Annotated in this window: 36 protein-coding genes, 4 tRNA genes and 1 rRNA gene; 4 read left to right on the plus strand and 37 right to left on the minus strand. The window is 66.4% G+C overall.

The window, feature by feature from the left end:
* The 5 genes from NFR41_RS09760 to rpsB form a co-directional block, all read right to left on the minus strand.
* Positions 1-529 (minus strand): 16S ribosomal RNA (locus NFR41_RS09760); the annotation flags it as partial.
* Between the two features lie 491 nt (positions 530-1,020).
* Positions 1,021-2,637, minus strand: coding sequence for an LCP family protein (locus NFR41_RS09765; RefSeq protein ID WP_251231704.1), 1,617 nt, complete (start codon positions 2,635-2,637; stop codon positions 1,021-1,023).
* Between the two features lie 14 nt (positions 2,638-2,651).
* Entirely contained in the window at positions 2,652-3,935 is a 1,284-nt protein-coding gene (gene murA, locus NFR41_RS09770; protein ID WP_251231705.1) for a UDP-N-acetylglucosamine 1-carboxyvinyltransferase, read from the minus strand.
* Between the two features lie 164 nt (positions 3,936-4,099).
* Positions 4,100-4,960, minus strand: coding sequence for a translation elongation factor Ts (tsf, locus tag NFR41_RS09775; RefSeq protein WP_160213804.1), 861 nt, complete (start codon positions 4,958-4,960; stop codon positions 4,100-4,102).
* A 30-nt stretch (positions 4,961-4,990) separates the two neighbouring features.
* Positions 4,991-5,821, minus strand: a complete 831-nt coding sequence (rpsB, locus tag NFR41_RS09780) for a 30S ribosomal protein S2 (RefSeq protein WP_160213806.1) — start codon at positions 5,819-5,821, stop codon at positions 4,991-4,993.
* A 232-nt stretch (positions 5,822-6,053) separates the two neighbouring features.
* On the opposite strand from rpsB, the gene yihA reads away from it, so the two are divergent.
* Complete coding sequence (gene yihA / locus NFR41_RS09785; RefSeq protein ID WP_251231706.1) at positions 6,054-6,650, plus strand: ribosome biogenesis GTP-binding protein YihA/YsxC; 597 nt, start codon at positions 6,054-6,056, stop codon at positions 6,648-6,650.
* A 21-nt stretch (positions 6,651-6,671) separates the two neighbouring features.
* Here the strand turns inward: yihA and NFR41_RS09790 are convergent, their stop codons facing one another.
* From NFR41_RS09790 to NFR41_RS09865, 16 genes are all read right to left on the minus strand, one after another.
* Positions 6,672-7,829 (minus strand): coiled-coil domain-containing protein, encoded by a 1,158-nt coding sequence (locus NFR41_RS09790; protein ID WP_160213810.1) that lies wholly within the window; start codon positions 7,827-7,829, stop codon positions 6,672-6,674.
* A gap of 175 nt (positions 7,830-8,004) precedes the next feature.
* On the minus strand, positions 8,005-8,490 hold the full coding sequence (rnhA, locus tag NFR41_RS09795; RefSeq protein WP_160213812.1) for a ribonuclease HI: 486 nt from the start codon (positions 8,488-8,490) through the stop codon (positions 8,005-8,007).
* On the minus strand, positions 8,477-10,492 hold the full coding sequence (locus NFR41_RS09800; protein WP_251231707.1) for a class I tRNA ligase family protein: 2,016 nt from the start codon (positions 10,490-10,492) through the stop codon (positions 8,477-8,479). Before NFR41_RS09800 ends, rnhA begins: the two co-directional genes overlap by 14 nt.
* Positions 10,479-11,582, minus strand: a complete 1,104-nt coding sequence (sppA, locus tag NFR41_RS09805; RefSeq protein ID WP_251231708.1) for a signal peptide peptidase SppA — start codon at positions 11,580-11,582, stop codon at positions 10,479-10,481. The genes NFR41_RS09800 and sppA overlap by 14 nt, the downstream gene beginning before the upstream one ends.
* A gap of 18 nt (positions 11,583-11,600) precedes the next feature.
* The gene (rho, locus tag NFR41_RS09810; RefSeq protein WP_160213818.1) at positions 11,601-13,463 is read right to left on the minus strand and encodes a transcription termination factor Rho; all 1,863 of its coding nucleotides are present in this window, start codon (positions 13,461-13,463) and stop codon (positions 11,601-11,603) included.
* Positions 13,460-14,140: a transaldolase family protein gene (locus NFR41_RS09815; protein WP_251231709.1), complete on the minus strand. Its 681-nt coding sequence runs from the start codon at positions 14,138-14,140 to the stop codon at positions 13,460-13,462. Before NFR41_RS09815 ends, rho begins: the two co-directional genes overlap by 4 nt.
* A 214-nt stretch (positions 14,141-14,354) precedes the next feature.
* Positions 14,355-15,119, minus strand: coding sequence for an imidazole glycerol phosphate synthase subunit HisF (hisF, locus tag NFR41_RS09820; RefSeq protein ID WP_251231710.1), 765 nt, complete (start codon positions 15,117-15,119; stop codon positions 14,355-14,357).
* Positions 15,113-15,859: a 1-(5-phosphoribosyl)-5-[(5-phosphoribosylamino)methylideneamino]imidazole-4-carboxamide isomerase gene (gene hisA, locus NFR41_RS09825; protein WP_251231711.1), complete on the minus strand. Its 747-nt coding sequence runs from the start codon at positions 15,857-15,859 to the stop codon at positions 15,113-15,115. The genes hisF and hisA overlap by 7 nt, the downstream gene beginning before the upstream one ends.
* A gap of 6 nt (positions 15,860-15,865) precedes the next feature.
* Positions 15,866-16,546 (minus strand): imidazole glycerol phosphate synthase subunit HisH, encoded by a 681-nt coding sequence (gene hisH, locus NFR41_RS09830; protein WP_251231723.1) that lies wholly within the window; start codon positions 16,544-16,546, stop codon positions 15,866-15,868.
* Positions 16,546-17,136, minus strand: a complete 591-nt coding sequence (gene hisB, locus NFR41_RS09835; RefSeq protein WP_285833873.1) for an imidazoleglycerol-phosphate dehydratase HisB — start codon at positions 17,134-17,136, stop codon at positions 16,546-16,548. Before hisB ends, hisH begins: the two co-directional genes overlap by 1 nt.
* Positions 17,133-18,218: a histidinol-phosphate transaminase gene (gene hisC, locus NFR41_RS09840; RefSeq protein ID WP_251231712.1), complete on the minus strand. Its 1,086-nt coding sequence runs from the start codon at positions 18,216-18,218 to the stop codon at positions 17,133-17,135. The genes hisB and hisC overlap by 4 nt, the downstream gene beginning before the upstream one ends.
* Complete coding sequence (gene hisD, locus NFR41_RS09845) at positions 18,211-19,551, minus strand: histidinol dehydrogenase (RefSeq protein ID WP_251231713.1); 1,341 nt, start codon at positions 19,549-19,551, stop codon at positions 18,211-18,213. Before hisD ends, hisC begins: the two co-directional genes overlap by 8 nt.
* 15 nt (positions 19,552-19,566) lie before the next feature.
* The gene (gene hisG, locus NFR41_RS09850) at positions 19,567-21,231 is read right to left on the minus strand and encodes an ATP phosphoribosyltransferase (RefSeq protein ID WP_251231714.1); all 1,665 of its coding nucleotides are present in this window, start codon (positions 21,229-21,231) and stop codon (positions 19,567-19,569) included.
* Positions 21,232-21,379: 148 nt separating this feature from the next.
* Positions 21,380-21,661: a holotricin-3 gene (locus NFR41_RS09855; protein WP_251231715.1), complete on the minus strand. Its 282-nt coding sequence runs from the start codon at positions 21,659-21,661 to the stop codon at positions 21,380-21,382.
* An 85-nt stretch (positions 21,662-21,746) separates the two neighbouring features.
* A complete protein-coding gene (locus NFR41_RS09860) occupies positions 21,747-23,261 on the minus strand; it encodes an alanine/glycine:cation symporter family protein (RefSeq protein ID WP_251231716.1) in 1,515 nt (504 codons plus the stop codon).
* A 144-nt stretch (positions 23,262-23,405) separates the two neighbouring features.
* Entirely contained in the window at positions 23,406-24,317 is a 912-nt protein-coding gene (locus tag NFR41_RS09865; protein ID WP_251231717.1) for an NAD(+)/NADH kinase, read from the minus strand.
* 78 nt (positions 24,318-24,395) lie between these two features.
* On the opposite strand from NFR41_RS09865, the gene NFR41_RS09870 reads away from it, so the two are divergent.
* A complete protein-coding gene (locus NFR41_RS09870) occupies positions 24,396-26,513 on the plus strand; it encodes a lipid II flippase MurJ (RefSeq protein WP_251231718.1) in 2,118 nt (705 codons plus the stop codon).
* 126 nt (positions 26,514-26,639) lie between these two features.
* Here NFR41_RS09870 and NFR41_RS09875 read toward each other — a convergent pair whose 3' ends face one another.
* The 15 genes from NFR41_RS09875 to NFR41_RS09945 form a co-directional block, all read right to left on the minus strand.
* Positions 26,640-27,878: a C40 family peptidase gene (locus tag NFR41_RS09875; RefSeq protein ID WP_251231719.1), complete on the minus strand. Its 1,239-nt coding sequence runs from the start codon at positions 27,876-27,878 to the stop codon at positions 26,640-26,642.
* Positions 27,879-28,221: 343 nt separating this feature from the next.
* On the minus strand, positions 28,222-28,932 hold the full coding sequence (gene rplA, locus NFR41_RS09880) for a 50S ribosomal protein L1 (RefSeq protein WP_160213837.1): 711 nt from the start codon (positions 28,930-28,932) through the stop codon (positions 28,222-28,224).
* 204 nt (positions 28,933-29,136) lie between these two features.
* Entirely contained in the window at positions 29,137-29,634 is a 498-nt protein-coding gene (gene rplK, locus NFR41_RS09885; RefSeq protein ID WP_160213839.1) for a 50S ribosomal protein L11, read from the minus strand.
* Positions 29,635-29,754: 120 nt separating this feature from the next.
* The gene (gene nusG, locus NFR41_RS09890) at positions 29,755-30,285 is read right to left on the minus strand and encodes a transcription termination/antitermination protein NusG (RefSeq protein ID WP_160213841.1); all 531 of its coding nucleotides are present in this window, start codon (positions 30,283-30,285) and stop codon (positions 29,755-29,757) included.
* Positions 30,286-30,288: 3 nt separating this feature from the next.
* A complete protein-coding gene (gene secE / locus NFR41_RS09895; protein ID WP_251231720.1) occupies positions 30,289-30,726 on the minus strand; it encodes a preprotein translocase subunit SecE in 438 nt (145 codons plus the stop codon).
* 104 nt (positions 30,727-30,830) lie between these two features.
* A tRNA-Trp gene (locus tag NFR41_RS09900) sits at positions 30,831-30,906 on the minus strand.
* A 26-nt stretch (positions 30,907-30,932) separates the two neighbouring features.
* Positions 30,933-31,082, minus strand: a complete 150-nt coding sequence (rpmG, locus tag NFR41_RS09905) for a 50S ribosomal protein L33 (RefSeq protein ID WP_160213845.1) — start codon at positions 31,080-31,082, stop codon at positions 30,933-30,935.
* Positions 31,083-31,204: 122 nt separating this feature from the next.
* On the minus strand, positions 31,205-32,407 hold the full coding sequence (gene tuf, locus NFR41_RS09910; RefSeq protein ID WP_160213847.1) for an elongation factor Tu: 1,203 nt from the start codon (positions 32,405-32,407) through the stop codon (positions 31,205-31,207).
* Between the two features lie 86 nt (positions 32,408-32,493).
* Positions 32,494-32,570, minus strand: a tRNA-Met gene (locus tag NFR41_RS09915).
* Between the two features lie 4 nt (positions 32,571-32,574).
* A tRNA-Thr gene (locus NFR41_RS09920) sits at positions 32,575-32,650 on the minus strand.
* Positions 32,651-32,655: 5 nt separating this feature from the next.
* Positions 32,656-32,740, minus strand: a tRNA-Tyr gene (locus NFR41_RS09925).
* 154 nt (positions 32,741-32,894) lie between these two features.
* Entirely contained in the window at positions 32,895-34,505 is a 1,611-nt protein-coding gene (locus tag NFR41_RS09930) for a sodium/proline symporter (RefSeq protein ID WP_251231721.1), read from the minus strand.
* A gap of 60 nt (positions 34,506-34,565) precedes the next feature.
* The gene (locus tag NFR41_RS09935; protein WP_160213849.1) at positions 34,566-35,456 is read right to left on the minus strand and encodes a hypothetical protein; all 891 of its coding nucleotides are present in this window, start codon (positions 35,454-35,456) and stop codon (positions 34,566-34,568) included.
* A 22-nt stretch (positions 35,457-35,478) separates the two neighbouring features.
* A complete protein-coding gene (locus tag NFR41_RS09940) occupies positions 35,479-36,768 on the minus strand; it encodes an aspartate aminotransferase type Ic (RefSeq protein ID WP_160213851.1) in 1,290 nt (429 codons plus the stop codon).
* 121 nt (positions 36,769-36,889) lie between these two features.
* On the minus strand, positions 36,890-38,185 hold the full coding sequence (locus NFR41_RS09945) for an amidohydrolase family protein (RefSeq protein WP_160213853.1): 1,296 nt from the start codon (positions 38,183-38,185) through the stop codon (positions 36,890-36,892).
* Positions 38,186-38,370: 185 nt separating this feature from the next.
* On the opposite strand from NFR41_RS09945, the gene NFR41_RS09950 reads away from it, so the two are divergent.
* Positions 38,371-39,225 carry an Mrp/NBP35 family ATP-binding protein gene (locus tag NFR41_RS09950; RefSeq protein ID WP_160213855.1) on the plus strand — a complete coding sequence of 285 codons (855 nt, stop codon included), beginning with the start codon at positions 38,371-38,373 and terminating at the stop codon, positions 39,223-39,225.
* Between the two features lie 82 nt (positions 39,226-39,307).
* Here the strand turns inward: NFR41_RS09950 and NFR41_RS09955 are convergent, their stop codons facing one another.
* Positions 39,308-39,463, minus strand: a complete 156-nt coding sequence (locus NFR41_RS09955; protein ID WP_285833874.1) for a winged helix-turn-helix domain-containing protein — start codon at positions 39,461-39,463, stop codon at positions 39,308-39,310.
* Positions 39,464-39,561: 98 nt separating this feature from the next.
* Between NFR41_RS09955 and NFR41_RS09960 the strand changes: the two genes are divergently transcribed.
* Complete coding sequence (locus NFR41_RS09960; protein ID WP_251231722.1) at positions 39,562-40,803, plus strand: peptidase U32 family protein; 1,242 nt, start codon at positions 39,562-39,564, stop codon at positions 40,801-40,803.
* The last annotated feature ends 195 nt before the right edge of the window (positions 40,804-40,998 follow it).

Raw genomic sequence — 40,998 nt, forward strand, 5'->3', positions numbered from 1 at the left:
GGATAACGCTCGCCCCCTACGTATTACCGCGGCTGCTGGCACGTAGTTAGCCGGGGCTTCTTCTGCAGGTACCGTCGGAATTCGTCCCTGCTGAAAGCGGTTTACAACCCGAAGGCCTTCGTCCCGCACGCGGCGTTGCTGCGTCAGGGTTTCCCCCATTGCGCAAAATTCCCCACTGCTGCCTCCCGTAGGAGTCTGGGCCGTATCTCAGTCCCAATGTGGCCGGTCGGCCTCTCAGCCCGGCTACCCGTCGAAAGCTAGGTGGGCCGTCACCCCGCCTACTACCTGATGGGCCGCGACCCCATCCCCCGCCGCCGGAGCTTTCCCGGCGGGGCCATGCGGCCTCGCCGGAGTACCCGGTATTAGCGCGGCTTTCGCCGCGTTATCCCGGAGCGGGGGGCAGGTTGGTCACGTGTTACTCACCCGTTCGCCACTCTATGTCCGCCCGAGGGCGGTTTAGTCGTTCGACTTGCATGTGTTAAGCACGCCGCCAGCGTTCATCCTGAGCCAGGATCAAACTCTCCGTTGAAGGAAGGGGGACGCCCGCGAGGGCCTCCCCCGATCGTTCGATTTGAAGCTCTTTGAAAGAAATTGTCTCTGCGCCGGGCCCCTCTGGGCCGCGGCGCCGGATCGTTGCTCGGCTTATGTCTTCCTGTCCACAGTATCCGGTTGTCAAGGTTCCCGCCGCGCCCCGCCTCGCGAGACGCGCAAGAAGATACTTTACCCTGCCGCCGCCTCCCCGTCAAGGGGTTATTTTCGGATTCTCGGAAATTTCTTTCCGGCCCTCCGGGGCGGCTGGTGCCAGTCGCCCGGCTCCAGGGGCTGCTCATCTCTCCTTGGAAAAAAGCAGCTTGTATATAATACGCATCGGCCATAGCTTGCGCAAGAAAAAAGTTTGCCGATTGGCCTAATCTAAGAGAAAATACCTGCGTTAATTGTTTCCTGGTCGTTAGAAGGCCAGTTCAACCAGTATTTGACAACGCTGCAGCACTTGTGGACGATTTGTGTTCCTGCTGCGTTCTATTCGGCGGGCTTCCAATCGCGCCCCACGATAACGAGCACGTCGGTCTCCAGATGATAGAAGTCGGCGTAGTCCGAAATTACCCGACCGACACCGAGCTGCTGCGCCACGCTCTGCGCAGCCGTCTGGAACTCGTCGGCGGCGTACACGACCAGGGTCTCGTCGTAGGCCTCGATATCGGTGTTGCCGATACCCTCGACGTTGAACCCGCGGTCCTCGAGGGAGTCGGAGATGCTTGCCGCCGCCCCGGAAACACCCGATCCGTTCTTCACGAACACCGTGAACGAAGAGGGATCGACCCGGGGAGCGGATTCCTGCGAGACCACGGGAGCCTGGCCCTGGCTCATGCTTGCCAGGTAATCGCCCCACGCGCCCTCGTCCACCCGGTAGATGACGATGCCGTCCCGCGAGATGTCGTCGCCGGGGAGCATGGCGCCGGAAATCGCTCCGACCCCCACGGAGGCCATAGACGTTATCAGATGGTTCACCTCGCCGGTGCTCTCGTCGGTGCGCAGGCATCCGGGCAACCGGTCGATGAGGGCATAGAATCCCAAGGAGTCCAGGGAGAGCAGCTTGGCAGACAACGAGCGAAGCACCTCTATGCGGTTGGCCGCCATTTGCCGAGCGCCTCCGCTGAGGTTGGTGGCGCGGACCATCGTGAGGGCTCCGGCGCCGTCGACCTGCTGCTGCCCAGCCGGCACGTACACGCTGCCGGCCCGGGGATCGTCAATCTCCTCGCCTACCTCGACCGAAATGCCGTCGAGGGCGTCCACCAAGGACCTCAAACCATCAGAGTCGATCTTCAGAACGTGAGTGATCGGCACCTCCGCTAAGGAGGAGACCGCCTCCACGACCCCGGCATCGCCCAAGTGGTCCCACAGATCGCTCAGCGTATAGAGCAGCCCGTCGTCGCCGGTGGAAACCACGTTCGAGGGGATGGCAATCACCTGGGCGGTCCTGTTCTCGGTGTCTACGTGCACGAGGGCGAAGGCGTCGTTGCTCTGGGCCTGGTCCGCCGACCCCACCGTGACCGGCGCCGAGGAGGCCGAACCGCTAGCGGCCAGGCCGTCTACGGCGGTGTCGGACACGTCGAGGGAATGCAGATCATCGGCGGAGGACGAGCGAACCCTTTCAGGAGCGACGTCCCCTTCCACGGAGAAATCGGCAAGCACCAGACTGTAGAAGGAGCCTTCCTTCGAGGCGGGCTGCAGCGCCGAGGCTGCATTGGAGTCGCCCAGGGCCAGGCGGGAGTCGATGGACCCCAGGAGCACGGCCACCCCCACCGCGACCGCGACCACGATGGCGACGGCAAGGGCTGCAACGATCGCGACCGCGGTCTTGACCCTGCGCTTGCGGTGCACCTCTCTGTCGAACCTGCGGGCGCCGACGCGGCCGCCCTTCCGAGGCGCCGCCGCATCGTCGACCTTCAGCACGCTGCTCACGTAGCCGCGCGATGCGCGACGCTGCTTGCGGGGATTGGAAAAGCCGACGGCGCTCGCGTTCGTTGGCCGCTCCGACAGCCGGCCCACCCCGGCGTGGGTACCTACGACGTTCGAGCGGATGTCCCGAGACGTGCGACGGGAGCGCCTGGGCTTGAAGCTGTCGGACCGCGCCACCGGACAGGCCAGCCTTACCGACCCGAGGCGTCGGCGGCGGGGCGGGACACGCGGGCGCCAAGACTGCGCAGCTTGCCGACGTAGTCCTCGTAGCCGCGGTCGATATGCTGCACCTTATGCACGCGCGTCTGGCCCTCGGCAGCAAGGCCCGCCAGAACGAGGGCCGCTCCGGCACGCAGGTCGGTGGACGAGACGTCGGCCCCCTGCAGCGCGCACGAGCCGCGGACGATGGCATGATGGTCCTCTATGGCGATGTCGGCCCCCATGCGCGCGAGCTCGCTTGCGAACATGAACCGGTTCTCGAACACGTTCTCCGTTATGACGGACATGCCCTCGGCACAGCTGGCCAGCAGCATGAACTGGGCTTGCAGATCGGTGGGAAACCCTGGATGAGGAAGCGTCTGGATGTCGGTGGGAACCAGCGCGCGGCTGCGCGAGACGGTCACGTAGTCGTCGCCCACCTCCACCGAACAGCCCATGGAGTCGAGCTTCATGAGGGCCATCCGCAGGAAGGCGGGGTCGACGCCGCGCACGGTGACCGGACCGCCCGTAAGCGCGCCGCCCACCAGGAACGTACCGGCCTCGATACGGTCGCCCACCGTCGTATGGGTGCAGGGATGCATGGACTGAAGCGGCACGCCCTCGACCTCGATCAGCGCCGAGCCGGCTCCGCTGATGCACGCCCCCATGGCGTTGAGCATGTTCGCCAAATCGACGATTTCGGGCTCTCGCGCCGCATTGCCCAACACAGTGCGCCCTTCGGCGACCACGGCCGCCATGAGCAGGTTCTCCGTTGCGCCCACGCTGGGAAAGTCCAGGACGACCTCGGCGCCGTGCAGTCCGCGGGGCGTCGAGGCATGGAGATTACCGTGCTCCATGTTGAATTCGACGCCAAGCGCCTGCAGGCCCACCAAATGCATGTCTATCTTGCGAGCGCCGATCTGGCAGCCGCCTGGCATGGCGACGCACGCCTTGCCGAAACGGCCGATGAGGGCGCCGAGCACCGAGATGCTTGCACGCATCTTCGAGACGAGCTCGTAGGGGGTCTGGTAAGAGTCGACCGGCGCCGTGTCTATGAGCAGGCTGTGCCCTTCGCGCTCCACCGTAGCGCCTAGGCGCCGGAGCACTTCGGCCATGATGTCGATATCCGAAATGAGCGGAACGTTGTCTATGCGAGAGGTGCCGCGCCCCAGAAGCGAGGCGGCCATGAGCTTCAGGGCGGAGTTCTTCGCACCGGAAACCGATACGGTGCCTTGGAGGGGAGAGCCCCCCTCGATAACGATGATCTCTTCGGCCATGGAGCCCCTCTATCCTCATGCCCGCCGAATCCGGAGCAGAGACGGCGAGGCGGTGTCGTTGCACGTGCCATTATAGAAAGCGGAGACCCCCGCTCGGAGGCCTCCGCAATGAAAACAGATGGTCGAAGGGGGCTTCGCGCCCCTTGCCCGCCCTGCCGGGACGACTAAGCGCCCAGCACGAAGCGCTGGAAGTCCAGGATGGAGATCTGGCCGCCCAGGGCCTTGGCCGTCTCGGCGGTGTAGTCGGCCACGGTCTGGTCGGGGTTCTTCACGAACTGCTGCTCGGTCAGCACGTTCTCCTTGTAGAACTTCTCCAGGCGGCCGGTGGCCATCTTTTCCTGGATAGCCTCGGGCTTGCCGGACTCGGCGGCCTGGGCCATGTAGATGGCCTTCTCGTGCTCGATGGTCTCGGCGGGAACGGCATCGCGGTTGGCGGCCACCGGGGAGGCGGCGGCAACCTGCATGGCGATATCGCGCCCGTAGGCCTTGAACTGGTCGGAGGCCGGGTCGATGCCCTCGAGGCCGAAGGCCACGAGCACACCGATCTTGCCGCCGCCGTGGATGTAGGAGGCCACGCCGTCGGCGGCCACGGTGGCGACGCGGGCGATCTGGGTGTTCTCGCCCATCACGTGGATGGCGTCAGTCACGACGGCCTCCACGGTCTCGCCCTCGCAGTCGGCGGCCTTCAGGGCCTCGACGTCCTGGGCGTCGGCGGCGAGGGCCGCCTTGGCGATGCGCTCGGCATAGGCCTTGAACTTGTCGTTCATGGCCACGAAGTCGGTCTCGCAGTTCAGCTCGACCATGGCACCCTTCGTGCAAGCGTCGTTGAGCACGCACATGACGGTGCCCTCGTTGGTGGCACGGCCGGCCTTCTTGGCCACGGCAGCCAAGCCGCGGGTGCGCAGCACGTCTACGGCCTTCTCCATGTCGCCCTCGGCCTCGACGAGCGCCTTCTTGCACTCCATCATGCCGGCGTCGGTCATCTCGCGCAGTTCCTTGACCATGGCAGCGGTGATGTTCGCCATTGATTCCTCCTTGACGGTGAAAGGGTTGGTTTACTCGGCAGCCTGCTCGGCGACCACGGCCGCGGCATCGGCGGCAGCTTCGACGGCGGCCTCGGCGGGGGTGGTGGTCTCGGCCACGGCAGCCGCGGCGACGTCGCCCTGGGCATCGGCGGCGCCGGCCATCTCGACGGCGGTCACCGGCACGCCCACGCCCGCAACCACGGCGTCGGCAATGAAGTCGGTGAGCAGACGCACCGAGCGGATGGCATCGTCGTTGGCGGGAATGCCGTAATCCACGTCGTCGGGATCGCAGTTGGTGTCCAGCGTGCCCACCACGGGGATGTTCAGGCGATGGGCTTCCTTGATGGCGATGGCCTCGCGGTTGGTGTCCACCACGAAGATGGCGTCGGGAACGCGCTTCATGTTGCGGATGCCGTTGAGGTTGGCCTGCAGCTTGGAGAGCTCCTTGAGCTTGAGGATCTGCTCCTTCTTGGGCAGCAGCGCCATGCGGCCGTCGGCCTCCATGGCCTCGAGCTCCTCCATATAGGAGACGCGCTGGCGGATGGTGACGAAGTTGGTGAGCATGCCGCCCAGCCAACGAGAGTTCACGTAGGGCATGCCACACTTGATGGCGGCGTCGGCCACGGCCTCCTGGGCCTGCTTCTTCGTGCCCACGAACAGCACGGTGCCGCCCTTGCGGGCAACGTCGGCGCAGAAGGTGTAGGCCTGGTCGAGGCCCACGAGCGTCTGCTTGAGGTCGAGGATGTAGATATCGCCGCGGCTGCCGAAGATGTAGGGCTTCATCTTGGGGTTCCAGCGACGGGTCTGGTGACCGAAGTGGCTGCCCGCATCGAGCAGCGTCTGAATGCTGACTTTCGCCATTGCTTTCTCCATTCGTTAGTCCTCTGCCCGCGGTCTTCCCCGGCCCCGCAGCCTTTTCCGGTGGCCACTAGCGGAGCCAAGTCACGCGAGCATGCGTGATTAGAAACCTGGCTATCCTACCACAGCCCCTCGCCTGTTTGCGCTTTTTCCCTTCCCGCAAACCCAACATCACGCTTCCTCCACAGCCTATTGGGTATACTCGGCCCCTGCACGCAATCGGTCAGGAGGGTAGATGGACTTCAACAAGGTAACCTTCGAGCGCTCTTTCGGCATTTCATCGCAGCTGCCCCCCTCCACCGTGGCGGAGGTGTCGTTCGCCGGGCGGTCGAACGTGGGCAAATCGTCGCTTCTGAACAAGCTGTTCAACCGCAAGAGCCTGGCGAAGGTGTCGTCCACCCCGGGCAAGACCTCCACCATCAACTTCTTCGAGAGCCCGGGGATGCGCTTCGTCGACCTTCCCGGCTACGGCTACGCGAAGGTGTCCAAGTCCGAGAAGGGGCGCTGGTCGGAGCTCATCGAGGGCTACTTCAACCAGGAGCGCAACTTCGCGCTGGTGGTGAGCCTGGTGGACATCCGCCACGAGCCGAGCGCCCTGGACCGCAACATGATCGCCTTCCTGCAGGAGGCGCAGCTGCCCTTCGCCGTGGTGCTGACCAAGGCGGACAAGCTCTCCCGCCAAGCCCAGATGAAGCAGCGGGCCGCCATCCGCAAGGCGCTGAAGCTGGGTTCCGACGTGCCCATGGCCGTGTGCTCGTCGGCCAACGGAGCCGGGATAGACGAAGTGCGCTCGATCATCGCCCGGGCCGTGGCAGACGGCGCGCCGGAGTAGGGACGCTTCGGGCGAAGGGCCTTAGGGCCGCACGAAGATCATGCCGGCCTGGACGCCGCCGATGATGACGCCCACGCCCTCCGTGGCCGCATGAATCATCTGGCCATTGCCGATGTAGACGCCGCAGTGCTGGGCGTTCACGGCGATGTCGCCGGGCTGCGGATCGCTTACCTGGGGCCAGCCGAGGAACGTATAGGTCGTGCCCAAGCGGGTATAGCTTCCGGAAACCGCGTAGCTCACCAGCCCCGAGCAGTCGAAGGCCCCGGGGCTGCAGGCCCCCCATACGTAGTCGGCGCCAAGGCAGCTGTAGGCACGGTCGACGATGGCGTTTCCGGTGGAGGGGTTGTACTCGACAGAAGGCGTAGTCGCGGAAGGCGCGGAGGCCGAGGGACCCGAGGCGTCGGAGGACTCCGAACCGCCCGAAACCCCCTGGGAGGCAGCGGCCTGCTGCTCGGCAGCCTGGCGGGCGGCCTCCTCCGCAGCGGCCTGGCGGGCGGCCTCCTCGGCTGCCGCACGCGCAGCGGCCTCCTCGGCCAAGCGCTGCGCCTCGCGCTCCTGCTCGAGCAGCTCGGCGGCTTCGGCGGAGAGGCTGTCGTAGGTAGCGCGCATGGCCTCGGTGGTCTCCTGGGCCTGCTGTTGGATGCGCTCGGCCTCGGCCGCCTTGTCGCGCGCCGTCTGCGTGCGCTCGTCCAAAATCACCTTCTGGTCGCGTATCTGCGAGCGGAGCTCCTTGGTCTGCTCGATCATCTCGGTGTCGCCGCGGTTGATGTCGACGAGCACCGACCAGCGCGTAGTGAAGTCCTCCCAGCTGGTAGCGCCCAGCAGCAGGTCGAGAAAACCGGTCTCGCCCTGGATGTACATGCTGCGCGCCCGCGACCCCAGACGATCCTGCATGGAGAGGATCTGCTCGGTGGCCTCGTCGATGGAGGCCTGGGCGGCAGCGGCCTCCTCTTCGGCGGCCTGCTGCTCGTCAAGGGCAGTGAAGTAGTCGTTGGAGGCTTTGTCGAGCACCTCCTGCATGGCGTCCAGCGACGCGAGCACCTCTTGGGCCTCGGCCTGCTTCTCCGCGGCCGTAGGCGTTGCGGATGCAGGGGATACGCAGGTCAGAGCAATGATGCAGGCAGAGACAAAGCACGTGAGCGCCGTGACGAGCGCGGTGCGAAAGGCGTGCGTATGCATGAATAGAAACCTCCGGTCGGTACCGTTTCGCGGGTATCTTTTCGACCAGAGTACCAAACAAGGCGGCAAACGGCAGGGGCTTTCGGCCCAATACGACAAGGGGCACAGAACGCGAACACACCGCCTCCATTCATCAGGGAACGGCTCAGCTTTCGCCGGGCGGCTCGCCGGCGGCCTACAGCCCGCGCTCGAACCCCTCGTCGCGCTGCAGCCCGCTCCCGTCGGCGGCGGCGGTGGCCAGCTGGTCGCAGCGCTCGTTCTCCGGATGGCCCGCATGGCCCTTCACCCACACAAAGCTCACCTCGTGGGGCTTTATCGCCTCCAGCAAGCGCTTCCACAAGTCGACGTTTTTCACCGGCTGCTTCGAGGCCGTCTTCCAGCCTCGGCGCACCCATCCCTCGACCCAGTGCTGCGCAAAGGCGTTGACCAGGTACTGGGAGTCGGAGTAGACGGTCACCTTGCAGGGGCGGCGCAGCGCCTCCAAGCCCACGATGGCGCCCAGAAGCTCCATGCGGTTGTTCGTCGTCTGCAGGAAACCGCAGGACAGCTCCTTCTCGTGCAGCTGCCCGGCGGAATCCGTGAAGCGCAGCACGGTGCCGTAGCCGCCCGGCCCAGGGTTGCCCCGAGACGAGCCGTCGGAGAACAGATCAACGACCTGCATAGCGCTTCTTGAAGAAGTCGAAACGGGGAGGCAGCTCGCAGACGCGGTGCGCCCCCTCCACGATCTCGCCGGCGCTGCACAGCTCCGCCATGCCGTCGAAGTCGTAGTTCCAGCTGAAGAACTCGTCGAAGGAGAAGTTCAGGTAGTCGCAGATGGTCTCGGTGCCGCCGGGGACTACCGGGTGCATGAGCAGCGTGCACACGCGCAGCAGGTAGAAGCTGTCCAGCAGCACCTGGCGGCGGGCCGCATCGTCGCCTGCGAGCTCGGCGTTCTTGATGCCGTCGGCCCAGTACTTGTTCGACCAGCGGATGAACTCGTCCATGAGGGCCATGATGCTGTGCAGCTCCACCTTGTGCATGATCGCATCGTAGGAGGCCATGGCGTCGTGGGCCCGCTGCAGGACCGCAGGCGTGACCTCCCCCACGGGCATGTTGCACCCGAAGGATTTCTGAGCCTCGTAGAAGCAGCTGCGCGCCAGACGGTTGAACACGTTCGTGAGCAGCGCAGACTCCTTGAGCACCGGGTCGGCCACCCGCGGGTCGCTGCGCTTGTCCGCATCCGGGTCGAAGGCCTTCGGCTTGAAGCCGACGGACTTCTGGTCAAGGCCCAGGGCCAGGAAGTGGGCCCGCAGCTCCTCGGCGGAGTAGTGCTCCAGGAGCTCGTCGGCCGTGGGCGGCTTCACCGCCCCCGAAGAGGACGCCTTCTTGTTGCCCAGCAGGATGTGGTAGTTGGCCACCAGGCGCGTCTGGCGCACGGGATGCTCGGTCGGCTCGCCCGTGACGATATCGGTGCCCGAGAGCGCCTCGAACATGGCCGTCTGGGCCACGCCGTAGAAGTAGAGGTTGTCCTGGCCGATGAACTGGTAGACCTGGGCGTCGGGGCTGCACCAGAAGTCCTTCCAGCTGTCCCGGGGAAGCCCCAGCTCGTCGTTGGCGGCGATGGTGAAGGAGATGGGCGCCCACAAGCTCTCCGGCCAGCACCACACCGTAAGGCCGCCAAGCCCCTCGATGTCCGGCGCCGCCACGCCCCACTCGATGTTGCCCGTGATGCGGAAGGGCACGAGGGTCTTGCCCGACCGGAAGCGGATGCCCGCCTTCTCCAGGACCGCACGGGCCACGTCGCGGTCCTCGATGTTGGCGAAGCCCACCTCGAAGCTCTGCTTGCCGTCGGCGGCCGGCACCACCTCGCAGGCGGGCAGTTCGTCCCGCACCTGGTTGAATGCCTCTTCCATATCGTTCTTCACGTACAGCACCGGCGGCAGCAAAAACTCCGCTATGGTCTGGGGCACGATCGCGCGCACGTCGGCATCGGCTCCGAGCTCGGCTGCGTAGGCGCGCAGGTAGTCGCCGAAGGCGGGCAGGTCGAAGTACCAGTTCTCCACCGGGCGCATCTCGGGCACGCATCCGGTAAGCGACGACTTCGGCGCGATAAGGTCCTCGGGCGCGTAGCTGTGGCCCAGGTCGCACTCGTCGGCGTAGGCCTTCTCGGACTTGCAGCCCTGCACAGGGCAGCGGCCGGTCACCTGGCGGCCGTTGAGGAAGGTCTGAGCCTGCGGGTCGAAGAACTGCAGGGTGGAGCGGCGGCGCAGATGCCCTGCTTCGTAGAGGGAACGGATGAAGCGGTCGGTGAAGGCCTGATGGACCTCCCCCGCATGGCCGATGCCCGACCCCTGGTAGATGCTCAGGCTGATGTCGTAAGCCGCAAGGGTGCGCTTCTGGGCCTCGTGGTTGCGCTCGACGTAGTCGGCGATGGTGCCGTCGAAGCCCGCTTCCTCCCTGAGCTTTCGGTACCCCTCGTTAATGGGGGAACCGAAGCAGTCCGTGCCGCTGATGAAGCGGACGTTGTCGGCTCCGATGCGGTCCCGCAGGAAACGGGCGAACGCGTCGGCGGGCACGAACACGCCGGCGATATGGCCGAAGTGCAGGGGCTTGTTGCCGTAGGGCATGCCCGCGGTCACTACGGCGCGGGCCGGCCACGCAGCCTGGAGGTTATCGGTCGCCATTCAATGCTCCTTCCGAAGACGAACCGAGCAATCCGAGTAGTGTCTCGCCGTCAAGGGAGGGTTTGCCCTCGGAGAGAAGGTCGAGCAGCTGCGAGAGATCGGACGAGTATCCGCCCAGGTGGTAGACATCGTAGCCGGAAAGACCGGCGAGCTGGGCCGCGTAAGCCACGGCGTCGTCCTCGTAGCCTATCCGGTCGGCCAGCCCGTTGTCCACCGCCTCGGTCCCCAGAAACGTCATGCCCGTCGCCAGCTCGCGCACCTCTTCGGCGCTCATGCCGCGCCCTTCGGCAACGGTTTCGATGAACTGGTCGTTCACCGCGTTAACCTGGTCCTGGTAGTACTGGCGCTCCTCCTCGGTGAGCGGGCGGTAGCCGTAGCTGGAATCCTTGCTGTCGGCCGACGCGATGGTGTCGATGGATATGCCCAGCTTCTCCATGAGCTCGGACAGGTCGGTCACCTGCATCAGCGTGCCGATGGCCCCCACGAAGGAGGACTTGGCCACGAAGATGCAGTCGGCCTGGCTGGATATCTCGTAGGCGGCGCTGGCGTTGAGCGATGCCGTGGAGACCACGATGGGCTTGTCGAAGTCGCGCACGAGCGCCGACATCTCCTCCCCCGCCGTGGACACGCCGCCGCCCGAATCGACCCGAAGCACCACGGCTTTGATATGGGGGTTCTCGCTGGCGATATCGAGCTGGGCCTTCAGCCCCTCCGGGCTGCAGGTGGTTCCGTCGTACTGGATGGTGCCGCTCATGTCGATGACCGCAACGGTGTCGCGCTCGAGGAACTCGGCCCCGTCGTAGAGCGACGAGGACCCCAGCGCTCCGAACGACGATGCGAAGAGGGCCGTGCACGAGCCCATGCCCACCACGAGCACAAGGCATACGCACAACGCCACCACGATGCCGACCACCCAGCCCCGGGACTGCCGCGGCTGGGCGGGAACCGCGTAGACCGGCTGCCCGCAAGCTCCGTACGGACCCCACTGCGGTGCGCCCGGCGCTGCGGACGGAGGCACGAAGGAGGCCGGCTGCGGCGGCGGGACGGCGGCCTGGCCCGGGTACTGCCCGCGATTCACGTTGTCGTCCATGCGCTCTCCCCTTCAGGCCTACAGCTCCGCCACGCCCTCGCCCTTGGCGCTACGGTTGGCCTTGCGGGCGGTGCGGATGAGGAACTCCTCATTGGTCTCGGTCTGCTTGAGCGATTTGATCAGCATGTCCATGGAGCGCTCCGTGGAGTTCATGTTCGAGAGGATGCGGCGCACGCCCCACACCAGGGTGGCCATCTGCGGGTCCATGAGCAGCTCCTCCTTGCGGGTGCCGGAAGCCACCGGGTCGATGGCCGGGAAGATGCGGCGGTCGGCCAAGTTGCGGTCGAGCTTGAGCTCCATGTTGCCGGTACCCTTGAACTCCTCGAAGATGACCTCGTCCATCTTCGAGCCCGTATCCACCAGCGCGGACGCCAGGATGGTGAGGCTGCCGCCGTTCTCGATGTTGCGGGCGGCGCCCAGGAAGCGCTTCGGCGGATAGAGGGCCGTGGAGTCCACGCCGCCGGACAGGATGCGCCCGCTGGCAGGCTGGGCCAGGTTGTAGGCGCGGGCGAGGCGCGTGATGGAGTCGAGCAGGATGACCACGTCGCGGCCCTCCTCAACCAAGCGCTTCGCGCGCTCGATGACCAGCTCGGCCACGGCGATATGGTTCTCCGTGGGCATGTCGAAGGTGGAGGAGATGACCTCGCCCTTGATGCTGCGCTGCATGTCGGTAACTTCCTCGGGACGCTCGTCCACCAGAAGGCACATGAGGTGCACCTCGGGATTGTTGGCCGTGATGGAGGCCGCGATGTCCTTCAGGATGGTGGTCTTGCCGGCCTTGGGGGGCGACACGATCAAGCCGCGCTGGCCCTTGCCGATGGGAGACACCAAGTCGATGACGCGGGCGGTGACGGCGCTCTTGCCGTGCTCCATGACCAGGCACTCGTCGGGATAAACCGGCGTAAGGTCGCCGAAGCGCACGCGATGGGCGGCCTCTTCGGGGTCGCGGCCGTTGACCGCGGTGATCTTCTGCAGGGCGCCGTACTTGTCGTTGGGGCGCGCCGGGCGCGTCTGGCCGGAGACCATATCGCCCTTGCGCAGGCCGAAGCGACGGATGAACTGCGTGCTGATGAAACAGTCGTCCTCGCCGGGCAAATAGCCGCTCGTGCGCAGGAAGCCGTAGCCGTCGGGCATGATGTCCAAGACGCCCGTGGCGTCCTTGAAGCCCTCGGCGCGCACCGCCGCCTGGAACACGGCTTCCACGAGCTCGGCCTTCTTCATGCCGGCGCCGTCGAGGCCCAGCGCCGTCGCCTTCTCGCGCAGCTCGGCAACCTTGAGCTTGGCCAGCTCGTCCTTGTTCACGCTGGGAACCATCTCGCGCTGCTGGTTGTTGTGGCGGCCGTGCTGCTTGCGGTTGCCGCCCTGGTTTCCCTGGTTGCCGTAGGGCTGCTGGCCGCGGTTGCCCTTGCCCTGCTGCTTCTGGCGACCTTGCTGTTTCTGGCTTTGGGTGCCCGAGGCCGGTCGGGGCTGGGGGCGGTCGGCGCTGCGCGCGGCGTCCTGGTGCTGCACCTTCACGCTCTTGCGGCGCACGCGGCCCTGGGGGCGCTGCGACTCGCCTTCGGAGCGGGGGGCCGCATCGTCCGCAGGCGCGCGGTTCTCGGTGCTCGCCTGCTCCGCCGCGTCCTGCTTGACCTTGGGCGGGCGGCCGCGACGGGGCTTGGGGGCCTCGTCAGCCGAAGCGGCGCTCTCGGCGTTCTCGGCGGCCTTCGCCTGCTCCGCGTCGGCCTTGCGCGGACGGCCGCGCTTGCGCTTGGGGGCCTCGGCGGGCGCACTCTCCGATGAGCCGGAGGCGTCGGAGGCGGAGGAGGCGCGGGTGCGCGTCTTACGGGCCGGGGCATCGGCGGCGGGGCGCCCCTCCGCGGTTACTGCTTCTTCGCTCATGCGTTCTTAACTTTCTCCCAATCCTTCATGAAAGCATCCAGGCCGCGGTCGGTCAGGGGATGCTGCACGCACTTCTTCAGGGCAGCGAAGGGCACCGTGGCGATATCGGCCCCCATGAGCGCCGCCTGGGCCACATGGTGGGGGCTGCGCACGGAGGCGGCAATGATCTCAATCTGCTGTCCGCCCACGGTGCTGTCGGTGAAGTCGTAGTTGCCGATGGCGGTCACCACGTCGGCCAGCTGGGCCAGGCCGTCCTCGGAGATGTCGTCGAAACGGCCTACGAAGGGGCTGATGTAGCGGGCGCCGGCCCGGGCGGCCATGATGGCCTGGGGCACCGTGAAGCACAGCGTCATGTTCACGGGGATGCCCTCCTGCGCCAGCTGGCGCGTGGCGGCCAGGCCCTCGATGGTGGTGGGGACCTTGACCACCACGTTGGGGGCCAAGGCGGCCAGAACCCGTCCGTCGGCGACGATGTCGTCGCGGGTCATGGCGACGCTCTCGGCGGAGACGGGGCCGTCCACCACGTCGCAGATGCGCTTGATATGGCTGTGGAAGTCATCCACCGAGCCGCCGGTGCGGGCGTAGAGCGTCGGGTTCGTGGTCACCCCCGCGAGCACGCCCCAGCTCGCCGCCTCCTCGATTTCCGCCAAATCGGCCGTATCCAGGAAAAACTTCACGCGTTCCCCTTCCCTTGCAAGGCTTACCGTTTCCCATGCGCCAACGACGCGCAGCAAGACACCTGTTCTCTTGGACTGATGTGAAAGACAGACGTACGCTCCCGATGGGCGCCGGCATGGCGACGGCGCAAAGGGAGCCTTGAAGAATCCACCTGCCCATAGTAGCGCAAGCCCGCAGGCGCTGCAAGAAAAACACAGCAGCAGCCGAGGCGCGCTACAGCCGCACGGGGATTCCGAAGGAGCGCATGGACTCCTTGACCTGGGAGATGGTGAACTCGCCGAAGTGGAAGACGCTCGCAGCCAGCACCGCGTCGGCCTCCCCCTCCAAGATCCCCTGGGCGAAATGCTCCAGGCACCCCACGCCGCCGCTGGCGATGACCGGGATGTCCACGGCGCGGGCCACGGCGCGGGTGAGCGCGCAGTCGAACCCCTCGCGGCTGCCGTCGCGGTCCATGGAGGTGAGCAGGATCTCGCCGGCACCAGCGCGGGCCGCCTGAGCAGCCCAGGCCACGGCGTCGATTCCCGTGGCCTTGCGCCCACCTGCCACGTAGACCTCCCAGCGGTTGGGCCTGCCCGCCTCCGCCTTGGCGTCCACGGCCACCACCACCGCCTGGCTGCCGAACGCCGCGGCGGCCCGGGATATGAGGGAGGGGTCGGCTACGGCGGCGCTGTTCACCGACACCTTGTCGGCGCCGGCAGCGATCATGGAGCGCATGTCTTCGACGCTTCGGAAGCCGCCCCCTACGCAATAGGGCAGATGCAGCGACGCAGAAGCGCGGCTGGCCAGCTCCTGGGCGGTCGCGCGCTTGTCGGAGGTGGCGGTGATGTCCAGGAACACCACCTCGTCGGCCTTCTGGGCGTCGTAGAGCTCGGCCAGCTCGATAGGGTCTCCCGCATCGCGCAGGCCCACGAAGTTCACGCCCTTCACCACCCGGCCGCCGGCCACGTCCAGGCAGGGGATCACGCGCTTCGCTAGCATGGACACCCCGCTTCCGTGGCCGCTGCGCACGCCCGCACGCCCTCTTCGACGGACAGGGAGCCCTCGTAGATAGCGCGGCCCGCGATCACGCCCTCGATATGCCGCGCAATGGGGGCGAGCGCCTCGATGTCGGATACGCCGGCCACGCCCCCGCTGGCGATGACCGGATGCCCGAACGCCTCGGCCATGGCCTTGTAGGCGGCCGGATCGATGCCGGTCTGCATACCGTCGCGGGCGATGTCGGTGTAGACCAGATGGCGGTAGCCCAGCTCCGCCATGGCCCGCGCCAGCTCGCAGGCGTCGCGGCCCGTTCCCTGCCGCCAGCCGGCCACGGCCACCTCTCCCCCTCGGGCGTCGATGCCTGCGGCCAGCAGATCGCCGAACTCGAAGGCTGCGTCGCGGGCGAAGGCCTCGTCGGCCACGAGCGCCGTTCCCAGCACGATGCGGGATACCCCGGCGTCGACCAGGCGGCGCACGGTGGCCAGGGAGCGGACGCCGCCGCCCACCTCCACCGAAAGCCCCGTGGCCGACACGATGGCCTCGATGGCGGCGATGTTCTCGGGCAGCCCCGAACGGGCGCCGTCCAAATCGACCACGTGCAGCCACGACGCGCCCTGCTCCGCGAAGACGCGGGCCTGGGCCACGGGGTCGTCGTTGTAGACGGTCACCCGGTCGTAGTCGCCCTTCATCAGTCGCACGGCCTTCCCGCCGAGGATGTCGATCGCCGGTAGCAGATACATGGGCACCTAGCCTTCCTGGGCAAGCGAGACGAAGTTCCGAAGCAGCCGATGACCCGCTTCAGAGCTCTTCTCCGGATGGAACTGCACGCCGAAGGCGCGATCGCCGTAGCGCACCGCGCTGGGGAAGCGCACGCTGTGGCGCGTGCGCCCGATGACGAAGGGGCCGTCGGGCACCGCGTAGCTGTGGGTGAAGTAGAAGTACTCGCCGTCGGGGATGCCGTCGAAGAGCGCAGAGGCGGCCGACGGATCGGCGCCCTCCCCCGCAAGCGACACGGTGTTCCACCCCACATGGGGAATCTTGTAGGGGTTGCCCGCCTCGTCGGTTCTGGGAAGGCGGCCGACCACCCCGGGCAGGATGCCCAGGCCGACGGCGTTATGGGAAGACTCCTCGTCGTCGGGCTCGGGAGCGCCTTCCACCCCCTCTTCGAACATGAGGTGCATGCCCAGGCAGATGCCCAGAAAAGGCGCGCCCTCGGCCACCCGGCGGCGCAGAAGCCCGTCCAGCCCCAGCCTGCGCAGCGCGTCGGCGGCGTCGGCGAAGGCGCCCACGCCCGGCAGCACGATGGCGCCGGCGGTGGCGATGTCGCTTGCGCGGTCGGTCACCGCCACCTGGGCACCGGCAGCCTGAAGCCCCCGCTGCACCGACAGCAGGTTTCCCTTGTGGTAGTCGACGACGGCGATAGTCATCACAGCACGCCCTTCGTGCTGGGAAGCTCCTCGGGGTGCCGCGCATCCACGGCTACCGCCTGGCGAAGCGCGCGCGCCACGGCCTTGAAGGCGGCCTCCACGATATGGTGGGCGTTCTCGCCGGCCAGCTGGCGCACGTGCAGCGTCACCCCGGCGTTGGAGGCGAAGGCGATGAAGAACTCCTTGGCCAGCGACGAGTCGAAGTCCCCGATCATGCCCCAGGGCACGTCGACGGCCCAATGGAGCTGCCCGCGCCCGGAGATGTCGCAGGCGGCCAGCACCAGCGCCTCGTCCATGGGCAGAGCAACGGACCCGAAGCGAACGATGCCGCGCTTGTCGCCCAGCGCCCGGGCGAAGGCCTGCCCCAGCACGATGCCCGTGTCCTCCACGCTGTGGTGCCCGTCCACCTCAAGGTCGCCCTCGCAAACGGCGTCCAGATCAAACGATCCGTGGCGGGCGAAGGCCTCGAGCATGTGGTCGAAGAATCCGATGCCCGTGCGCACCTGCGACCGACCCGTCCCGTCGATGCCCAGCCGCACCGATACGGAGGTCTCCTTGGTGGTTCGCTCGACAGCAGCTTCCCGCATCATCGATCCGCCTTCCGCTCACTTGGCCCCAGCGCCTCGGCCAGGGCCCCCAGAAACAGGTTGTTCTCCTGACGGGTGCCGATGCTCACCCGTAGGCAGTCGCTTGTCAGCGGGTTGCCCGAGAGGTCGCGCACCAGCACGCCTTGGTCGTAGAGCCGCTCCCATACCCGGTGGGCGTCGGGCACTCGCACAAGGATGAAGTTCGCGTCGCTTCGGTAGGGGCTCGCCTGGGGCATGGCCGCAAGCTCACCGAACACGCGCTCGCGCTCGGCCACGATACCCCTGATAGCGGGGGCGAACCGCTCCCGATTGCGAAACACCGCGCAAGCCGCCGTCTGGGAGAGCGCGTTGACCGAGTAGGGCTGGCGCACCTTGCAGAGCTGCTCGATCACCGTCGGCGCCCCCAAGACGTAACCCATGCGCACGCCGGCCAGGGCGTATGCCTTCGAGAACGTGCGCAGAACGAGCAGGTTCTCGTAGTCGCCCAGCAAGGGCATCACCGATTCGTCGCAGAACTCGCCGTAAGCCTCGTCCACCAGCACGAGCGCGTCGGTGGTATCCAGCAGGCGCCGGACGAAGCCTGCGGGCGCGGCGTTGCCGGTGGGGTTGTTCGGGCTCGTCACCACCACGTAGTCGACATCCCCGCGCGCCACCCGGGCAAGGACCGCCTCCTCGTCGATGGAGAAGTCCGCGCGCCGGGGCACGTTCTCCGTCTTCGTGTGGGTCAGGCGCGCGTTGGCTTCGTAGACCGAAAACGTCGGCGGCAGGTTCAGGAACGTCCGCCCCGGGCCTCCCCAGCACAGCGCCACGTCGAACAGCAGCTCGTCGCCGCCGTTGCCCACCAGCACCTGCTCGCGCCGCAAGCCGTAGGCCCGGGCTATCTGGTCGCGCAGCTCGTTGGCCAGAGGGTCAGGATAGCGGTTGAGCGGTACCCGCTTCAGCTCGCGGGCAATCTCCTGGCGCAGCTTGTCCTCCACGTCGAGCGGGTTCTCGTTGGCCGAGAGGAACGCCCGCGCAGGCAGGTACTTCGGGTCGTAGGGCTGCATCCGGGCCAGATGGGCGGCAGGGGGGCGCACGCTACGCATGGAGCGCTCCGCCCGCATCCTGCGAACCGCCCCCGAAGAGCGCGCCCGTCTCGAGCAGGTTCCTGCGCAGGGCCACGCTTTCGCGATGGGCCCACAGCCCCTCGTGGTCGGCGATGGCCATGACCGTGGCCGCATCGCGGGCCAAGGCCTGCGGCGAGTACTGGATGACGCTGGACTTCTTCACGAACTCATCCACCGAAAGCGGCGAGGCGAAGCGCGCCGTGCCCCCTGTGGGCAGCGTGTGGTTGGGGCCGGCCGCGTAGTCGCCCACGGCCTCGGGAGTCCACTCGCCCAGAAAGATAGCGCCGGCGTTGCGGACCTCGCCCAGGTAGTCGAGCGCATGGGCCACGTGCAGCTCCAGATGCTCCGGGGCGATGACGTTGACCGCCTGCAGCGCCTGGCCCATGGTCCGGCACACCACGACGAGCCCCTGTTCGTCCAGGGAGGCGCGGGTGATCTGGGCGCGGGTGGAGCGGGCCATGTGCGCTTCCACCGCCTGGAGCACCGCGTCGGCGTAGCCCTCGCTCAGGCATACCAGATAGCAGCTGGCCAGCGGGTCGTGCTCGGCCTGGGCCATGAGATCTATGGCCACGAGCGCAGGGTCGGCGGTCTCGTCGGCCACCACGCACACCTCGGAAGGGCCCGCGATCATGTCGATGCCCACGTCGCCCGACACGACCTTCTTGGCGGCGGCCACGTAGGCGTTGCCAGGGCCGGTTATCTTGTCCACCGGCGCGATGGAGGCGGTGCCGTAGGCCAGGGCGGCCACGGCCTGGGCGCCGCCCACGGTGTAGATCTCGGTCACGCCCGCGATGCGACAGGCCTCCAGGATGGCGGCGTCCACGGTGCCGTCGGCGGTAGGCGGGGTCGTCACCACGATGCGCCCCACCCCGGCCACCGATGCCGGGATGGCATTCATGAGCACCGTGGAGGGGTACAAGGCCCGGCCTCCCGGCACGTAGATGCCCACGGAGTCGAGCGGGGTCACCTTCGCTCCGGTGAGGGCGCCGTCCTGGCGCACCGTGAACCAGCTCTGCTGGCGCTGACGCTCGTGGAAGTCGCGGATCTGCGCGGCAGCCTGGCGAAGCGCGTCGGAGAGCTCGTCGCTGATCTGGCTGGCGGCCTCGGCTATGCGGCTGGGGGGAACGCGAAACGCCTCCGGAGACACGCCGTCGAAGCGCAGGGTGTACTCGTGCAGGGCTTCGTCCCCGCGCTCGCGCACGTCCTCGACGATGGCCGTGGCAGCCGTGAGCGCCTGGGCGTTGAACGCCCCCGTGCGCCTCAGATGCCCGTTTCCGAAAACCTCGCCGGGACCTAGGATGACACGACGCATGGCAAGTTCCTTCCTCTAGTTCGTCGAACCGGCAATGGGCTCGAAGGGTTGCGTTGCTGCGAAATCCGACAGACGCGCTGCCAGCTCGCCTATGCGCTCGTCGGTGCGCAAGGCCGAGCCGTTGGCGAAGAAGCGGGCCGTGGACGAGAGCACGTCGTCGACGATGACCAGGTTGTTCTCCCGAAGCGTAGCGCCTGTGGCAGTGATGTCGACGATCTGCTCGGCCAAGCCGGTGAGCGGCGCCAGCTCGATGTTGCCGTGCAGGGCTACGATGTCGCACTTCATGCAGCGTCCCTCGTAGTAGCGCTGCGCGATGCGCGGGTACTTCGTAGCCACCCTCACCGAGCCGTGGCGCTCGTAGCGCTCACGCACCTCGTCGGAGGTGCCAGCGGGCTCGGCCACGATGAAGCGGCAGGCGCCGAAGCGCAGGTCGGCAAGCTGAACCACGCTCGCATCGGTTTCCAGGAGCGAGTCGAGCCCGCAGATGCCGCAGTCGGCAGCGCCCAGGGCCACCAAGGCCGGCGCATCCGAGGGGCGCACGATAAGGTACTCGACGCCGCGGTTTCTGATGATGAGCGAACGCCCGGGATGCGCAAGCCCCGAAACGTCCAAGCCTGCGCCGGCAAGCACGGCGATGGCGTCGGCGTTGAGCGAGCCTTTCGGCACGGCCACGCGCAGCGGACGAGCCTCGCCCGACGTTGGAGCGCCTTGCTGCTCGGCAGCCTCCATACAGGCCTCCAGCCCCAGGGCGAACCCGGCCGCCGGGCGGCTTGCCCCGTAGGAGCCGAGCATGTTGTCGTAGCGCCCGCCCCGGGCCAAGGCGTCGGCGCGAGCGGGGGCGAACACCTCGAACACGAACCCGGTGTAGTAGTCGAACGAGCTCATGATGGAGAAGTCGACAAGCAGCCGCTCGCCCAGGCCCCGCCGGTCGAGCTCGTCGACAAGGCTCTTAAGCTCGGCCAGGCAGCCGGCGCAACCCAGGGGACCCGCAAGGGCCTCCGCCTCCGCAACGGCGCCGCGCCCGCCGCGAATGCGGGCAAGCGAGGCGATGGCCGAGCCGTACACCGGAGCCACGCATGCCGCATCCGAGCAGAGCCGGTCGACCTCCACGAGGTCGGAGGCATGGTAGGCCTCCAGGACCGCGCGCCTCCACGGCTCGGGCGCCCCGCAGGACTCCAGCAGCCGCCGCAGCACCCCCACCGAGGCCACGGCGATGGTGAACTCCCCCACGCCACAAAGCTCCAAGGCGCGGGCAGCCAGAACGACCACCTCGGCATCGACGGCCGCACCGCTTGGGCCGACGCATTCGATGCCGATCTGGGTCTCCTCGCGCGGGTCGGCCCGAAAGGGGTTCTTCGCCTCGCGAAAGACGCGCTGGGTGTAGCGCAGGCGAACGGGGCCGTCCTGCGCGGCCAGCCTGGTGGCGCATACCCGCGCGATCTGGGACGTGACGTCAGGGCGCATGGCGAGAAGCGTGCCGCTGGCGTCGAACAGCCGAAAGGGCGACGCGGGCATGCGGCCGCCCGCGTCGGCCACGGCCATGACCTCGAGCGTGGGCGTCTCGATGGGCGCATAGCCCGCCTCGGCGAACAGGTCCTGCAGACGGCGCACGAGCACTTCGCGGCGCAGGGCCTCGTCGGGGAGAATATCGCGGAACCCCTGGGGGGTGCTGTAGATCATGCCCTTCGATCCTTCTTCTGCGGGAGCTTCCACATCGCGCTCCCTCCAGACGCCTGAGTCCGGTGGGAACCCTATCGAGCCGTCACTTTACCACAGTAGAGTACTAAAGTGACGGCATCGGCGAGACCACAACAAACCGCCATAGGGGCTAGCTAAGCCCCCGCACGTAGGCCTGCATGGAAAGCGCCAGGTAGATACAGGCGACCACGAACAACGTGGCCAGCAGCTTGCCGGCCAGCGGCCAGCGGCTCCTCCATGCAAGCACGATGCCCGCCGGCCAGAACACCACCAGGAACACCACGATCCAGAAGGTCTGGTCGTACCACTTCGCCGGCGCGGAGCCCGGCTGCTGCAGCGGCCCCTCCTCGCGGGCGCGACGGCGCTGGTCGCGATGGAGCCAATCCCCCGCTCGACGATCGTCCTCAGCCACGGCTACCACCTTTCCGAAAGAAGCCCGCAGGCCCCGTACGGGCGCCTGCGGGCTCCATTATAGCGAAGCGGTGCGGTCAGCGAACCTACTTCAGGGTAACGAAGTCGGTGTCGATGGCCTCCTCCAGGTACTCCTTCATGGGACTGGGGCCGTACTCCTCCAGCTGATCCACGTGCCAGCACTCGGTGGCAGGCAGGCCCTGAATGTGCTCGGCCACGAACACCGGGTCCTTGCCGGCCTTGCGCTGGGCGGTGTAGTCATCCAGGGCCCGCAGCGCCCACTTGCCCAGAAGCAGGATGGCGATCAGGTTCACGATAGCCATGAAGCCCATGAAGATGTCGGCCAGGTTCCAGGCCAAATCGAAGCTGTTCACCGCGCCATAGTAGATGAAGGCCAGGCACAGCACGCGGAACACGAGCAGAGCCCAGCGGTTCTTCGTGATGAAGCGGAAGTTGCTCTCGGCGTAGAAGTAGTTGCCGATGAGGCTGGAGAACGCGAAGGCGAAGATGGCGAAGGTCATGAAATGGATACCCATCTCGCCTACGGAGTTGTTCACAGCCATCTGCACGAGCGGCATGCCGTTGAGCGCTTCGGCCGCGGCGGGGTTCTGCACGTAGAACACCATGACCATCATGGCGGAGCAGGTGCAGATGACCAGCGTGTCGATGTAGACGGACAGGCTCTGCACCAGGCCCTGCTTGCAGGGATGCGAGACGCTGGCGGTTGCGGCGGCGTTGGGGGCCGAGCCCATGCCGGCCTCGTTGGAGAACAGGCCGCGCTTGATGCCCAGCATGACCACCGAGCCCGCGAAGCCGCCCGCGATGGACTGGAAGTTGAAGGCGGAGGCGAACATGGTGGAGAACACCGCGGGGATCTCGCCGAGGTTGGTCACCGTGGTCCATACGGCCAGCGCGATGTAGGCGATGGCCATGACGGGCACGATGATGGAGGTGATGATGGAGATGCGGGACGCGCCGCCGAAGATGACGAAGGCGGTGAACACGGCCAGCACGATGCCCACGGCGATGGCGGCGCCGTTGGTGGCGTAGTCGGGGATGTAGTACTCCAGCGCGCTCGCGGCGTTGTATGCCTGCAGGCCGTTGAAGCCGAAGGCGAAGCAGAGGATGAGCAGCACCGCGAACAGGATGGCCAGCCAGCGCTTGCCCAAGGCCTGGTCGATGTAGTAGGCCGGGCCGCCCCGGTACTCCCCTTCCTTGCCGCGCACCTTCCAGATCTGGGCCAAGGTGCTCTCGATGAACGCCGAGGCGGCGCCCACGATGCACATGATCCACATCCACACCACGGCACCCGGGCCGCCCGTGGCAATAGCCGTGGCCACACCGGCGATGTTGCCGGTGCCGACACGACTAGCCGTGGACACCATGAGCGCCTGGAACGACGAAATGGACTTCTGGCCGGGAACGTGCTTCTTCTCCGTCAGCTGCGTGAACATGTCCTTGATGTAGCGCACCTGCACGAACTTCGTCCGCACGGAGAAGTAGATACCCACGAAGACGAGCAGTATCACCAGGATGTAGGTGTACATGAACCCGTCGATTTCGCCCGTTACGGCGACGAGCATGTCGTTGAGACCTTCCATGGCTCTCCTTTCTGTGTTTGCCGAGATTCCCCGAAACTCCTCTGGTGCCGGATTTTACACGATAGGAGGCCGCATCCCCGCCACAATGTCCGCTTCCCGGGCCAAGCGGGCTTCACGGAGCCCGGCAAGGTCGCAACGCAGGGTCTAGAAGAACACCTCCGAGACGTGGCGGTAGAAGCGCTGGCTGCCGCTTCGCAGCAGCACCGTGGGCGCGTCGCCGCGCTGCACGTAGATGCGCCGGGGCGCCGACGGCAGGTCCAGCAGGTCCCCGTCGATGAACACCGTGGCGTCGCGCCCCTCGCCGTTGCGCGACAGGTCAAGCTCCACCACGTCGGAGGGGTCCGTCACGATGGCGCGGCTGCGCAGCGAGTGGGGGGAGATGGGCACGGCCACCAGGTTCTTCGAGAGCGGAGCGAGCACGGGTCCGCCGGCGGAGAGGGCGTAGGCGGTCGAGCCCGTGGCAGAGGCCACCACGAATCCGTCGCCGCGCACGTCGTCGATGGGCTGGCCGGCGATGGTGAGCCCCACCTCGATCACGCGCCCGTTCGCGCCGCGGGTCACCGCCAGCTCGTTGAGGGCGAAAAACGATGCCGGGGCGCATCGGCCCTGTGCCGATGCGAACGCTTCGGGCGCACCGTCCCCCCACCCGTCCTCGAAGGGGTCGCGCTGCCCTTCGCAGACCACCGTCACCGCAAGGTTCGTCCGGCGCTCTTCGGCAAGCTCGCCGGCAAGAGCCTGGCCTACCAACGCGACGACCCCCTCGTCGTTGGGGTTGGCCAGAAAGCCTAGATGCCCGAAGTTGACCCCCAGGATGGGCACGGCGGCAGATCCCACTAGATGCGAGGTCTTGAGCATGGTGCCATCGCCGCCCAGAACCACGGCAAGGGCGCTTTGACGCGCGACGGCGCACAGCCGCTCGTCGCGGTCGCTGCAGTCGGGGCCGCCAAGGTCGCATACGGTGTGGTCGATGCCCTGATTGTCCAGATAAAGCCCCAGAAGAAGCGACGCCTCCATGGCCTGTCTGTTGGAGTTATTGCGTACGATGAGGATATGCATGAGCTCGTTCCTTCGCAGAGGGATATGATGGAGCCATTATAGTCGCTGTCTACTCTAAGGGGTGCGCCTTTACGCGCTATGGCTCAGAATAGCTCCTATGCCCGCCACGCCCGTCCGGTCAACCCCGGCCGCACGTCCGAGCTGTTCGTGGGCGGCCGCCACGCCGGCGTCGACCGTACCGTCGTTGTCGCAGCCGTAGCCGAATCCGTCGTTTCCGACCGTTCGCGCCGTCCCGCCAGGACCGTCGTCGCAGGCGACCCGTCCAGGACCGAGCCTTTGGCCTCCCCGGGTGAAACCGCACGCATCTACGTGGGCGGCTCCCATGCCGGCACCGACCGCACCCGCGCATCCGACCCGCTCGCCCCCCAAACGTCGCCTTCCGACTTCTCCGGCGCCCCCGCGCAAAGCCCGCGCGGCCGCTACCGGCAGCGGCCCGCCTCGCAAGCCGTCGCCTTCGAGCGCCCGGACAGCCCTTGCCCCGAAGCCGAATCGAGCGCGACCACGGCCGCCCTGCGGCTTCGGGCCCGACACGGCGCCCCTGCGCCCGCCAAGACGACGCAGCGCGTCCGGGAAGCCGGCGATGGCGCCCTGGCGGCGCGCGGCGAGGGAAAGGACGTGGGCTCCTCGGCGGCGCTCATGAGCCTCTGCGTGATCGTCTCCCGCATCACCGGCTTCGGGCGCACCTGGGCCATGGCCTTCGCCCTCGGCTCGACCATGCTCTCGAGCGCCTACGCGGTGGCTAACAACCTGCCCAACATGCTCTACGAGCTGGTGGCGGGCGGCATGATCGTCACCGCGTTTCTGCCCGTGTACCTGTCCACGAAGAAGCGCCTGGGGGACAAGGCGGGCAACGAGTATGCCTCGAACCTGCTCACGCTCGTTTTTCTGCTCTGCGTCGTGCTGGCAGCCGTCTGCATGGCCTTCCCGTCGGCCATCATCTACACACAGAGCTTCTATTCCGACCAGAGCACCATGGCAAGCGCCGTGTTCCTGTTCCAGTTCTTCGCCATCCAGGTGGTCTTCTACGGGGCGAGCACTATTCTGGGAGGGCTGCTCAACGCGAACCGCGACTACCTGTGGCCCGCCATCGCGCCGGTGGCCAACAACGTGGTGGTCATCGCCACCTTCGTCGTCTACGCTTACCTGGCGCCCCATGACCCGCAGGCGGCGCTCTACGTCATCGCCGTGGGCAACCCCCTGGGCGTGTTCATGCAGATGGCCTTGCAGCTGCCGGCCCTGCGCCGCAACGGCATCCGGCTGCGGCCCCGCATCAACCTGCGCGACCCGGCCCTTGCCGAGACACTGCGGCTGGGGGTCCCCATCCTGCTAGTCACCGTGTGCACGTTCGCGGTGGTGTCGGTGCAGAACGCTGCCAGCTACGTGTTCGTCGACTACGGCCCGTCGGTGATCGCCTACTCGCGCCTGTGGTTCACGCTGCCCTACTCGTTTCTGGCCGTCCCCATCACCACGGCCATGTTCACCGAGCTGGCCGATATGCACGCCGAGGGAAACATGGCCGGCGTCAAGCGGGGCATCGTCTCCGGCTCCGCCCAGATACTCTTCCTCATGATCCCCTTCGCGCTGTACCTGGTCGTGTTCTCGCTGCCGCTCATCACGCTTTACCATGCGGGGGCCTTCACCATGGACGCCGCCGCGGTAATCGCCTCCTACCTTGCCACGTTCGCGCTGGCCCTTCCCGTCTACGCCTTGAGCGCCTACTATCAGAAGGTGTTCAGCAGCCTGCGCCGGACCGGGGTGTTCGCCCTTTTCAGCCTGGTCGCGTCTTTGGCTCAGGTGGCGCTTACGGCCTGGGGCGCGGCCAACCCCCATCTGGTCTCCATCAACGTCATCGCATGGGGCGACGTGCTGTTCGGCGTGGTTCTTGATGCGTGCCTGTGGATGTACCTGAGGCTGCGCCTGGGATCTTTCGGCCTGCGGCGCCTTGTGAGGCCCACAGTGCTGGGCCTTGCCTTCGGCGGCCTGGGCGCCGCGGCCGGCTGGGGGGCGCTTCGGGCCTTGGAGCACTTCGTCGCGCCGTTGTCCGGCTCCATCCTGCAGGCTTTGGGCTACACCGCGGCAGGCGGGCTGCTCTCGCTGGCGGTGACCTTCGGATTGGCCCTGGCCTTCAAGGTGCCCGAAGCTGCCTTCGTGTCGAACGCCCTGGGCAAGCTTGCGCGACGCATCCGGCGCCGATAACCGCCTCCTCTCCTCCCTCGAACGCGTGCGCACTTCGGCCCGGGGCCCCAAAACGAGCGGCCCGAACGCAGCGCATGAAAAAGGCGCGCCCTTGAGAGCGCGCCTGCCAATGGTTTCCCGTGCCGCCTAGAACCGCAGCGCGTAGGAGAACTGCGGCCAGCTGGAATAGCTCACCACCTGCCCGAAGGTTGGGGCATGGATGTAGGTCCCCCCTCCCGCTTCGGTGCAGATGCCCACATGGCCGTAGCTCCACAGGATGTCTCCGGGCTGTGCTTCGGAGACGGCCCCCACCCACGAGGCGGCATCCTTCATGCCGTACGTGGTACGCGGGATGGTGATGCCCACCTGCTGGTAGCACCAGTAGGTAAGGCCGGAGCAGTCAAGGCCCACTCCCGGCGTGTTGCCGCCCCACACGTAAGGCGTACCCAGGCAGTACTCGGCATAGGCCACCACCGACCCGTTGGCCGGCGGCGCGGGCATGCTGGGGGTCGGGTCGGGCTCGGGCTCAGGGTCGGGCTCGGTCCAGCTGCTGCCGGGGTCGCTGGGGGTTTCCGGCTCTTCAGGCGTGCTGGGGTTCGGCTCCGGGTCGTTGTTCCCGGTGCTGGGCTCGGGGTCGGACACGGTCTGCTGCGGCTGGTTCTGAGCCGCCTGCTCGCGGGCCTGGCGCTCCGCCTCCTCCTGCTCGCGGGCCAGCCGCTCGGCCTCGGCGGCGCGCAGGGCGGCAGCGGCCTCCTCTTCCTCCTTCAGCAGCAGCTGCCGCGCCTCCTCGTCGAGGGAGTCGAGCTCAGCCTGCAGGGCGGAAACGGTCACCTCCGCCTGCTCCTTGGTGGTGCGGGCCTGCTCGGCCTTCTCGGATGCGATGCGCTCCTGGTTGGCGAACTCCTGCTCCTCGACCTCTATCTGCTGGCGAAGCTCCTTGGTCTGGTTGATGAGCAGCGCGTCCTGCTTGTTCATCTTCGTGAGCAGGCTCCAGTTGGTGACGAACTGCTCGAACGTGGTAGCGCCCAGCAGCATGTCGAGCATGCTGGAATTGCCGGTGCGGTACATGCTGGTGGCGCGGGTCCCCAGCTTCTCCTGAAGCTGGCGGATATGGGAGGACGCCTCGTCGATGCGGCCTTGGGCCTCGTCCCGGGCAATGACGGCAGCGTCGTGCTCGTCAAGGGCCGCATAGTACTCTTCGGCAAGACGTTCCAAATCGGAATTCATGGCAGACACCCGAGAGCGCACCTCGTCGGCCTCCGCCATCTTCTCCGCCGACGTCGGGTCGGCGTAGGCGATGGAAGGGACGCAGGCAGCAGCTGCCGCGAGAACCGCAGACGCCGCGATGAACGAGCGCCGGCTCAGGGGGAGGTTGGTCTGCATCATAGCTTCGCCTTTCTTGGCGCGCACAACCGCCTCGAAGCAGCTTCGGCGGACCGAAGAACGCCCGGGCGTGGCACTGGCAACGGATGGTGCATGGTGTGTTTGCCTGCTGCGTGCGCACTCCGTGGAATCAGTCATATTCAGTGCACTATACTAGCAAAATCGGAAAGCCTCAACCTGACCTATCAAAAAAGCCCCATAGTGCGGGAGCAGGCAGTGCGAAACGGAGGACGAACCGAAACCCCGCAGTCCCCTCCGGTCACCCGTTCGCCTCAGCCGGTCTTCGTGCCGACAAAGAAGAAAGGCCGCCCGAAGGCGGCCTTTCCGACAGACAGCTTCCGAAAGCCTACTCGGCGTCGCCGGCGTAGTTGCGCGTGACGGAGGAGTCGACCATGATGCCCGGGGTCATGGTGCCGGACACGGTGATGGACTTCACGTACTTGCCCTTGGCTGCGGAGGGCTTCATGCGCAGAATCTCGTCGTAGACGGTGCCGTAGTTGGTCGCCAGCTGCTCGGCGGTGAAGCTGGCCTTGCCGATGATCACATGGGCGATGCCGTAGCGGTCGGCGCGGTACTCCACGCGGCCGCCCTTCAGCTCGGTGATGGCCTTCGCCACGTCGGTGGTGACGGTGCCCAGCTTCGGGTTCGGCATAAGGCCGCGGGGGCCGAGCACCTTGCCCAGACGACCCACCTTGCCCATCTGGTCGGGGGTGGCCACGGCGGCATCGAAGTTGAACTCGCCGGCCTGGATCTGGGCCATGAGCTCGTCGGTGCCCACGATGTCGGCGCCGGCCTCCTCGGCGGCGCGGGCAGCCTCGCCCTCGGCGAACACGGCCACGCGCACGGTCTTGCCCGAGCCGAAGGGCAGGCTCACGGTGCCGCGGAGCTGCTGATCGGCCTTACGGGTGTCGATGCCCAGACGGAAGTCGACGGTCACGGTCTCGTCGAAGTTAGCCGTAGAGACCTCCTTCACCTTAGCCATAGCCGCCAGCGGTGCGTAGACGGCGTCCCCGATGGCCTCTTCGGCGGCACGGTACTTCTTAGCAAGCTTCTTCATTGTTTTTCCTTTCGTGGTAATGGCGGACCTATCGTCCTCCCACATTGCTGCTTCGTCTCATCCAGAACCCTCGGTTATTCGGACCGAATAGGATTCTGGGTTTTCCTGGTGCGTGTCCTGGGCGCGAAAAGGGCTTGGCATTGGCCTTCGCGCCATGCCAAGTCCTTTGAGGGCTCAGGGCGCGTGCCAGGGAAGGCCAGAATCCTATTCGGATTTGCCTTGGAGCATTGCCGCCAGCTTCTTGGACGGCACGTACTTCTTCTTCATCTCGCGGCCCTCGATGAGCACGCCCATGGAGCGGGCGGTGCCGGCGACGATGTTCATGGCGGCGTCGATGTCGTTGGCGTTCAGGTCGGGCATCTTGATCTCGGCGATCTCGCGCAGCTGATCCTGGGTCAGGGTGCCCACGAAACGCAGCTGGGGAATGCCCGAACCGCTCTGGATGCCCAGCTTCTCCTTGATGAGCACGGCCGCCGGAGGCGTCTTGCAGATGAAGGTGAAGGACTTGTCCTCGTAGATGGTGATCTCGACGGGGATGATGGTGCCCGCCTGGTCCTGCGTCTGGGCGTTGAACGCCTGGCAGAACTGCATGATGTTGACGCCCTGGGCGCCGAGGGCGGGACCGACCGGAGGAGCCGGGTTGGCGGCACCCGCGGGAATCTGGAGCTTTACAAAGCCCGTTTGCTTCTTTGCTGCAGCCATTGAAACGTTTCCTTTCAGCGGATCTTCTGATCTGGTTTGGCGCCGAGGCGCCTATGAATAAGCGTTCCGCCGTGAGAAGCCCCGGTCCACTCGGGCACGGTCGGTCCGCCTGTTCGCGGTTTAGATCTTGGCCACCTGGTCGAAGGAGAGCTCGACCGGGGTTTCGCGCCCGAAGATGGAGACCATGACCTTCACCTTGCCGGCGTCGGGCATGACCTCGGCCACCACGCCGTCGAACTCGGCCAGGGGCCCGGAGACCACCTTGACCGATTGGCCGACCTCGAGCGAGGTGGAGGTCTTCTTGGGGGCCTCGTGGCTCGTGCGCTTCATAATCTTGTTGTACTCCTCGCGCGTGAGCGGGGCCGGGGTGCCGTCGGCGCCCACGAAGCCGGTCACGCCGGGGGTGTTGCGCACGGCCGACCAGGTGCGGTCGTCAAGCTCCATGCGCACCAGCACGTAACCGGGAAGCACCTTGCGCTCGACGTCGGCGCGGCGCCCCCCTTCGCGAATCTCGGTCACCATCTCGGTGGGAATCTCGATGGCGAACAGGTTGTTCTCCAGGCCCAGGGCCTCCTTGCGAGCCTCCAGGTTTGACTTCACCTTGTTCTCGTAGCCGGAATAGGTGTGCAGAACGTACCACTTCTTCGCCATGGCTTAAGCCCCCAATCCCGCCAGGCTCGAGATGCCCACCAGGATGGGCGTCACGATGGCGTTGTCGAGGATGGCGACGTAGATGCCGAAGAACAGCAGGGCGCAGACCACGACCACGCTCCAGCGAACCACGTCCTGGCGGGTGGGCCAGGTGACTCGCTTCATCTCGCCCTTGACGTCCTTCAGGAACTGGAAGCGCTTCTTCTTGGGCTTCGCAGGCTTCTTCTCGGCCTTGGATTCGGCCTTGGCCGGAGCTTCGGCTTTGGCCTCCTCCTTCTTCAGGAAGGAACCGATGCGCTTCTTCTCGCGCTCGGCCGCGTCGACCTCGGTGGCCTCGATCTGGTTCGACTCTGCCTCGACCTCGGACGCAACCCGGGCTTCCTTGCGGGCAGCGCGGGCGGCCGATGCCTTGGCCTTCTGAGTTTTCGATTTCTTCGCCATCTGGTTCCTCACCGATAGGTATCAATGCTAAACGCCAAACAAGCAGCCTGTCTTCAAGTTGCTCCTCTTCGGCAACCTGAAAGCAAGCTGCTCAACAATCGAGCTGGCACGCCAGGAAGGACTCGAACCCTCAACTTGCGGTTTTGGAGACCGCTGCTCTACCAATTGAACTACTGGCGTATGCCCGTACAAACAACTCCGATGTGCTAGCGAGTTTCCTTGTGCAGCGTGTGGCACCGGCACCACTTGCAGTATTTCTTCAGCTCCATACGATCAGGATGAGTCTGCTTGTTCTTCGTGGTCGTATAGTTGCGGCGCTTGCAATCCGTGCATGCCAAGGTGACCAACGTACGCATATGAATTACTCCTTCAAAACCCAGTACCGTAAAGGTGCTTGAGTCGGTTGCACATGAGAGCTTGATAAGGGGCGGAACGTTGCGAGAACGTCCCGCCCCGCTATCAACGACTGCTTACCGAGTTACTTGAAGATCTTCGTAACGCGGCCCGAGCCAACGGTGCGGCCGCCCTCGCGGATAGCGAAGCGCAGGCCCTCCTCCATGGCGATCGGGTGGATGAGCTCGCCCTTGATGGTGATGTTGTCGCCAGGCATGACCATCTCGGTGCCCTCGGGCAGGTGGGCGACACCGGTGATGTCGGTGGTGCGGAAGTAGAACTGCGGACGGTAACCGTCGAAGAACGGGGTGTGGCGGCCGCCCTCTTCCTTGGTCAGGATGTAGACCTGGCCCTCGAACTCAGTGTGCGGGGTCACGCTACCGGGCTTGCAGAGAACCTGGCCGCGCTCGATGTCCTCGCGCTTGATGCCGCGGAGCAGGCAGCCGATGTTGTCGCCGGCCTGAGCCTCGTCGAGCAGCTTGCGGAACATCTCGATGCCGGTGCAGGTGGTCTTCTGGGTCTCCTTGATGCCGACGATCTCCAGCGGGTCGTTCAGGTGAAGCACACCGCGCTCCACACGGCCGGTGGCAACGGTGCCGCGGCCGGTGATGGTCATGGTGTCCTCGACGGCCATCAGGAACGGCTTGTCGACGTCGCGCTCGGGGGTGGGGATGTAGGAGTCCACAGCCTCCATGAGCTCCCAGATCTTCTCCTGCCACGCCTTGTCGCCCTCCAGGGCCTTCAGGGCGGAACCGCGGATGATCGGGGTGTCGTCGCCGGGGAACTCGTAGCTGTCGAGCAGCTCGCGAACTTCCATCTCGACGAGCTCGATGAGCTCCTCGTCGTCGACCATGTCGCACTTGTTCAGGAACACCACGATGTAGGGCACGCCTACCTGACGGGCGAGCAGGATGTGCTCGCGGGTCTGGGCCATGGGGCCGTCGGTGGCGGCGATAACCAGGATGGCGCCGTCCATCTGAGCAGCACCGGTGATCATGTTCTTGACGTAGTCGGCGTGGCCGGGGCAGTCAACATGAGCGTAGTGGCGGGTGTCGGTCTCGTACTCGATGTGAGCGATGGAGATCGTGATGCCGCGCTCGCGCTCCTCAGGAGCCTTGTCGATCTGGTCGAACGCGGTGAAGTCGGCATGAGCGGTGCCATGGGAACCGTCGTTCTCGGACAGCGTCTTCGAGATAGCGGCGGTCAGCGTGGTCTTGCCGTGGTCAACGTGGCCGATGGTGCCGATGTTAACATGGGGCTTCGAACGCTCGAACTTCTCCTTAGCCATGTAATCCTCCTTAAGGATAATCGCTTGCGCGAATTGAAACCTTATACAAAAAGACGCGTCCGAAGACGGACGCGGTGAAGTGCAAATGGTAGCGGTGACTGGATTCGAACCAGTGACGCCACGGGTATGAACCGTGTGCTCTAACCAACTGAGCTACACCGCCGGAATGGAGCCTGCGATCGGACTTGAACCGACGACCTCTTCCTTACCAAGGAAGTGCTCTACCGACTGAGCTACACAGGCGAAAATGGTGGGCGCGCTAGGATTCGAACCTAGGTAGGCATAGCCAACGGGTTTACAGCCCGTCCCCTTTAGCCACTCGGGCACACGCCCATTGTTCGCTGCTCAATTCATGTGCATTTATCAAGCTGCCTGCCCGCAGAACCGCCGGGGCGGTTTGTGAGCAGTGGAATAATACGCTACCCTCCAAGGGCTGTCAAACAGATTACACGCCCCCGGGTGTGTCTCCACGAAACCTACGCGCCGCCTAGGCGAGCGCGGACGCTTCGGGCTCCTGCGCCGGATCCTCCCCTTCCAGGGCGTCGCCGCGCTCCAGGTAGTGATCGAACTCGTCGAGCACGGCCGCCGAGGGGGGAGCCGTGAGCAGCGACACCACCACGAGGGCAACGCCGGCCAGGATGAACGCGGGCAGAAGCTCGTAGATGCCGAACACGCCGCCCAAGGGCTTGATCAGGTTGTGCCAGACAAGCACCGAGGCCGTGCCCGTCACCATGCAGGCGATGGCGCCCTGCATGGTGGTGCGCCGCCAGTACAGGCATGCCAGGGTCAGAGGGCCGAAGGATGCGCCCAGGCCCGCCCAGGCGTAGCTGACCACCGTGAAGATGGACGAGCTCTCGTCGTAGGCCACCAGGATCCCGAACAGAAACACCACGACCAGCGTGATACGGGCGACGATCATGACCTGGCGGTCGGTGGCGTTTTTCTTGATCACGCCGCGGAAGATGTTCTCGGCCACCGAAGAGCCGGCGATGAGCAGGTAGGAGGACGACGAGGACATGGAGGCGGCCAGGATGCCGGACACCACCACGCCGCACATGAACGAGGGCAGCAGCTGGCGCGAGAGCACGATGAAGATGTTCTCGGCGGCGGACTGGGTGGCGAACTCCACCGGCAGCAGGGCGCGGCCCACAAGGCCTATGCAGATGGCGCAGAACAGCGACACCGCGCACCAGGTGACGGCGATGACGCGGCTGCGCTTGACCTCGGAGGCGCTGCGGATGCCCATGAAGCGCACGAGCACCTGGGGCATGCCGAAGTAGCCCAGGCCCCAGGCCATCATGGACACGATGGACAGGACGCCGTACTCGGCGGCGTCACCGAACAGCGGCATGGCGTTCTCGGTCATCTGGGCGCCGGCGTCGGTGAGCACCGGCACAGCGATCTGGGTGCCCGAGAGGAACCCGGGGATGGACTGCAGGTAGGCCACCATGTTCTCCACGCCGCTAGCCGAGGCGATGGAGCCGATCAGCACCACGGCCAGGGCGAAGAACATCAGCACGCCCTGGACGAAGTCGGTGGCCACCACGGACAGGTAGCCGCCCACGAGGGTGTAGAGGAACACGATGATGGCGCCGAGCACCATCATGGAGGCGTAGTCGAGCCCGAACAGCGTGTTGAAGAGCTTGCCGCAGGTGACGAAGCAGCTGCCCACGTACACGCAGAAGAACACCAGGATGATGAGGGCAGCCACCGTGGCCACGATGTTGCGCTCGTCGTGGAAGCGCTTCGAGTAGAAGCCAGGAAGCGTTATGGAATCCCCCGCCACCACCGAGTACAAGCGAAGGCGCTTGGCAACGAACTTCCAGTTCAGGTACGTGCCGATGGCAAGGCCCACCGCCGTCCAGCCCGCGTCGGAGGCGCCGGTGAAGTAGGCGACGCCGGGAAGGCCCATGAGCAGGTAGCCGGACATGTCGGAGGCCTCGGCGGAAAGCGCTGTGAGCCACGGCCCCACCTTGCGCCCGCCCAGGAAGTACTCCGAGGTGGAGGAATTCGAGCGCTTCGCGTAGAGGAAGCCGATGGTAAGCACCACGACGAAGTACAGAAGCATCGCGAACATTACCCAGAAATCACCAGACATAATGCATTCCCTTTCGAAAAATTCCAATGGGGCCGCATTATAGGCGAAAGGATATGCAATCTAGTCGGGATTCTCCGTTTCGCAGCGAAGCGCCCTCAGACGGCGCTGGTCGGCGTTGCGCAGCACCCGGGGATGCCCGCTGCGCGGGAAGGCGTGATGTCCGGCCATCTCGGGAGAGGACGCATGCACCGCCACCCCCTCGAGACGCAGTCCCGCATCGAGGCAGCGGGCTCGCAGCGCCTGATGGTAGCGCGAGAACAGATGCGCCACGGTGACGCGGCTGCCCTCGGCGACGAACAGGTGCACCCAGTAGCCCACGGCCGGCTGCTTCTTGCGCGATTCCTTCAGCTGCTCGTAGTCGCTGGCCCAGCGCTCCTCGAGGGCGGCGGCCTGCACCTCGTCGAGCACGGTTGCCGCCATCTCCGCCGAGCCGAAGGCCATGATGGCCGCCCGCTTGAAGTCCTGCAGCACCGCGGAGGCGTCGCGGCTGGTGCGCCGGGGCGCCTGGGAGGGGCCGGCGGCCCGTCCGGGGGCGCCCGCAGGGGGCATGCCGGCGCGGGAGGGGTCCTCGAAGGCGCGGCGGTCGCGCATGCTGCGTACCGAGGCGTGGATGCGCAGCTCGTCGAAGTCGAGCCCCTCCGAGCGGCAGGCGGTGGAGAGGATCTCGCGGCGGGCGTTGAGCTCGGCCCGGGCCATGGGGTCGTCCAGGTACACGCCCAGGCAGCCGTAGCTGCCCGCACCGCGCACCGCCGCCGCCTCGGGACTCTCGCGCTTGAAGTAAAGCGAGTTCACATGGGCCAGGATGAACGTCGCCGCGGCGGGGTTGTCGGCCCAGGTTCGCCGCACCGAGCGGGCGAAGGCGGCGTTGTTGCGGGCGACGCGCAGGGCCAAGCCGCCGCTTACGCGGGACTTGGCCAGTATGGTGGCGATGTCCGACCCGATGCTGCGCACAGCTCGCCCGCGTTCCGGCCCGCTAGGCTCGCTGTGCCAGAAGCGACTCGACGTAGGCAAGCTTCACGCAGGTCACGAACACGTCCATGGCCTCCTTCAGCTCCTCGAGCGGCGGCAGCGTAGGGGCGATGCGGATGTTGGAGTCGTTGGGGTCCTGCTTGTAGGGGTAGGTGGCCCCGGCGCCGGTCATGGTGACGCCAGCCTCCTTGGCAAGGGCGACGATGCGCTTGGCGGTGCCCGCCGGAGCGTCGAAGGACACGAAGTAGCCGCCGCGCGGGTTCGACCACGAGCACTCCCCCACCTCCGACAGGCCCTCGCCCAGGCATTCGACGACGCAGTCGAACTTCGGGCGGAGGATCTGAGCGTGCTTGGCCATGTGCTCGGCGATGCCCTGCCCGTCGCGCAGGAACTTCACGTGCCGCAGCTGGTTGAGCTTGTCATGGCCGATGGTCTGGGCGTTCATACGGGCCTTGGCGTCGGCCACGTTGGCCGGGCTGGCCGCGAAACCAGAGATGCCCGCCCCGGGGAAGGTCACCTTCGACGTGGAGGCGAACTTGAAGGGACGGTCGGGGTTGCCCGCTTCGGCGCAGGCGACGGAGATGTCGAGCAGCTGGTCCTGGTTGGCCGCATCATCGCTCAGGTGATGGACGCAGTAAGCGTTGTCCCAGAAGATGCGGAAGTCGTCCGCGGCGCATTCCATGGAGGCCAAACGGCGCACCACCTCGTCGGAATAGGTGACGCCGCCGGGGTTGGAGTACTTGGGGACGCACCAGATGCCCTTCACGGAGGGGTCGGAGGCGGCGATGCGCTCCACCTCGTCCATGTCGGGGCCCTCGTCGGTCATGGCCACGGGAATCATGGTGATGCCGAAGGCCTCGGTCACCCCGAAGTGGCGGTCGTAGCCGGGGGCGGGGCAGATCCACTTCACCTCGCCCAGCCGGCCCCAGGGGGTGCTCCCCAGCGTGCCGAACATCCAGCAGCGGGCCAGGGTGTCGTACATGATGTTCAAGGACGAGTTGCCGAATACGATGACGTTGTCGGGGCTGTCGTCGAGCATGGAGGCCATGAGCTCCTTCGCCTCGGGGATGCCGTCGATGATGCCGTAGTTGCGGCAGTCGGTGCCCGCCGCGTCCCGGCAGTCCTCCTGCTCCGTCACGCAGGAGAGCATGGGCATGCTCAGGTCCAGCTGGGCGGACGCCGGCTTTCCGCGCGCCATGTTCAGCGAAAGCCCCTTGGCCTTGATCTGCGCGTACTCGTTCTCCAGCTGGTCTTTCAGCGCGTTGAGCTGATCGGTGTCCATCGAGGCGTACATACGGTCGTCCTTTCCTCTGCTTTCGCGAAACCCTTCGGGGCCGCCGCCGAGGCAGCCCGCAAAACCCTTCAAGTATAGCGCCGGTGCGGCCCGCGGTGGAGCCGAAGCGCGCGAAACGGCCCTACAGCTCGGCGACGATGCGGGCCGTGCGAGACGCAACCTCCTCCTTGGCCCGCTCCACATCGATGGTGGGCCACTCACCGTCGCGGTAGACCACGCGCCCGTCGCACAGGGTCAGGCACACGTCGCTGCCGTGGCCGGAGTACACCAGGTTGACGAGCGGGTCGGTGAAGGGGGCCCAGGACGGGCCGGTCACATCGAGCACGGCCAGGTCGGCCTTCGCCCCCGGAGCCAGGCACCCGCAGTCGTCGCGCCCCTGGGACAGCGCGCCGGTACGCGTGGCGGCTCGCAGCGCCTCGGCAGGAGTGATTACGGCCGGGTTATGGGTTGCGCCCTTCGGCAGCAGGGCCAGCAGGTACATGTCCTGCATCATGTCGTGGTTGTTGTTCGAGGCCATGCCGTCGGTTCCCAGGCACAGGCGCACGCCGCGCTCGAGCATGGCGCCGTAAGGGGCGATGCCGCTTCCCAGCTTCAGGTTGCTGGCGGGGTTGGCGGCCACGAACACCCCCTTGCGGGCCAGGATGTCCATATCCTCGTCGGTCACCCACACGCAGTGGGCGGCGGTGGTGGGCAGCTCGAACATACCCAGCTCGTCGAAGTACTGCACCGGGGAGAGTCCGTCGTGGCGCTGGCGGCACTCCTCAACCTCCAGCCGCGTCTCGGACATGTGCACCTGCATGCGCAGGCCGTGCTCGCGGGCGAAGTCGATGATCTGCCGCACGGCGCCGGGGTGCGAGGTGTACTCGGCATGGACGTTGCAGTCCACCACGATGCGCCCGTCGCCCGCGCCCTGCCACCGCTCGAGCAGGCGGTCGTTTTGCGTGGACAGCGGCAGGTCGAACAGGCTCTCGCCGTTGCCCGCGATGAGCGTGTCGGACAGGTTCATCTTAAGTCCCGCGTCCAAAGCGGCGCGCGCGCCCTCCTGCATGTGGTAGTACATGTCCGAGAAGCTCACCACGCCGTAGCGCGCCATCTCGGCGCAGGCCAGAAGCGTGGCCCAGTAGCAGTCCTCGGCCGTAATCTTCGCCTCGAAGGGGAATACGCGGTCGAACAGCCACGACTGCAGCGGCAGGTTCTCGGCGTAACCACGCAGCAGCGTCATGGGCGCATGGGCGTGGGCGTCGTAGAAGGCGGGGATCATGAGCTTTCCGGCGCCGTCGTAGCGCTGCCCGTACCGCTCGGGGTCTTTGGGCGGACACGGACCCACGTAGTCTATGCGGTCGCCGGTGACGCCCACCCAGTAGTCCTTTCGGAACGCGAAGTTCTCGTCTATGATGCCGATGCGCTCGAAGAGCATGGGGGACCTCCCGCTTCCTGGTTCTTTCGTGCTTTCGCCGGGGATTCGGCCGCTGGGGACCGCGCTATCCTATGATGCGCGATGATACCAGACGAGCCGCCTGCGGGCGGACACTTCGGGTCAAGCCGACGCAAGTCCCACGGTTGGCCCGATTCGAGAGACCCGTACACAGAGGAGGGGTTTTCATGGCAGAAGAGTGCAGCCACCAGTGCGGAAGCTGCGGCGTGGAAGGGTGCGGCGAGCGCCAGGGCGGTCCCAAGACGCTGCCCGTCAACGCCCGCACCAACATCAAGCACGTCATCGGCGTGGTGTCCGGCAAGGGCGGCGTGGGCAAATCGCTCGTGACCAGCCTGCTTGCCAGCCAGATGCGCAAGCGCGGCTACAGCGTGGGCATCTTGGACGCCGACATCACCGGCCCGTCCATTCCCAAGACCTTCGGCATCCAGGGGCACCTGAGCGCCGATGCCGACGGCATCAACCCGGCCGTGACCGACAGCGGCATCAAGGTGATGTCCACCAATCTGATGCTTCCCCAGGGAGACATGCCCGTGGCCTGGCGCGGCCCCGTGGTCACCAGCGCCATCCAGCAGTTCTGGGGCGAGACCAACTGGGGCGATGTGGACTACCTGTTCGTGGACATGCCTCCGGGAACCTCCGACGTGCTGCTCACCGTGTTCCAGTCGCTGCCCGTGGACGGCATCGTCACCGTGTCCGCCCCGCAGGAGCTGGTGGCCATGATCGTGGGCAAGGCCGTGAACCTGGCTCACAACATGGACGTCGACGTCATCGGCCTGGTGGAGAACATGGCCTACTACACCTGCGACGAGTGCGGCAAGAAGCACTTCATCTTCGGCGACCCGCAAGGCGCAGCCGTGGCCGAGCGCTACAACATCCCGGCCTACGCCACCCTGCCGATGGATCCCGCCTTCGCGCGCCTGTGCGACGAGGGCCAGGTGGAGAAGTACGACGCCGAGGCACAGCTCGATCCCATCGTGGCCGCCATCGAGGCCCACGTGGCCATGGCCGACGCGAAGGCGTAAGCGCCGATTACGTCGCCGAACGCACAGAAGGCCCGCGAGCCCTGGCGGCTTGCGGGCCTTCTTTTTTCCGAGCGCGCTTCGCTCAATCCCCCAGCTTGTAGCCGAACCCGAAGACCGTCTGGATGACCTTGGGGCGGGCCGGGTCGTCCTCCAGCTTCGTGCGCAGATGGCGTATGTAGGTGGGCACGCTGATAGCGCCGCCCTGGTACTCGTCACCCCTCCGATTTCTGGCACGAATCGGAGGAGGTAGCGGGGACGGCGGAGTGGCGGGGCGGTGTTGTGCAGCGGGGGTCTGCTATCATGCTCGGAGCAATTTCGTGGAAAGGACTGGCGGCAATGGAGCTTCTGGCACCGGCGGGTGGGCGGGCCCAGCTTGAGGCGGCGATACGGTTCGGCGCCGATGCGGTGTATCTGGCGACAGACCGCTTCGGCATGCGCGCCCGGGCCGACAACTTCGCCCTCGACCAGATTCCCGCCGCGGTGAGCTACGCCCACGAGCGCGGCGTCGCTGTCCACGTGACGTTGAACACGCTCATGCACGGACACGACCTGGACGAGCTGCCCTCCTACCTGGAGGCGCTGGCCGAGGCAGGTGTCGACGCGTTCATCGTAAGCGACTTGGGAGCGTTCTCGCTGGCGAAACGCTACGCACCCGAGGTGAGCCTGCATGTGAGCACCCAGGCCTCGGTGGCCAATGCGGAAGCCGCCCGCATGTGGCGCGATCTGGGGGCGAGCCGCATCGTGTGCGCTCGGGAGCTGTCGCTGGCCGAAATCGCGCGCCTGCGCCGCGACGCCCCTGCCGACCTGGAGATAGAAGCCTTCGCCCACGGGGCCATGTGCATGGCGGTGTCGGGCCGATGCCTTTTGAGCACGGCGATGACGGGCCGCAGCGGCAACCAAGGCGCCTGCGCCCAGCCCTGCCGCTGGAACTACGCAGTGGTGGAGGAGACACGGCCGGGCGTTGCTATGAGCGTGGAGGAGGACGATTTCGGCAGCTACGTCATGAACGCCCAGGACCTGTGCATGATCGAACATTTGGGAGAACTGGCCGAGGCCGGGGTGGACTCCATCAAGCTGGAAGGACGCAACAAGCGGGCCTTCTACGTGGCAAACGTGGTGGCCGCCTACCGGGCAGTGCTGGACGGCGCCGATCCTTCGTCGGTAAAAGACCAGTTGAACGCCGTATCGCACCGCCCCTACAGCACCGGCTTCTACTTCGGCCGCGCCACCCAGTCGCCCGAGAGGGACGGATACCTGAAGGAGCGGCTGCACGCCGGCACCGTTTTGGAATGCGAAGGCGGCGGCCCCTACCGCGTGCGCTTCCGCTGCCAGAACCGCATCTTCGAAGGCGACAAGCTCCAAGCCCTCTCCCCCGGCCGGCCCCCCTTCGTCGTTACAGCCCGAAATATCCGCTGGTACCCGGCGCCTTCTCCCGAAGACGATCATCCCCGCCCCGTCGACGTCGCGGTCGCGAACCGAACCGGGGACATCTACGCAATCGACGCCGAAGAGCCCCTCTCCCCCGGCGACTTCCTCAGCACCCCCTCACGCCCCGAAGACCAAGTCTGGCAGCGATAGAGAGAGCCGCACGCGGCGGAAGTTCGGGGCTGCGGTTCCGACACGATTCCGCAGCGGCGAGAGGCCCCGACCCGTCATAGCGGCACGGAGCGGGGAAGGCGGCAGGAGCGGCAGGAACCCGCACGCGGCGGAAGTTCGGGGCTGCGGTTCCGACACGATTCCGCAGCGGCGAGAGGCCCCGACCCGTCATAGCGG

It is taken from the genome of Adlercreutzia aquisgranensis, assembly GCF_943193145.1.
GTDB lineage: Bacteria > Actinomycetota > Coriobacteriia > Coriobacteriales > Eggerthellaceae > Xiamenia > Xiamenia aquisgranensis.

Bases quoted from the DNA above. Each gene is read 5' to 3' on its own strand.
- hisG (WP_251231714.1), bottom strand. From the start codon at position 21,231: ATGATCTACAGCACCCCCCAGGGGTTCCGCGATATTCTCCCCGACGAG.
- secE (WP_251231720.1), bottom strand. From the start codon at position 30,726: ATGGCGAAGAAATCGAAAACTCAGAAGGCCAAGGCATCGGCCGCCCGC.
- NFR41_RS09940 (WP_160213851.1), bottom strand. From the start codon at position 36,768: ATGTACGCCTCGATGGACACCGATCAGCTCAACGCGCTGAAAGACCAG.
- rplK (WP_160213839.1), bottom strand. From the start codon at position 29,634: ATGGCTGCAGCAAAGAAGCAAACGGGCTTTGTAAAGCTCCAGATTCCC.
- NFR41_RS09860 (WP_251231716.1), bottom strand. From the start codon at position 23,261: ATGGAAGGTCTCAACGACATGCTCGTCGCCGTAACGGGCGAAATCGAC.
- NFR41_RS09800 (WP_251231707.1), bottom strand. From the start codon at position 10,492: ATGGCGACCGATAACCTCCAGGCTGCGTGGCCGGCCCGCGCCGTAGTG.
- NFR41_RS09945 (WP_160213853.1), bottom strand. From the start codon at position 38,185: ATGCTCTTCGAGCGCATCGGCATCATAGACGAGAACTTCGCGTTCCGA.
- yihA (WP_251231706.1), top strand. From the start codon at position 6,054: ATGGACTTCAACAAGGTAACCTTCGAGCGCTCTTTCGGCATTTCATCG.
- NFR41_RS09875 (WP_251231719.1), bottom strand. From the start codon at position 27,878: ATGATGCAGACCAACCTCCCCCTGAGCCGGCGCTCGTTCATCGCGGCG.
- NFR41_RS09950 (WP_160213855.1), top strand. From the start codon at position 38,371: ATGGCAGAAGAGTGCAGCCACCAGTGCGGAAGCTGCGGCGTGGAAGGG.
- rho (WP_160213818.1), bottom strand. From the start codon at position 13,463: ATGAGCGAAGAAGCAGTAACCGCGGAGGGGCGCCCCGCCGCCGATGCC.
- tuf (WP_160213847.1), bottom strand. From the start codon at position 32,407: ATGGCTAAGGAGAAGTTCGAGCGTTCGAAGCCCCATGTTAACATCGGC.
- NFR41_RS09865 (WP_251231717.1), bottom strand. From the start codon at position 24,317: ATGCATATCCTCATCGTACGCAATAACTCCAACAGACAGGCCATGGAG.
- murA (WP_251231705.1), bottom strand. From the start codon at position 3,935: ATGGCCGAAGAGATCATCGTTATCGAGGGGGGCTCTCCCCTCCAAGGC.
- rpsB (WP_160213806.1), bottom strand. From the start codon at position 5,821: ATGGCGAAAGTCAGCATTCAGACGCTGCTCGATGCGGGCAGCCACTTC.
- rpmG (WP_160213845.1), bottom strand. From the start codon at position 31,082: ATGCGTACGTTGGTCACCTTGGCATGCACGGATTGCAAGCGCCGCAAC.
- NFR41_RS09870 (WP_251231718.1), top strand. From the start codon at position 24,396: ATGGCTCAGAATAGCTCCTATGCCCGCCACGCCCGTCCGGTCAACCCC.
- rplA (WP_160213837.1), bottom strand. From the start codon at position 28,932: ATGAAGAAGCTTGCTAAGAAGTACCGTGCCGCCGAAGAGGCCATCGGG.
- NFR41_RS09790 (WP_160213810.1), bottom strand. From the start codon at position 7,829: ATGCATACGCACGCCTTTCGCACCGCGCTCGTCACGGCGCTCACGTGC.
- hisD (WP_251231713.1), bottom strand. From the start codon at position 19,551: ATGCGTCGTGTCATCCTAGGTCCCGGCGAGGTTTTCGGAAACGGGCAT.
- NFR41_RS09960 (WP_251231722.1), top strand. From the start codon at position 39,562: ATGGAGCTTCTGGCACCGGCGGGTGGGCGGGCCCAGCTTGAGGCGGCG.
- hisC (WP_251231712.1), bottom strand. From the start codon at position 18,218: ATGCGTAGCGTGCGCCCCCCTGCCGCCCATCTGGCCCGGATGCAGCCC.
- NFR41_RS09930 (WP_251231721.1), bottom strand. From the start codon at position 34,505: ATGTCTGGTGATTTCTGGGTAATGTTCGCGATGCTTCTGTACTTCGTC.
- sppA (WP_251231708.1), bottom strand. From the start codon at position 11,582: ATGGACGACAACGTGAATCGCGGGCAGTACCCGGGCCAGGCCGCCGTC.
- hisH (WP_251231723.1), bottom strand. From the start codon at position 16,546: ATGACTATCGCCGTCGTCGACTACCACAAGGGAAACCTGCTGTCGGTG.
- rnhA (WP_160213812.1), bottom strand. From the start codon at position 8,490: ATGCAGGTCGTTGATCTGTTCTCCGACGGCTCGTCTCGGGGCAACCCT.
- hisA (WP_251231711.1), bottom strand. From the start codon at position 15,859: ATGTATCTGCTACCGGCGATCGACATCCTCGGCGGGAAGGCCGTGCGA.
- hisF (WP_251231710.1), bottom strand. From the start codon at position 15,119: ATGCTAGCGAAGCGCGTGATCCCCTGCCTGGACGTGGCCGGCGGCCGG.
- nusG (WP_160213841.1), bottom strand. From the start codon at position 30,285: ATGGCGAAGAAGTGGTACGTTCTGCACACCTATTCCGGCTACGAGAAC.
- hisB (WP_285833873.1), bottom strand. From the start codon at position 17,136: ATGATGCGGGAAGCTGCTGTCGAGCGAACCACCAAGGAGACCTCCGTA.
- tsf (WP_160213804.1), bottom strand. From the start codon at position 4,960: ATGGCGAACATCACCGCTGCCATGGTCAAGGAACTGCGCGAGATGACC.